Origin of the sequence: Arthrobacter ulcerisalmonis, from assembly GCF_900609065.1 — a bacterium.
GTDB lineage: Bacteria > Actinomycetota > Actinomycetes > Actinomycetales > Micrococcaceae > Arthrobacter > Arthrobacter ulcerisalmonis.
In genome coordinates this window covers 1-45,980 of sequence record NZ_UXAU01000015.1, presented here as the reverse complement: position 1 = coordinate 45,980, position 45,980 = coordinate 1, and the positions used below count along the sequence as shown (strand labels likewise).

General features: G+C 65.1%; 45 protein-coding genes and 1 riboswitch. Of the genes, 27 read left to right on the top strand and 18 right to left on the bottom strand.

Going from position 1 to position 45,980, the window contains the following annotated elements; all coding sequences use genetic code 11:
- Positions 1–115 precede the first annotated feature (115 nt).
- On the bottom strand, positions 116–1,366 hold the full coding sequence (locus PSET11_RS04765; RefSeq protein WP_124090973.1) for a GAF domain-containing sensor histidine kinase: 1,251 nt from the start codon (positions 1,364–1,366) through the stop codon (positions 116–118).
- A 252-nt stretch (positions 1,367–1,618) separates the two neighbouring features.
- Between PSET11_RS04765 and uraD the strand changes: the two genes are divergently transcribed.
- The 5 genes from uraD (at position 1,619) to purM (ending at position 5,698) form a co-directional block, all read left to right on the top strand.
- Entirely contained in the window at positions 1,619–2,116 is a 498-nt protein-coding gene (gene uraD, locus PSET11_RS04760; protein ID WP_124090972.1) for a 2-oxo-4-hydroxy-4-carboxy-5-ureidoimidazoline decarboxylase, read from the top strand.
- Positions 2,113–2,451, top strand: a complete 339-nt coding sequence (gene uraH / locus PSET11_RS04755; protein ID WP_124090971.1) for a hydroxyisourate hydrolase — start codon at positions 2,113–2,115, stop codon at positions 2,449–2,451. Before uraD ends, uraH begins: the two co-directional genes overlap by 4 nt.
- A gap of 75 nt (positions 2,452–2,526) precedes the next feature.
- Positions 2,527–2,838, top strand: coding sequence for a hypothetical protein (locus PSET11_RS04750; protein WP_124090970.1), 312 nt, complete (start codon positions 2,527–2,529; stop codon positions 2,836–2,838).
- A gap of 47 nt (positions 2,839–2,885) precedes the next feature.
- A complete protein-coding gene (gene purF, locus PSET11_RS04745; protein WP_124090969.1) occupies positions 2,886–4,556 on the top strand; it encodes an amidophosphoribosyltransferase in 1,671 nt (556 codons plus the stop codon).
- The gene (gene purM / locus PSET11_RS04740) at positions 4,553–5,698 is read left to right on the top strand and encodes a phosphoribosylformylglycinamidine cyclo-ligase (protein ID WP_124090968.1); all 1,146 of its coding nucleotides are present in this window, start codon (positions 4,553–4,555) and stop codon (positions 5,696–5,698) included. Before purF ends, purM begins: the two co-directional genes overlap by 4 nt.
- A 59-nt stretch (positions 5,699–5,757) precedes the next feature.
- Here purM and PSET11_RS04735 read toward each other — a convergent pair whose 3' ends face one another.
- Complete coding sequence (locus PSET11_RS04735) at positions 5,758–6,528, bottom strand: VOC family protein (RefSeq protein ID WP_124090979.1); 771 nt, start codon at positions 6,526–6,528, stop codon at positions 5,758–5,760.
- Between the two features lie 265 nt (positions 6,529–6,793).
- A complete protein-coding gene (locus PSET11_RS04730; RefSeq protein ID WP_124090967.1) occupies positions 6,794–7,027 on the bottom strand; it encodes a DUF3073 domain-containing protein in 234 nt (77 codons plus the stop codon).
- Positions 7,028–7,296: 269 nt separating this feature from the next.
- Here PSET11_RS04730 and PSET11_RS04725 point away from each other — a divergent pair, with 269 nt between their 5' ends.
- Positions 7,297–7,962 carry a septum formation family protein gene (locus PSET11_RS04725; RefSeq protein WP_124090966.1) on the top strand — a complete coding sequence of 222 codons (666 nt, stop codon included), beginning with the start codon at positions 7,297–7,299 and terminating at the stop codon, positions 7,960–7,962.
- A 42-nt stretch (positions 7,963–8,004) separates the two neighbouring features.
- Here the strand turns inward: PSET11_RS04725 and catC are convergent, their stop codons facing one another.
- From catC to PSET11_RS04710, 3 genes are all read right to left on the bottom strand, one after another.
- Positions 8,005–8,283, bottom strand: a complete 279-nt coding sequence (gene catC, locus PSET11_RS04720; protein WP_124090965.1) for a muconolactone Delta-isomerase — start codon at positions 8,281–8,283, stop codon at positions 8,005–8,007.
- Between the two features lie 63 nt (positions 8,284–8,346).
- Positions 8,347–11,013 carry an ATP-dependent chaperone ClpB gene (clpB, locus tag PSET11_RS04715; RefSeq protein WP_124090964.1) on the bottom strand — a complete coding sequence of 889 codons (2,667 nt, stop codon included), beginning with the start codon at positions 11,011–11,013 and terminating at the stop codon, positions 8,347–8,349.
- A gap of 111 nt (positions 11,014–11,124) precedes the next feature.
- Positions 11,125–11,898, bottom strand: a complete 774-nt coding sequence (locus tag PSET11_RS04710; protein ID WP_238989031.1) for a S1 family peptidase — start codon at positions 11,896–11,898, stop codon at positions 11,125–11,127.
- A 165-nt stretch (positions 11,899–12,063) separates the two neighbouring features.
- Here PSET11_RS04710 and PSET11_RS04705 point away from each other — a divergent pair, with 165 nt between their 5' ends.
- Genes PSET11_RS04705 through PSET11_RS04695 form a run of 3 tightly spaced genes read left to right on the top strand, consistent with a single transcriptional unit; the run spans position 12,064 to position 14,166 of the window.
- Positions 12,064–12,933 (top strand): DUF4031 domain-containing protein, encoded by an 870-nt coding sequence (locus tag PSET11_RS04705; RefSeq protein ID WP_124090963.1) that lies wholly within the window; start codon positions 12,064–12,066, stop codon positions 12,931–12,933.
- The gene (locus PSET11_RS04700; protein WP_124090962.1) at positions 12,930–13,742 is read left to right on the top strand and encodes a 2-phosphosulfolactate phosphatase; all 813 of its coding nucleotides are present in this window, start codon (positions 12,930–12,932) and stop codon (positions 13,740–13,742) included. The genes PSET11_RS04705 and PSET11_RS04700 overlap by 4 nt, the downstream gene beginning before the upstream one ends.
- A 43-nt stretch (positions 13,743–13,785) precedes the next feature.
- Complete coding sequence (locus tag PSET11_RS04695; RefSeq protein ID WP_124090961.1) at positions 13,786–14,166, top strand: VOC family protein; 381 nt, start codon at positions 13,786–13,788, stop codon at positions 14,164–14,166.
- A gap of 11 nt (positions 14,167–14,177) precedes the next feature.
- On the opposite strand, the gene PSET11_RS04690 is transcribed toward PSET11_RS04695, so the two are convergent.
- Together PSET11_RS04690 and PSET11_RS04685 are read right to left on the bottom strand one after the other, a co-directional pair.
- Positions 14,178–14,579 carry a YccF domain-containing protein gene (locus PSET11_RS04690; RefSeq protein ID WP_124090960.1) on the bottom strand — a complete coding sequence of 134 codons (402 nt, stop codon included), beginning with the start codon at positions 14,577–14,579 and terminating at the stop codon, positions 14,178–14,180.
- A 65-nt stretch (positions 14,580–14,644) separates the two neighbouring features.
- Entirely contained in the window at positions 14,645–15,256 is a 612-nt protein-coding gene (locus PSET11_RS04685) for a phosphoribosylanthranilate isomerase (protein ID WP_124090959.1), read from the bottom strand.
- 124 nt (positions 15,257–15,380) lie between these two features.
- Between PSET11_RS04685 and PSET11_RS04680 the strand changes: the two genes are divergently transcribed.
- From PSET11_RS04680 to PSET11_RS04645, 8 genes are all read left to right on the top strand, one after another.
- Entirely contained in the window at positions 15,381–15,950 is a 570-nt protein-coding gene (locus tag PSET11_RS04680; RefSeq protein WP_124090958.1) for a HutD/Ves family protein, read from the top strand.
- Positions 15,951–16,043: 93 nt separating this feature from the next.
- Positions 16,044–16,574, top strand: coding sequence for a ferritin (locus tag PSET11_RS04675; RefSeq protein WP_124090977.1), 531 nt, complete (start codon positions 16,044–16,046; stop codon positions 16,572–16,574).
- Between the two features lie 140 nt (positions 16,575–16,714).
- Positions 16,715–16,780, top strand: a riboswitch (guanidine-III (ykkC-III) riboswitch).
- A gap of 9 nt (positions 16,781–16,789) precedes the next feature.
- A complete protein-coding gene (locus tag PSET11_RS04670) occupies positions 16,790–17,113 on the top strand; it encodes a DMT family transporter (RefSeq protein WP_124090957.1) in 324 nt (107 codons plus the stop codon).
- Positions 17,113–17,475 carry a DMT family transporter gene (locus PSET11_RS04665; protein ID WP_124090956.1) on the top strand — a complete coding sequence of 121 codons (363 nt, stop codon included), beginning with the start codon at positions 17,113–17,115 and terminating at the stop codon, positions 17,473–17,475. Before PSET11_RS04670 ends, PSET11_RS04665 begins: the two co-directional genes overlap by 1 nt.
- Positions 17,476–17,542: 67 nt before the next feature.
- Positions 17,543–18,169 (top strand): nucleoside/nucleotide kinase family protein, encoded by a 627-nt coding sequence (locus PSET11_RS04660; protein ID WP_124090955.1) that lies wholly within the window; start codon positions 17,543–17,545, stop codon positions 18,167–18,169.
- A gap of 82 nt (positions 18,170–18,251) precedes the next feature.
- Positions 18,252–18,953, top strand: coding sequence for an NUDIX hydrolase (locus PSET11_RS04655; protein ID WP_124090954.1), 702 nt, complete (start codon positions 18,252–18,254; stop codon positions 18,951–18,953).
- 29 nt (positions 18,954–18,982) lie between these two features.
- On the top strand, positions 18,983–19,633 hold the full coding sequence (locus tag PSET11_RS04650; protein WP_124090953.1) for an MBL fold metallo-hydrolase: 651 nt from the start codon (positions 18,983–18,985) through the stop codon (positions 19,631–19,633).
- A gap of 49 nt (positions 19,634–19,682) precedes the next feature.
- Positions 19,683–19,988: a putative quinol monooxygenase gene (locus PSET11_RS04645; RefSeq protein WP_124090952.1), complete on the top strand. Its 306-nt coding sequence runs from the start codon at positions 19,683–19,685 to the stop codon at positions 19,986–19,988.
- 53 nt (positions 19,989–20,041) lie between these two features.
- Here PSET11_RS04645 and PSET11_RS04640 read toward each other — a convergent pair whose 3' ends face one another.
- Positions 20,042–20,758, bottom strand: coding sequence for a CHRD domain-containing protein (locus tag PSET11_RS04640; protein WP_124090951.1), 717 nt, complete (start codon positions 20,756–20,758; stop codon positions 20,042–20,044).
- A 239-nt stretch (positions 20,759–20,997) separates the two neighbouring features.
- On the opposite strand from PSET11_RS04640, the gene PSET11_RS04635 reads away from it, so the two are divergent.
- From PSET11_RS04635 to PSET11_RS04625, 3 genes are all read left to right on the top strand, one after another.
- The gene (locus PSET11_RS04635) at positions 20,998–21,501 is read left to right on the top strand and encodes a sigma-70 family RNA polymerase sigma factor (protein ID WP_203415904.1); all 504 of its coding nucleotides are present in this window, start codon (positions 20,998–21,000) and stop codon (positions 21,499–21,501) included.
- Complete coding sequence (locus PSET11_RS04630) at positions 21,501–22,331, top strand: anti-sigma factor (RefSeq protein WP_124090949.1); 831 nt, start codon at positions 21,501–21,503, stop codon at positions 22,329–22,331. Before PSET11_RS04635 ends, PSET11_RS04630 begins: the two co-directional genes overlap by 1 nt.
- A 232-nt stretch (positions 22,332–22,563) precedes the next feature.
- On the top strand, positions 22,564–23,448 hold the full coding sequence (locus PSET11_RS04625) for a DUF2268 domain-containing putative Zn-dependent protease (protein ID WP_124090948.1): 885 nt from the start codon (positions 22,564–22,566) through the stop codon (positions 23,446–23,448).
- Between the two features lie 3 nt (positions 23,449–23,451).
- On the opposite strand, the gene PSET11_RS04620 is transcribed toward PSET11_RS04625, so the two are convergent.
- Both PSET11_RS04620 and PSET11_RS04615 read right to left on the bottom strand, forming a co-directional pair.
- Complete coding sequence (locus tag PSET11_RS04620; protein ID WP_124090976.1) at positions 23,452–24,315, bottom strand: MerR family transcriptional regulator; 864 nt, start codon at positions 24,313–24,315, stop codon at positions 23,452–23,454.
- Positions 24,316–24,468: 153 nt separating this feature from the next.
- On the bottom strand, positions 24,469–26,421 hold the full coding sequence (locus PSET11_RS04615) for a DEAD/DEAH box helicase (RefSeq protein WP_124090947.1): 1,953 nt from the start codon (positions 26,419–26,421) through the stop codon (positions 24,469–24,471).
- A 399-nt stretch (positions 26,422–26,820) separates the two neighbouring features.
- On the opposite strand from PSET11_RS04615, the gene PSET11_RS04610 reads away from it, so the two are divergent.
- Positions 26,821–27,621, top strand: a complete 801-nt coding sequence (locus PSET11_RS04610) for a class I SAM-dependent methyltransferase (RefSeq protein WP_238989029.1) — start codon at positions 26,821–26,823, stop codon at positions 27,619–27,621.
- Positions 27,622–27,681: 60 nt separating this feature from the next.
- On the opposite strand, the gene PSET11_RS04605 is transcribed toward PSET11_RS04610, so the two are convergent.
- On the bottom strand, positions 27,682–29,091 hold the full coding sequence (locus tag PSET11_RS04605; RefSeq protein ID WP_124090946.1) for an MFS transporter: 1,410 nt from the start codon (positions 29,089–29,091) through the stop codon (positions 27,682–27,684).
- 105 nt (positions 29,092–29,196) lie between these two features.
- Here PSET11_RS04605 and soxR point away from each other — a divergent pair, with 105 nt between their 5' ends.
- Positions 29,197–29,667, top strand: coding sequence for a redox-sensitive transcriptional activator SoxR (gene soxR / locus PSET11_RS04600; protein WP_124090945.1), 471 nt, complete (start codon positions 29,197–29,199; stop codon positions 29,665–29,667).
- Positions 29,668–29,684: 17 nt separating this feature from the next.
- On the opposite strand, the gene PSET11_RS04595 is transcribed toward soxR, so the two are convergent.
- Positions 29,685–30,950: an MFS transporter gene (locus PSET11_RS04595; RefSeq protein ID WP_124090974.1), complete on the bottom strand. Its 1,266-nt coding sequence runs from the start codon at positions 30,948–30,950 to the stop codon at positions 29,685–29,687.
- Positions 30,951–31,034: 84 nt separating this feature from the next.
- Between PSET11_RS04595 and trmB the strand changes: the two genes are divergently transcribed.
- Positions 31,035–31,958, top strand: coding sequence for a tRNA (guanosine(46)-N7)-methyltransferase TrmB (gene trmB / locus PSET11_RS04590; RefSeq protein WP_124090944.1), 924 nt, complete (start codon positions 31,035–31,037; stop codon positions 31,956–31,958).
- A 16-nt stretch (positions 31,959–31,974) separates the two neighbouring features.
- Here trmB and PSET11_RS04585 read toward each other — a convergent pair whose 3' ends face one another.
- Complete coding sequence (locus tag PSET11_RS04585) at positions 31,975–32,421, bottom strand: hypothetical protein (protein ID WP_124090943.1); 447 nt, start codon at positions 32,419–32,421, stop codon at positions 31,975–31,977.
- A gap of 2 nt (positions 32,422–32,423) precedes the next feature.
- The gene (locus PSET11_RS04580; protein ID WP_124090942.1) at positions 32,424–34,016 is read right to left on the bottom strand and encodes a fimbrial protein; all 1,593 of its coding nucleotides are present in this window, start codon (positions 34,014–34,016) and stop codon (positions 32,424–32,426) included.
- A 172-nt stretch (positions 34,017–34,188) separates the two neighbouring features.
- Here PSET11_RS04580 and PSET11_RS04575 point away from each other — a divergent pair, with 172 nt between their 5' ends.
- Entirely contained in the window at positions 34,189–34,689 is a 501-nt protein-coding gene (locus tag PSET11_RS04575; protein ID WP_124090941.1) for an SRPBCC family protein, read from the top strand.
- 124 nt (positions 34,690–34,813) lie between these two features.
- Here PSET11_RS04575 and PSET11_RS04570 read toward each other — a convergent pair whose 3' ends face one another.
- Entirely contained in the window at positions 34,814–35,659 is an 846-nt protein-coding gene (locus PSET11_RS04570) for a DMP19 family protein (RefSeq protein WP_124090940.1), read from the bottom strand.
- A 229-nt stretch (positions 35,660–35,888) separates the two neighbouring features.
- Between PSET11_RS04570 and PSET11_RS04565 the strand changes: the two genes are divergently transcribed.
- Entirely contained in the window at positions 35,889–39,419 is a 3,531-nt protein-coding gene (locus PSET11_RS04565) for a DEAD/DEAH box helicase (protein ID WP_124090939.1), read from the top strand.
- 22 nt (positions 39,420–39,441) lie between these two features.
- On the opposite strand, the gene PSET11_RS04560 is transcribed toward PSET11_RS04565, so the two are convergent.
- The gene (locus tag PSET11_RS04560) at positions 39,442–40,731 is read right to left on the bottom strand and encodes an ammonium transporter (protein WP_124090938.1); all 1,290 of its coding nucleotides are present in this window, start codon (positions 40,729–40,731) and stop codon (positions 39,442–39,444) included.
- Between the two features lie 250 nt (positions 40,732–40,981).
- On the opposite strand from PSET11_RS04560, the gene PSET11_RS04555 reads away from it, so the two are divergent.
- A complete protein-coding gene (locus tag PSET11_RS04555; protein WP_124090937.1) occupies positions 40,982–42,079 on the top strand; it encodes an alanine racemase in 1,098 nt (365 codons plus the stop codon).
- A gap of 87 nt (positions 42,080–42,166) precedes the next feature.
- Here the strand turns inward: PSET11_RS04555 and gdhA are convergent, their stop codons facing one another.
- Positions 42,167–43,504 (bottom strand): NADP-specific glutamate dehydrogenase, encoded by a 1,338-nt coding sequence (gene gdhA / locus PSET11_RS04550; RefSeq protein ID WP_124090936.1) that lies wholly within the window; start codon positions 43,502–43,504, stop codon positions 42,167–42,169.
- Between the two features lie 410 nt (positions 43,505–43,914).
- On the opposite strand from gdhA, the gene PSET11_RS04545 reads away from it, so the two are divergent.
- On the top strand, positions 43,915–45,819 hold the full coding sequence (locus tag PSET11_RS04545) for an amylosucrase (RefSeq protein ID WP_124090935.1): 1,905 nt from the start codon (positions 43,915–43,917) through the stop codon (positions 45,817–45,819).
- Positions 45,820–45,980: the final 161 nt, after the last annotated feature.

Below are 45,980 nucleotides of genomic sequence, written 5' to 3'. Positions count from 1 at the left end.
CCGCTGCACCACAGACAACGAACTACGCGAACACATAAAACTGCTCCCCTCACATCGGAACTGAAAATTTCTCAGTCCAACATTTGGGGAGCAGTTCAAATCTTCGGGAGGGTTGCTACTCCGCCGCGGGACCCGGGAACAGCACCGACACCGTCGCGCCGCCGCCGAACGTGTCCCCGATGCTCAAGTCTCCACCATGGGACATCGCGATCCGACGGCAGGTGGCCAGCCCCAGCCCGCTCCCGGATCCATCGCCGGGCCGGTTGAGCCGGACCAGCGGCTCCACAGCACGTGCACGATCTGCGGGGCTGATGCCCTTGCCGTTGTCTGCCACCCGGATGGTCACACCCAACGGTCCCTGTTCGGCGCTGACAGCGATCTGCAGTTCCCGGGTCTCGCTGCGGTAATTCAGCGAATTGGCCAGCAGATTCTGGATCATGGCGCGCAATTGCGCCCGGTCCGCGTAGACCTCGATGTCGTCGCAGGCGACGCCGTGCCCAATGATGGTGTCGGCGCCGAGTGCCAGGCCGAGTCCCAGGTCATGGGCGGCTTCGGCGGTGACGGCCAGCAGGGAAACTGGCTGCCGGTTGAGCATCCCGTCGGTCCGGGCATAGGCCAGCACATCTTCCAGTGTTCCCAACATCCGCCTACCACCGTTGCCGATGTGGCTCAGGTAGTCGGTGAAGGGGTGCTCGGGTGGCAGGTCTGAATCGTCTTCGGCAAGTTCCACGTACCCCAGAATGGTGGTCAGCGGAGCCCGGAGGTCGTGGCTTACCCGGCCGGCGAACTCGGCCAGCATGGTGTTACTGCGCTGCAGTTCGGCCAGCGCACCGTCCAACTGCATGGTCCGGTGTTGGAGTTCCAAGAGCTCCACAACTTGCCGGGCCAGCACCTCCAGCAGGGCAATCTGCTCCTCGGAGGGCACGTCGGGCACCAACGAGAAGACGCAGAGGGAGCCCAGGACCAGCCCGGTGGTTGTCTCCAGCGGCACCGAGGCGTAGAAGCGGACCGCGCCAAGTTCACCCGTCACAAACGGGTTGTTGGCAAACAACGGGTCAATGGAGGCATCACGCACCACTGTGGTCCGGCCGGTGAAAAACACCTTCGCGCACATGGAATCTTCGCGCGAACAGACTCCGGGGTCCACGCCGTCAGCAGCGATCTGTACTTGCTGATCAGGCGTGATGATGTTGACCACGCCGTAGGGAACTCCGCACAGCTGAGTGGCCAACCGCACCAAGTTATCGAGCGCTCCCGGCGCCCCGGCAAGGCTCACGAGCGGCGCCTGGTTCGAGACCGTTGGCAGCAAGCCATACTCCTTGAGACCGGCCGCACGTGTGGCCTCAGGCCCGGTCAGCGGTTGCATAGCCGTCCCGTGAATCATAAAAACACCCCAACATCTTCTTCAAGGACCCCCCGGCCCTCCCCGCGATATTACCCAATAGGCCACCCAACTGCTGTAGCCTCTTGACACCGCCGCTATGCTGGCCTTGAATATTACGTATGCTGAAATAACAGTTCCATGATGCGGAAGCTCGAGGTAAACATCGAGTGCTGAGTTGATCAGCGTCCGCATAGCCGTCGCCATGGATGCCAGCAGTCCAAGGAAGCAGTCATCATGAAGCTTGCCGAATTCAACACTGCGGATCCCGCCGTCGCAGCTGCCCTTCTCCGCCCCTGCATCGACGTCTCCCGCTGGGTTGATGCACTCACGACAGCCCGCCCGTTCGCGTCCCGCGCAGCACTCCTGGACTTCGCCGCCAGCGCAGCCAACCCGCTGACACCGGCAGAGGTTGATGCCGCACTGGCACACCACCCAAGAATCGGGGATCGGCCGACGGCGGCAGGCACCGAAGCGGCCATGTCCCGTTCCGAACAGGCTGGGGTCGATCCGGCAGACTTTGCTGCGGCGGATGCCCTTGCCGAGGGCAACCGCCGGTACGAGGCCAAGTTCGGCAGGGTGTTCCTGATTCGGGCAGCCGGCCGTACCGCCCCCGAAATTCTTGGCGCCCTGTACGAACGGATCGAAAACTCCCCTGCCACCGAGGACGCCATCGTGGCGCAGCAGTTACTCGAAATTGCCGTCCTCCGCCTCGAAGGTGTGATCAGCGAATGAGCGTCTCCCACGTCACCACTCATATTCTCGATACCGGTTCCGGCACACCTGCGGCGGGGGTCGCCGTCGTCCTGTCCGGCAAGGAATCCGGCACCTGGCAGGAACTTGCCCGGTCAGCCACGGACGCCGACGGTCGCGCTAAAGACCTGGGCCCGGAACAACTGGCTCCAGGCCACTACAAACTCACTTTCGCTACTGGCAGCTACTACGCCAGCCAGCAAAGTGCCACCTTTTTCCCGGAGGTGGACCTGATCTTCGAGGTGACCGGCCCCGAGCACTACCACGTGCCGCTGCTGCTCAGCCCGTTCGCGTTCTCCACCTACCGCGGCAGCTAGAACACCCGCAGCCAGGTACCCGCGCCGGTGTAGCCGATGACCGCCGCCACCCCGCCCGAATGTAGGCTGGATGGCATGTCTTCCGAACAAATTCCAGAGCGGCGCGACGTCACTGTCCGTCGAGCGCCGAAGTACGTGCCATTCCTCATCGCGGGGGCACTGGTGGGCGTTGGCGTGGCGGCGGTGGTGGCCTATGGCTTGCCCGGCGACCGCGAGTTCGATGCGGGCTCCGTCTTTGGTTTCTTCATGGTGGGGTTCGCCGGCGCGGGCGCAGTCCTGGGCGCGGCCTTGGCCCTGATCCTGGACCGACGCAGCGTCAAGAAGCAGCAGCGCGCCGTCGTCGAGGCCGTCCCGGAATCCGAACCGGACACCGATCCGCAGTCATAAACAACAGTCCGGAATTCTCCTACCCCAGATCGTGAGATAATCGACCAGTGGCACGCGGCGATGGAAAACTTTCTCATGATCTTCTCCCTGGCGAAAAAGGCCCTCAGGACGCTTGTGGCGTCTTCGGCGTCTGGGCACCAGGTGAAGAAGTAGCAAAACTCACCTACTACGGGCTGTATGCGTTGCAGCACCGCGGACAGGAGTCCGCGGGCATCGCTACAAGCGACGGCAAACGCATCAACGTCTACAAGGACATGGGACTGGTGTCCCAGGTCTTCGACGAGACAACGTTGAACACCCTGACCGGGCACCTGGCGGTGGGACACTGCCGGTACTCAACCACTGGTGCGAGCCACTGGGCCAATGCCCAGCCCACCCTGGGCGCAACGTCCACGGGCACGGTGGCCCTGGCCCACAATGGCAACCTCACCAACACCGACGAGCTCAACGCCATGATCCTGGAACGGAACGGCGGCCAGCTCAGCGGCGAAATGAAGCAGGGCAACACCTCGGATACCGCGCTGGTCACGGCCCTGCTGGAGGGCGAAGAGGGTAAGACCCTCGAGCAGACAGCCATTGAGCTGCTGCCCAAGATCCGCGGCGGTTTCTGCTTCGTCTTCATGAATGAAAGCACCCTCTACGCGGCCCGCGACACGTACGGCATCCGCCCGTTGGTCCTTGGCCGGTTGGAGCGTGGCTGGGTGGTTGCTTCCGAGCAGTCAGCCCTGGCCACCGTGGGTGCCAGCTTCATCCGCGAAATCGAGCCGGGCGAGTTCATCGCCATCGATGAGGACGGTGTCCGCTCACAACGTTTTGCGGAGCCGACGCCGGCGGGTTGCGTTTTCGAATACGTCTACCTGGCGCGTCCCGACGCAGCCATTGGCGGCCGTTCCGTCTACGAATCCCGGGTGGAGATGGGCCGCCAGTTGGCCCGCGAAAACACCCAGGATGCAGACATCGTCATCCCGGTCCCCGAATCCGGCACTCCGGCGGCGGTTGGTTACGCCGAAGAGTCTGGGATCCCCTTCGCGCACGGCTTCGTGAAGAACTCCTATGTGGGCCGTACCTTCATCCAGCCCTCGCAGACGCTCCGCCAGCTGGGCATCCGGTTGAAGCTCAACGCGCTCGAATCCGTCATCCGCGGCAAGCGCGTGGTGGTGGTGGATGATTCGATCGTCCGCGGCAACACCCAGCGCGCCATTGTCCGGATGCTCCGCGAAGCCGGCGCCGCGTCGGTGCACGTGAAGATCTCCTCGCCGCCGGTCCAGTGGCCCTGCTTCTATGGCATCGACTTCGCGTCCCGCGCTGAACTGATCGCCAACGGCGCCACCATCGAGGAGATCTCGCAGGCCATCGGCGCCGATTCGCTGGCCTACATTTCCGAGGACGGCATGATCGGCGCTACCCGCCAGCCGCGCGAACGCCTCTGCACCGCCTGCTTCACGGGCAACTACCCCATCGAACTCCCGGCCGACAAAGTGGGCAAGAACCTCCTGGAGCGCACGGACCTCGGCGGCCTCACGCCGTCGCCCTCTGCCCTGCCCGGCCAGACCGCCGCCTTGGCTGTTGACCCGCAAGCCGATCCGGCGGAGAAGGCTGGCGCCACCGGCTGCGATCCGGGACCGGACGCCGAATACGAAAACCTTTTGACCGAGGCCGACCTCGTGCCCGATGTACACACCAGCGCTGCCGGCGCCGACAAGAAGGAACCCGTATGACGTCCGTCAGTCCTGCCGCAGAAAACGCCGGCATCACCTACGCCTCAGCAGGGGTCGACGTCGAAGCGGGAGACCGCGCCGTCGAGCTCATGAAGGGTGCCATCAAGGCCACCCACAATTCGTCGGTCATCGGCGGGGTGGGCGGCTTCGCTGGCCTCTACGACGTCTCGAAGCTGCTGACCTACAAAAAGCCGCTGCTGGCCACGTCCACCGACGGCGTAGGCACCAAGGTTGCCATCGCCCAGGCCATGGACATCCACGACACCATCGGGTTCGACCTGGTGGGCATGGTGGTTGACGACATCGTGGTGGTAGGCGCCGAGCCACTGTTCATGACCGACTACATCGCCTGCGGCAAGGTGGTGCCGGAGCGCATCGCCGACATCGTTCGTGGCATCGCCGCAGCCTGCTCGGTGGCCGGTACGGCCCTGGTGGGCGGCGAAACCGCTGAGCACCCCGGCCTGCTGGGTGAGCACGAATATGACGTTGCGGGCGCCGCAACCGGCGTCATCGAAGCCGACCAGCTGCTGGGTCCGGACCGGGTCCGCGCAGGTGACGTGGTCATTGGCATGGCATCCTCCGGCTTGCACTCCAACGGCTACTCCTTGGTCCGCCGCGTCATCAACCACGCCGGCTGGGCCCTTGACCGTCAGGTTTCCGAACTGGGCCGCACGCTGGGCGAGGAGCTCCTGGAGCCCACCCGCGTGTACGCTGCGGACTGCTTGGACCTGGCCCGCACCTTCCCCGTAAACTCCGGCCAGGGCGTCAACGGTTTCAGCCATGTCACCGGTGGTGGCCTTGCCGCTAACCTGGCCCGGGTCCTCCCGCAGGGCCTGGTGGCCACCGTTGACCGCGCCACGTGGGAACTGCCCGCCATCTTCAAGCTGGTGTCCGAACTCGGCAACGTCCCGCTGGCAGACCTGGAGCGCACCCTGAACCTGGGCGTAGGCATGGTGGCCATCGTCTCGCCGCAGGCAGCCGACGCCGCCGTGGCCCGCCTGAACGAACGCGGCCTGCCGTCCTGGGTTATGGGCACCGTCAGCGCCGACTCGGACGCTATCGACAAGACCGGCCCGGACTACGTTCAGGGCGCCAAGGGCGTGGACGGCGGAGCTGTCCGCCTGGTCAACGCGTACGCCTAGTTCCGCGAACACCTCGTCGGCGGCACTTCCCCTCACGGGCGGGGACGCCGACTAGGCAGTTAAACCTCCAGCAGGCTGAAGACACCGCCTTGCGGGTCCTTGAGGGTTGCCGTGGCGCCGAGGGACTCACCATCCTCAGGTTCGGGTGCGATCAGGACCTCAGCTCCAGCCCCAACTGCCTTCGCCACGGCCTCGGCCACGCTGGCCACGCCGAAGTAGACATGCCAGGTGGCGGGCCCCTCCGCCGCGACCACCCCCGCCACCTCCGCGCCTGCGACGATCAGCGTTGAATACGTTCCGCCGTCGTCCTGCGGGTATTCGGTGACCTCATGGCCAAAGAGTTGCTGGAAGAAGCCGACGGCGGCCTGCGGCTCGGGCGTCCACAGTTCCGTCCAGGATAGGGCACCGGCGGTGTTGTAGCGTTCCGTGCCGGTATGCGTCCCCGGCTGCCATACACCGGTGGTGCCGCCGCCGGGCGGAGCCACGAACACCATGATGCCGGTTTCGGCAACCGCCTCGGGGCCGAACTCCAGCACGCCGCCTGCGTGCGGCACGTCCGCAGCAAGCACTGCAGCGTCCTCGGCGGCGAAGTAGATGTTCCACTGCGCCGGTGTCCCCGCCAGTTCCTGCCCACGGTTTTGTGGGGCGATCACCGCCACCAAGTCCTTGCCCAGGAACGCCTGCGCGTAGCTGCGCCCGTCGGGGGTGGGGAGATCCTTGAAGGTCCAGCCAAACACCGCTGCGTAGAAGGCCTTGGCGGCAGCCACGTCTCCGGTCTGGACGTCGGCCCAGCACGGTTCGCCGTGGCGGAAACGCAAAGGGTGGGTCAGGTGTGTCACGGAGGGCCTTTCCTGGACTGCCGGCGCACGGCCGGGTACTCCAGTCAACACCAAAATGCCCGCTGACCGCACCGGGTTACGGTGCCATCAACGGGCTCAGTCTTACTGGTCAACGTTCGGACAACCGCAAGTGGTTGGAAACGCTGCAATTCTGGCAGCACACAAGAGACGTTGCACGCCCGGTCACCAGGAGCTTCCGAGCGTGCAGCGATGTCGCGCAGCGGGCCGGCCTTATAGCGTGGCCAGCCAGCGACACCTAGCTGATGCGACGGGTGCCTACCTCGTCATCGTCTTCGTCCAAATCATCCGCGTACTTATCCACGTAAGCCGAATAGTCGGGTTCAACCGGCTCATTAGCGAAATGGCTCGTGGTACGGCTTCCTGGGCCCGTCAGCTCACGCTGAAGTGCCGAGTAGTCAGTGTTCGGGGAGTAGTACTTAATATCCCGAGCCTGCTTGGTAGCTTTTGCCTTTTGACGGCCGCGCCCCATGGCGTGACCCCCTTTTGTACTTGGACCGGAGGTGGTCACCTTTAGCTATTGGTGAGGCCCCGGAATGTTTGGTCAATTTGTCGTACACCTAGATTACATGTTTTCCGCTCCCCCTGCTTGCCAGCCGCGGCCGCAGGAGGGCACCTGCGATAGTATCCCGCCGCAGCGCTCCAGCACTGGCTGGAATTTGTTCGATAGAGTCGTCACAATACGGCCGGGCCGGCCAGCGCCGACGGTCTGACGCCGCGTGAACGCAGGAGGAAACAGCAGTGAACCACCAGGACGTTCCCGATCGCCCCGTTGAGCCGCCGCAGCTGCCGTCCACCCCACAAGACTCCGTCGTCACGGGTCCGGTCCCGCAACAGGCCGCCACTCCGCAGGGCTCCGCAGAGGCTTCCCCAGCCCACTCCACAAACCGCGGCAAAGCATGGAAGGTGAGCTTCGTCGTCGTGCTCGTAGCAGTGGTGGCTGGCCTGCTGTGGCTTGCCCTGTGGTTGCAGGCCAACGCCGACACCGCCGCCCCGTCCAACGCCAACGGCGCCCTGGAGACTGCCGTCACTCCCGCAGCCACCCCGTTGGCAGCACCGCGCGAGGCCGTACCGCCCGCCGAGTATGCCCTGGGGGACTGCTTTAAGGACTTCGAACCGGAGGCCTTGGCCACCACGGTGGTGCCCTGCGCCACCGGACACTCCGCGCAACTCGTCTCGCTGTTCCGCTACCCCAAGGACGCCACCTATCCCGGAGCGGACGCGATGAAGGCGAAAGCCCTCGAAGCCTGCCAAGCCGCTGTCTTGGGCTCCGCAGCCAACGACTACACCCTAGAATTCCAGCGCAGCTACCCCAGCAGCACCAGCTGGGACTCCGGCGACCGCCGCGTGGACTGCTACGTCACGGCGGCTGCTGGCAACGTCATTAACGCCAGCGTGCTCCCCTAAGGTTTCTAGGAGACCACGACGGCGTTGCGGAAGGTCCCAGCGTCAGTTGATGTCGGAGGGGTGCTTCGCGCGCGGCGTCACGGAGATGTCCATGTAGGGGAACAGGGGCAAACCGGAGAGCATTTGGTGCATTTCGTCATTGCACTCGGCCTCAAAGACCGAGTAGTTGGAGTACTCCCCCCCAACGCGACAGATGTGCGGCCATTTCCCCTTCTGCTGCAGGTCCTGCGAGTAGGCCTTTTCGACAGCCTTGATGGCGGCCGCTTCCTCAACTGCCATGTCGACGGTCAGGTTGACGTCCATCCGGACCAAAAACAGCATGTGGATCTCTTTCCTGTTGGGTTGCATTTAGTCTTGCGGGCGCGGTGGTGACGCGCCAGTAGGCTACGCCTTCCGCCGGACCACCAGGCCTGCGGAGTCGCTGCTGGCGGGAGCACCGCCGTCGTACCCGGCCAGGGATTCGAGCGATTCGATGCTGAGCTCGTCCACGTCCGCGCGGGTGTCCACCAGGACGGTGTCGCCATCCGCAATGTCGCCGGCGAGGATGGCCCGGGCCAGCCGGTCGCCAATCTCGCGCTGCACCAGTCGGCGGAGCGGTCGGGCACCGTAGGCGGGATCGAAGCCGGTGAGTGCCAGCCACGCACGGGCACTGTCGGTGACCTCCAGTGTGAGGCGACGGTCCTGCAAGCGCCGGGCCATCTCCTCCACGTACAGCTCCACAATCTTGGCAAGCTCCTCCACCGTGAGCGGGTCGAAGAGCACCACCTCGTCCAGCCGGTTGAGGAATTCGGGCTTGAAAGACGCATTGACGGTGGCCATGACAGCCTTGCGCTTGGTGTCGGCGTCGAGCCCCTGATCCACCAGGAACTGGCTGCCCAAGTTGGATGTCAGCACCAGGATCACGTTGCGGAAATCCACGGTGCGGCCCTGGCCGTCGGTGAGCCGGCCGTCGTCGAGCACCTGCAGGAGGATGTCGAAAACTTCCGGGTGCGCCTTTTCCACCTCGTCGAGCAGCACCACTGAATACGGCCGACGGCGGACGGCCTCAGTCAGCTGGCCGCCTTCCTCGTACCCCACGTATCCCGGCGGGGCGCCGACCAGCCGGGCCACGGCGTGCTTTTCGGAGTACTCAGACATGTCGATCCGCACCATGGCGCGTTCGTCGTCGAAGAGGAAGTCCGCCAGGGCCTTGGCCAGTTCGGTCTTGCCTACGCCCGTGGGGCCCAGGAACAGGAACGAACCGGTGGGCCGGTTGGGGTCGCTGACCCCGGCGCGGGCCCGCCGCACGGCATCGGCGACGGCAGTGACGGCCTTTTGCTGGCCGATCAAGCGCTTGCCCAGTTCCGCTTCCATGTCCAGCAGTTTTTGGCTCTCCCCCTGCAGCATCCGACCCGCTGGAATGCCTGTCCAGGCGGAGATGACCTCGGCAATGTCATCGGCGGTGACCTGCTCGGCCACCATCTGGCCAGACTTGTCAGTGTTGGCCGCCTCAGCCGCGGCGGCGGCGTCCAGCTCGCGTTCCAGCGCGGGGATCTCTCCGTACAGCACCCGTGACGCCGTCTCCAGGTCACCTTCGCGGGCAGCTTTGTCGTAGGTTCCGCGCAACGTATCGAGTTGGGCCTTGAGATCGCCCACGCGGTTCAGGCCCGCTTTCTCCGCTTCCCAGCGGGCGTTCAGGCCGGCAAGTTCCTCCTCGCGGTCCGCCTTGTCTGCCCGGAGCGACGCCAACCGCTCCACGGACGCTGGGTCCTTTTCACTGGCGAGCGCCAATTCCTCCATGGTGAGCCTGTCGACGGCTCGGCGCAGCTGATCGATCTCCTCCGGCGCGGAATCGATCTCCATCCGCAGCCGGGACGCTGCCTCATCTACCAGGTCAATGGCCTTGTCGGGAAGCTGCCGGCCGGCGATGTACCTGTTGGACAACGAGGCGGCAGCCACGAGGGCAGAGTCTGCGATGGCTACTTTGTGGTGGGCCTCGTAGCGTTCCTTCAGCCCACGCAGGATGCCGATGGTGTCTTCCACGCTGGGTTCGCCCACATAGACCTGCTGGAAACGGCGCTCCAGGGCAGGGTCCTTCTCGATGTTCTCCCGGTACTCGTCCAGGGTGGTGGCACCAATGAGGCGCAGTTCGCCGCGGGCCAACATGGGCTTGAGCATATTCCCGGCGTCCATGGAGGATTCTCCGGTGGCGCCGGCGCCCACCACGGTGTGGATCTCGTCGATGAACGTGATGACTTGGCCATCCGACGAGCGGATTTCCTCCAGGACGGCCTTGAGCCGTTCCTCAAACTCGCCTCGGTACTTGGCGCCGGCCACCATGGAGGCGAGGTCAAGGGAGATCAGGGTCTTGCCGCGGAGGCTCTCCGGCACGTCACCGGCAACGATGCGTTGCGCCAGGCCTTCCACCACGGCCGTTTTTCCCACGCCCGGCTCACCGATGATCACGGGGTTGTTCTTGGTGCGGCGGCTGAGCACCTGCACGATTCGACGGATCTCCGCGTCCCTGCCGATCACGGGATCAAGCTTCCCGGACCGGGCAATGGCAGTCAGATCGGTGCCAAACTTCTCCAGTGCCTGGAACGTGTTCTCGGGATCGGCCGAGGTCACCTTCCGTTCCCCGCGCACGCCGGGGATGGCGGCGGTCAACGCTTGATGCGATACCCCAGCATCCCGCAACAGTCGGGCCACGGCGTCACTACCGGCAGACAGGCCCAACAGCAACACTTCCGTGGACACGAAGGTGTCACCGAGCCGTTCGGCGTCTTCCTTGGCGTTCTGGATGGCCTGCAGTGCCGGGCGGGACAGCTGTGCCTGTTGGGTGGAACTGCCCGAGCTGGCAGGCAGGGCCTTGATGGCGCTGCTGGCCTGGACACTGATGGCATCCGGGTCGGCGCCGGTGGCCCGCAGAAGTGCCACCGCAACGCCGTCGCGCTGGTCCATCAGGGCTTTGAGGAGATGCGCCGGCTCCACCTGCGGATTACCGGCGGTGGAGGCGTTCATGGCCGCAGCCGAGAGCGCCTCCTGGCTCTTGGTGGTGAATTTGACGTCCAAAGAGGGCTCCCTTCATTGATGGCTACTAAGTTGAGTGTACAACGCTCAACTTTGCATATGGCCATTCAGGGAGCCCTCGTTGGCATCAAAGTCGTCTGCCCTCAGCGAACGTCAGGAACCTGCCACGCCAGAAACGCTGGTGATCCAGCTCAGGTTACGGGCCACGGACGCATGGTCATTGAAGTAGCTGGTGAAGGTAGACGGGTTGGGCGTGGGCAGGACGCTCGACGTCGAGAGGACACCCACCAGCTTGCCGTTGACCACCAGCGGTCCGCCGGAGTCGCCGCCCAGGGTGTGGCCGGACTGCGAGCGGGTTTTCACCGAGGCGCCACCGTAGGTGTCAGTGCCCTGGCCAGCCACGGTGACGTTGGCCGTCTTGAAGTTGTATGACATGGTGCCGGCACCCTCGGTCTGGTCGCCCCAGCCGTATACCTTGGCGGCAACCCCCGTCGCCGGGAAGCTACTGGACAGCCCGATATAGGAGCCGTAGTACGGGGACGACAGCTTCAGCAGGAGCACATCCCCGGTGCTGGAGGCGTAGCGTGCAGCCACCGTCTTCACGGTCCCGCCAGTTTGCAGGTACGTGGCGCCCAGCCGGACAGACTGCAGGGACGTCGAGTTGCAGTGCTTGGCGGTGATGACCCAGCTCTCGGAGATCTGGCTGCCCGTGCAACCGACATTCGTTCCCGTCGCATCGAAGGAAATCTGCGCCGCGTAAGGTGCGGCGGAAATAGTGGTGGTGGCACCACCGGCGATGTCCGGGCTGGCGGTGTCCCCGCCCGAGGCCGGAGCGGCGTGGGCCGGCAATGGCACCAGCAGGGCTACCGCCATTGCTGCTGCAGCGGTTGTGGTGGCAGTGCGTCCCAGAATGCGAGCAATTTTCACGGGGTGGCTCCTTCGCGGGCCGAGGCGCCGGGTGGGCGCGCTCAGCGGGTCCTTTGGAATGGGCGGGGAGGTACCCAGCGCCCACCCGGGACACTATCGGCTTTTGTTAATCTTGTCACGCATTTTGACAAAATTTGTAATTATCGAGGCAACTAGAATTTCTCCATGGCCATCTACCTTGACCCGCCGCTGTGGCCTGCCCACGGAACGCACTTCTCGCACCTGGTCTCGGACGCGTCCTTGGCGGAACTGCATGACTTTGCGGCGGCCGCGGGGATCCCGGAACGGGCCTTCGACGGCGACCACTATGACGTGCCCGAACGTCGCTTTGATGACCTGGTGGCCGCGGGCGCCATTCCGGTGGAAGCCCGGGTACTGGTGCGTAGACTCATCGCCAGCGGGCTCCGCATCCCCGCCCGGCAACGCAACAAGTCCCTCAAGGTTCCGCTGCTGAACCGTTGGGAGGCAATCATGCCCGGCCACGATGCGCTGTTCCTTGACCTGCTGGATCGCTGGAGTGAACCGCACCGGCACTACCATGGCTGCACCCACCTGCTCTCGACCCTGGAGGCGCTCGACCTGCTGACGGAACCGGCGGACGTACCCAAAACCGTTCTCCTGGCCGCATGGTTCCACGATGCCGTCTATCAGGGCATCCCTCGTCAGGACGAAGAGGAGTCAGCCCAACTCGCCTTCGATCGACTGCGGGCAGCGGGACTCTCCGAGGCCGACGTGGACGAGGTCTGCCGCTTGGTTCTCCTGACCCGGGATCACCGCCCCGAGCCCGGGGATGCTGATGGGGCGCTGCTCTGCGACGCGGATCTGTCGATTCTGGGCACCGAACCGGACGGCTACGCGCGCTACCTTGCTGCCGTCCGCAGCGACTACGCGCACATTGGTGACGCCGATTTCGCCACCGGCCGGGCCGGCGTCGTCCGTCAGCTATTGGCCCTTGACCCGCTCTTTCACAGCGCCCAAGCCCGGGCGCTCTGGCTGGACGCCGCGCACCGCAACCTGCAGGGAGAACTGGCATGAACGCCCCTCGCTCCAACGAACGGCACCTGTATTCTGCCAGCGCGGCGCACCGCCAACTCCCGTATACCGTCCGGTTTGAGTGGGGGCACGACGGCGCCACAACGGTCGCGCCCGGAGCCGACCTGGCGGTGGTGGTGGACGTCTTGTCGTTCAGCACGTGCGTCAGCGTCGCCCTGGATCGCGGCGCGGAAGTCATCCCCTACCCGTGGAAAGATACCTCCGCGGAGGATTTCGCAGCCCACCATGATGCCCACTTGGCGGGGCCCCGGGACGGCGGCGGGCTCAGCCTCTCCCCCGCTTCCCTGCGCGAAGCAGAATCGTTGGGCCGCGTGGTGCTACCGTCGCCCAACGGCTCAACCCTCTGCCACGGCCTGGCCGGCGAAGTTGCCCTGGTGGCCGCTACCTGCCTCCGAAACGCCGCCGCAACGGCTGAATGGATCGCGGAAAACCTTCCTGCCGATGCCGTCATCGCCGTCATCGCGGCAGGGGAACAATGGCCGGACGGGACGTTGCGCCCTGCCATTGAGGACCAGGTGGGGGCTGGCGCGTTCATCGCCGCGTTGGCCGCTGCCCGAGGCGCTGGCCTCGATGGTGACGCCGGGTACTGGCAAGGGTTTGCGCCTGAAGCGGTAGCCGCGGCGGCCCTCTTCGACGCCGTCGAACCAAACCTGCGCGAGTTCCTGCAGGGCTGCAGCAGCGGCCGCGAACTGATCGGCGCGGGGTTCGCCGACGACGTCGATATCGCTGCCGAGCTCGACGACAGCGACGCCGTGGCCATCTTGGCCGGCGGCGTCTTCAGCCCGCGCTGATGGCGGTCTTTACGTGCCCTCCGCGAACTGCGAGACTCCAGGGATGAACCTGCGCATTCAAGCCGTCAGTGTCGATTCCACCGATCCCCGTGTGCCCGCTGCGTTCTGGGAAGCGGCGTTGGGCTGGCGCCGGACCTACGAGGTGGACGACGAGATCGTCCTCGAACCGGCCGAAGGCAGCCCCGAGGACGGGGTGAGCCCGGACCTGTTGTTTCTGAAAGTTCCTGAAGGCAAGAGCGTCAAGAACCGGTTGCACCTGGACTTGCGCCCAACTGACCGCGACGCCGAGGTGGCCAGGCTGGAGGGACTCGGCGCCACCCAGGTCTCAGTGGGCCAAGGACCCGACGTCACGGGGGTGGTCATGGCCGATCCGGACGGCAACGAATTCTGCGTGCTCCGCGCCCTGCGGCCCGGCGAGCTTTAGCCGTACGAGCTTTAGCGGTACGCCTGGACGAACGGCCGGTTGGTCGGCACAATCTGCTTGCCCAGTGGCATCAGTGATACCGGAATCAGCTTGAGGTTGGCGATGGCCAACGGAATACCGATGATGGTGATGGCCATGGCGATGGCCGTGGCCACGTGGCCGATCGCAATCCAGATACCGGCCACCAGCAGCCAGATCACATTTCCCAGCAAGGCGAAGGGCCCATTGCCGCCCGGCTTGTCTACCACCATCTGGCCGAACGGCCACAAGGCATAGGCGGCGATCCGGAATGAGGCGATGCCCCAGGGAATGGTGACGATCAGGATGCAGCACACGATTCCGGCGAGGAAATAGCCGAGCGCCAGCCACAAACCACCGAATACAAGCCAGATCACGTTGAGCAAAGTCTTCATTTCTCTATTCTGCCCTGCTCATGGCCGCCAACGGCTCCGGGAAGACCCTGATTCTGCCCTGAACTCTAGACTGTGGCGGCTGACTTGGCTGCCTGGACGAAAGCCGTGATCTTCGCCAAGTCTTTGACGCCACGCGAAGCCTCGACGCCGGAGGACACGTCAACACCCCAAGCTCTGGCCGCAGCGACAGCGTCAACGACGTTCTCTGCCGTCAGCCCGCCGGCCAGCAGCCACGAGCGGCCCTGCAGCGCGGGGTGCTCAGCCACCGACGAGTAGTCCCAGGACTCCCCCGATCCGGGCACGGCGGCGTCAATCAGGAGGAGATCCTCACCCCAGTCCTCGAACTCCTCGGTGCTGGCACCCAAGGTGATGGCCCGGACAACCTTCAAGCCGGCGTCGTGCACCTTCTGGACGTCGTCGCGGGTGCGGGCGCCGTGCAGTTGGATCCATTCGAGTGTGGCGGCCCGGGCGATAGCGACGGCGTCGACGGCCGGTTCGTCGCGGAAGATGCCCACCGGCGTAACTCCGTCCGGCACGTCTGGCAGGAGCGTCCGGACCTGCTGCGGGGTGACCGCGCGGGGGCTCGCCGTCAGGACGAAGCCCACCGCATCCGCCCCGGCGTTGACTGCTTCACGGACAGATTCAGACGTGCTGAGACCACACACTTTGACGAACATTCCCGGCTCCTTCAGGCTGTTTTCGTGTTACTCCCCCGCTGGAGAGTAACAGGGGGAGGGCACGGTCCGCGACGCTTTCCTGATGGCTGGAAGCTGGCGGTTGGCACCGAACTAGGCTGGGGGCATGCAGATCATCCGCTTCGCTGACCTCAAAGCCGTTCCGTCGCAACCGGGAGGCGGCTCCCTGCGGGAGTTGGCGCGCCACCCTGCCGCGGCCGCTGGGCTGGACTGGGACTGGCGGGTGGACCTCACCGACAGCACCAAGGCCGGCGAAATGCCGCCGATGCCGGGCCGGGAGCGGGTGCTGACGGTGGCCGACGGTGAGCTGTTGCTGCTGACCGTGGACGGCCAAGACCACCCGCTGGAACGGTACCGCCCCTTCCGGTTCCCGGCCGACGTCGTGGTTTCCACCTCGCTGCCCACCGGCGATGTGCGGCACCTCAGCGTCCTCACCCGGCGGGACGCGTTCAAGGGGTACACGTCCATCATTGAGATCTCGAAGAAGCGGGCGCAGCCGGTGTTTGCGGGCCAGTTCGCTGTCCTGCTGCAGGGCCGGGCCACCGTGAGTGCGGCGGAGGGTACGCCGGAAACGTTGGGCAGGTATGACGCGGTGGCCGGAGCGGATCAAGATGCACCCGAAATTTTGGGGCGCGGATTCCTCGCCATCGTGTCCATCGATCCTGTGGATAACTAGCATCGAGGGCAGCCTCACCTTGCTAAATACAGCCTTTCCACAGTAGCGGGGCAGTCTCTGCCTCCCTAGAATTTAGCCATGACTTCCACCGAGATTGAACCCACAACCTTCAACGAACTGCTCTCCACCCAGGTGGGCAACGAGTTCACCGCGTCGCAGCAGTACATTGCCGTTGCCACGTGGTTCGACAACCAGGATCTGCCGCAGCTGGCGCGCTACTTCTACAAGCAGTCGGTTGAAGAACGCAACCACGCCATGATGATGGTCCAGTACATGTTGGACCGCGACCTGCCCGTGGTCATCCCCGGCATCCCGGCTGTCCGCAACGAGTTCGGCGGGGTCACCGAACCGCTGGCACTGGCCTTGGAGCAGGAACAGGAAGTCACCCGCAACATCGAGGCGCTCTTCCGCGCCGCCCGCCGTGAAGATGACGCGCTGGGCGAGCAGTTCATGCTCTGGTTCCTCAAGGAGCAGGTCGAAGAGGTCGCCTCCATGACCACCCTGCTGAACATCGCCTCACGCGCGGACAACCTGTTCGACATCGAGAACTTCATCGCCCGCGAAACCGGCGGCGCGTCCGGCACCGATACGTCGGCCCCGGAAACTGCGGGCGGCGCACTCTAAGCCGCTCCCCATGTAGGTAGCGCTAAGTGCGGTTTTGGCCCCTCAAAACTGCACTTAGCGCTACTCAGTTGGGTGGGGACCGGGATGGTGAGGTTCTTCACCATCCCTCGCCCCCGCAGCGCCGCGTTGCTACTCTGAAATCAAGGCACCCACCAAGGGCCTCCGGACGACGGTTCAGTACCCGGCACGCGACAAGACTGGCCAAAGGATCTCTCATGTCGTGGTTAATCCTCATTCTTTCGGGAGCACTCGAGGCCGTCTGGGCCGCAGCACTCCACAAAACCTTCACTGCCACCGGGCGCAGCAAACTGGCCCCCGCCACCGTCTTCCTGGTAGCGGTCGTCGCCAGCATGGCAGGGCTCGCCATCGCCATGCAGGCCATCCCCACCGGTACCGCCTACGCCGTCTGGGTGGGCGTGGGCGTGGTCCTGACCTCGGCGTATGCCATGGTCACCAAGGTTGAACGGCCGACAGCGGCCCGCCTGCTCCTGCTCACCGGCATCGCCGCGTGCGTGGTTGGCCTGAAGGTGGTGGCGTAATGCGCAGCCGTACCCTCGCCTGGCCACTGCTCCTCATCTCCGCTCTCCTCGAAGCCGTCTGGGCCACCGCCCTGGGCCTCTCGAACGGGTTCACCGTCCCACTACCGACCGCCATTTTCCTGGTGGGAGTCATCCTCAGCATGCTGGGCCTGGGACTGGCCATCCGGCACATCCCCCTCGGCACCGCTTACGCCGTCTGGGTGGGGATCGGCGCGGCGCTCACGGTGGGCTGGGCCATGGCCACCGGCGTCGAAGCGTTCAGCATCTTCAAGGTAATCTTCATCGCCGGGATCGTAGCCTGCGCAGCGGGACTGAAGGCCCTGCCCTCCGGCAAGCAGTCTTCCGACGCTGCCAACGGCTGAGTCTCCGCCGCACCGGCTGGCCGACGGCGGGACCCTGGTTCCGCCGTCGGCCGCTTAGTCTTTGGGGATGGAATTCCCCCAGCTCGCCGATCCCCTTGCGGAACTTCGCCGTCGCCTCATCCCGGGCGAACGCATCATTTTGGGGATTGCCGGCGCGCCCGGATCAGGGAAATCAACCTGTGCGGCCTGGGTAGAGCAACAATTTGACCCCGGGGTTGCGGTGGTGGTGCCCATGGACGGCTTCCATTTGGGCAACGCGATCATTGCCGGCACGCCCCTGCGTAACCGCAAAGGTGCCATCGACACGTTCGACGGCGGCGGCTACCTCTCGCTGCTCCGGCGCCTCCGTGCCCGGGACGAGGAGGTGGTGTACGCGCCCGAATTCCGGCGCACCATCGACGAGCCCGTGGCCGCCACCATCGCCGTGCCGGCAAGCACGCAGCTGGTGATTACCGAGGGGAACTACCTCCTGATCCCGGACCACCCGTGGTCTGAGGTGCGCGAACTCCTGACCGAATCGTGGTTCCTGGGGACGCCGGAAGCTACCCGATTGGAATGGTTGGTGGCCCGGCACGTCGCCTTTGGTATGGCGGCTCAGGACGCTGCGGATTGGGCCAACGGGCCGGACCAGGCCAACGCCGACCTGATCCAGGCCACCCGGCACCGGGCGGACCGGATCATTTCCTGGGCCTGACGGCTGGTGTTTTCCGGGCCAGCCCCCACTTCACCTGCCACACTGGCAGACGACCGTCTTCAACATCACCAAAGGGGCAGCAATGAGCAGCGGACGTGAAACTCAGGGCGTACTTGCGCGGGAGGCTGCCTCCGTCATTCTGCTCCGGGACGAAGCCAACGGCCGGCAGGTTTTCGTCCAGCACCGGGTCGCCAGCATGGACTTCGCGGCCAACATGGTGGTGTTTCCAGGCGGTCGGGTGGACGCCGTGGACTCGGTCACTCTGCCGACTGGCCAGGCCTTCCCGGAAGCCCTGCTCGCACAACATGCTCAGGCGTGGCAGCACACCAGCCTCGGCGGCGAACTGGCCCAGGATTCAGCTGCCCGGGTGCTGTCCGCAGCCCTTCGCGAAGTTCTGGAGGAGTCCGGCGTCGTCCTTCCATCTGACCTCCTGGCGCCGTGGGCCAACTGGATTACCCCCGTTGACCAGCCAAAACGCTTCGATACGTTCTTTTACGCTGCGGTCTTGCCTGCGGAGCTGGAGCCGCGGCACCAAACCACTGAAGCGTCAAAGTCGGGCTGGATGGGCATCCAGGAGATCCTCGAAGCGCACGACGCCGGGACCTTACGGCTCATGCCGCCCACCCTGGTGCTGCTGGACGAACTCGTCGACCCCGATGCGGCGCTGCCGCCAGCTTCGCGCGTGGTCACCCCGGTGCTCGCCGAGCCTGGCGCCGTCGAGAAGTTCTACAGTGACCGGCGAGCCGCTCGTCAATCCCACCTCGGTCAGGAAACACCCGACTGAATCCCAGCCGCCGTCCCTAGACTGGGTCCATGAGCTCACTTCTGTACGACCTGCCGGACCTGACCATTCGCAGCATTTCCGTCAGCGAGATGAACAACAACGTGTACGTACTCACCGCGAAGGCAAGTGGCGAGCAGGTCCTCATCGATGCGGCCGACGACTTCCCGGCGATTCGCGACCTCCTGGCCGACGGCGCTGCAGACACAATTGCCACCGCCAAAGTGGTCCAGATCGCCACCACGCATCAGCACTGGGACCATGTTCGGGCCCTGAAGGAGGCTGTTGAAGCCACCGGCGCGCCCACGTCGGCAGGCGCGGACGACGCCGATGCGCTGCCCGTCCCTGTGGACCGGCGGCTGGAACAGGGGGCTACTGTGGCGGTTGACGGCTTCGAATTGGCGGCTGTCCATCTGCGTGGCCACACGCCCGGGTCGATCGCGTTCGTTTACCAAGCTCCGGACGGCGTGGCCCACATCTTCTCCGGCGACTCGCTCTTCCCCGGTGGCGTGGGCAACACCCAGCAGGACCCTGCGCGGTTCGCCCAACTCCTTGATGACGTCACGGAGCGGCTCTTTGGCACCTACCCGGACTCCGCCGTCGTGCATCCGGGCCATGGCGACCCCACCACCCTGGGCGCCGAACGTCCGCATCTTGACGAGTGGCGCGCCCGCGGCTGGTAACCGCCCGCCGCTCCCCATCACCCCGACGTACCAAAAAAAGAGGAATCAGATGTCCGCGATCGTCCATTTTGAAGTCCGAATTCTTCCCGACCGGCTGGCGGATGCGCCCCGGTTCCTGAGCGAAACGCTGGCGGCCACACGTACCTGGCCGGGTAATGAAGGCATTGAAGCCCTGGTTGACGACGCCGATCCGGGCCACATCCTGGTGGTGGAGAAGTGGGCCACCACCAAGGACCACGACGACTATGCGGCCTGGCGCACCACGCCAGAGGGAGCCAGCACCTTGGGGGAAATCCTTGCGGGGCCGCCTGCCAAGCAGGTCTACTCAAGCACCCTGGAGCTCGGACTTTCTTGAGGCGACACTGCCCGTTCCCGCCGGCAGGTGGGAACGGGCAGTGTCCGGGCTAATCAGCTGGCGCGTTTCCGCGACCTGACCAGCAGGAGGGTTCCGACGGCGGCAGCACCCAAGGTGCCAACCGCGAGTGTCACCATGGCTCCGGGGTCAGCCGAGGCAGTGGCGGCTGTGGCAATGCCTGTGTCCACGCCACCGGCAGGCATCACGGCCAGTTGCCCGCGCACGGCGCCGGGAACAAACGCTGCCGTGTGGGTGTCAGCGGAGAAACCGGAGGGGTTGGCCTCAATCTGCTTGAGCGTGAAGCCTTCGCCGGTGTCAGTTCCGTTGTCGGCCTTCAAGCCGGTGGTGAACGGGCCCTTCAGGCAGCCCGCACTCGTGGAATTGCCCTCTCCCACGGGGTTGGGGAAGGCCAGTCGAGGCGGACCGTTCTTGCCCTGGACTGCCTGGTGGATGTGCGTGGCCGTCTTGGCGGCGCTCTGGTACGGCCCTGTTACGCCTGTCAGGCTGATGTCGTAGCAGATCACGTCCAAGTCGGAATTGATCATGAAGTTGAACGTTCCCCACGCACCAGGCTCCCCCGGCGCGGGAGCCCCATCCGGACCCACCACGTTCTCCGGTAGGGCCTGGACTGAGTACATGCTGGTGAAGGAGTCGGGGCGGTCAACTGTAGTTTCAGCGGAGGCGGGCGCCGCCGCTACCAGGGCTGCCAGCGCCATTGCCCCTGCAGTTCCTGTAAAAGCGGCGATCCGTTTCTTGGCCAACGTCTTCATCGTGTCCCTTTTCTCGGCAGGCAAGCCCGGAAATCGGGCTGCGTGGAAAGGTATACTCGCCCATGACTGCGGGCGTTCACCGGAGTCCAAAAGTTTTTTCTTGCAGCAAACCGGTTCCGGCATTGAACGTTGCACCGCCCGGCACCGTATTCCCTTCACGAGCCACAACGGCCTGCGGACGGATGAGGATGCAACGAACCCTGAGCGACGAAAGGCGGACAGGCCCGACCGGGCACGGCATGGACGCATTCAACGTACGGGACGCCTTTGCCGAGCACGGCAGCGCGCTGTACGGCTTTGCGCTCAACTGCACCAGGGACCCGGCCGTTGCAGAGGAGTGCGTCCAGGAGACGTTCATCCGGGCGTGGAAAGCCCGGTCCCGGTACGAGTCAGCCAAAGGAACGGAACGGACTTGGCTGTTCGCCATTGCCCGGAACGTCATTATCGACGAAATCCGCGCCCGCGAACGCCGCCCGGTCCCCGTCCCGGACTCGCGGATGGATGTGGCGGCAACGTCGCGAACAGGCGCATCTGCCGCAGAGGACCGCGTGGTCCTGCAGAGCGGCCTGGCCCTGATCAGCGAGGAACACCGGGACGTCATCGTTGCGGTCCAGCTCAACGGGCTGTCCTACGCAGAACTGGAACAGCGCACCGGGGTGCCTGCGGCCACGCTCCGCACCCGGATGTATTACGGACTCAAGGCCCTGCGCAGGGCCATCGGCGAAGATGAGGAGGGAGTGTAATGGATCAGCCTTCACGCCAGGATGAATTGATGGCCGCGGCCCTTGCTGGCGAGCTCACCGCCGCGGAACGCGAAGAACTTGACGCAGCCTGCGCCGCGAATCCTGCCCTGCTCCGCGAGATCCAATCCCTCCAGGGCCTCAGTCAGCGCCTCACCAACTCTGGTGGCGACTGGACCGAGCACGCGGTGCCGGTGACCCTGGCTCAGAAGATGGAGGCTCTGTCGGTGGAGCTGTCCGGGCCTGGCAGCTCGGAGGAAACTGCGTCAAGCGTGCGGGCTCCCCAGGTTGGAAACGGGCTGGCAACGAACGGGCCCGCATCGAGCCGGCCGGATACCAACGTTCCTGCGCCCACCCGGCCTGTTCGGAGCCTGCCAGCCACCTCCCCGTCTGCCCGGCACCGACGTCGGTACCGCCGACCCCTGCTTGCCGCAGCGGCGGCAGGCCTGCTGGTGATCGGCGGAGTGGGTGGCGCCGCGCTCAGCAACTTCCAGCAGGCACCGCCCACCGGGCCGCCGGGAACCCTTGGCGCCGTTGAGGATGTGCAGCTCAAGGGCAGCCCCACCGGGACAACGATCGACGCCGCCCTGATCGCGCACACCTGGGGCACCGAGACTGTGTTGGCCATCGACGGACTCCCTGTGGGCGAGTCCTACGAGGTGGTGCTGGTTCGGACGGACGGCACGGAGCTCGACTCCGGGACGTTCCTCGGCGCTGCCCAGACGGTCACCTGCCGGATGAACGCAGCAGTACTGCGCGGCGAAGTGGCAGCACTGCAGATCCGGAACACGGCCGGAACCGTCCTGGCCTCTTCGGATCTGCCCCGGGTGTAGGAGCGGACAGAGGGGCGTGACCTTTCGCGATGAAACGGTCGCTCTTCGGTGCTTTTTGTCACCCGGGCGAGTGGCGTGGCTCTTTGGTTGCCCAGGTAGAACGTAAAGCGAGCCTGCTGTTGGATCCTATCTAAACGCTACCGAGGACGCGCCAGCGACCAGTAGAGGACCGGCTTTCGGGCGTTGGCAGAGGCTTGACCCTTACGCAACGTCAGGCTCTACTGTCCATTCCATGACTATTTCGATACTGGAAACGAAGGATGGGATAGAAGCCTTGCTGAAGGCTTCGGAAGCCGAACGCCCTGAAGCTCTCCGCAGCGTGTTGACTCCCACGAAAGGCATGTTCAAGTACTTCCCGGGCGAGGTCGACCTACTGATGATGCACTCGATGGGTTTCGGGTTCCCCATCGACCTGCCAAGTGAAGAGACACAGCAGGCCCTGGACCTTCTCAGTGACGCCGATGCCTGGGGCCGGGTCGAAACCGCAATGTCCGAAGCGGTGGAACAACAACTCGCGGCTACGCCCGGCATCGACGTCCCGGACATCAAAGTTCTGATCATGCTCGGGAACCCGAACGACGAATACTTCATGGGACCGCTCCGAGGTTTCAGCGGCAACGGCAGTGCCACCGGGTATATCTCGCTGACTTTGTGGCCGACCGAGGAGAACCTCAATCGGATTGAAGGGGCAGCAGTCCACGAACTGAACCACAACCTTCGCTACGCCCCGGGAGGGGTTATCTGGGATCCCGCCCAGGTTGCCGTGGGGGAACAGATCATCTCCGAAGGTTTAGCTGATGCCTTTGCCCGACAACTGTACGGTCCTGCCGGGTACACGCCCATCGGGCTACCGCACCTCCAGAATGACGGGGTATTTGAGAAGGTCGTGACCGGGCTACAGGTTCGAGGCATGCAGAATTTCACCGCATGGGTTCATGGCGACGAATCCGCCCGGCGGTTCGGCTGCGATCCTGTCGGGCTTCCAACCGGGGCAGGTTACGCTGCCGGTAACCGTTTGGTAGACGCGTACCTTGAGACCGTCGGAACAACTGCAGCTCATGCGCTGCATACACCGAGTCAGGAGATCATAAACGTAGCTCTGGGCGTAGCCGGTTGACTTCTATCCCCAAGTGGCGGTGTCGGGATCCACGTCCGCGGTGCGTGCGTTGGCCTCGATGGCCTGTTTCATCCAGTCAGCCAACCCGGGTTCCAGCGATTCGAAGTACTGCAGGTAACCGGACTCGTTGACGTACCGTTGTGCGATCAGGACGTGCATAGAGTGAGTGCAGTGGAAGTACTCGCTCATCACTTTCCGGTGACTTTCTGCAAGGGCGTTCGCTCGTTCGCTTCCGGGCAAGACGGCGTCTCGTTTTGCCTCGGCCAAGTGCTCGGTGACGGAGTGCATGGCCGAGGTAATTACGCGCCAATCCTCTGCAGTGCGTGCGGCAGAACGCTCCGTGTACTCCGCCCACTGGGGCGAGTCCGCCCACCGTTGACGCGCAGCCATTGTCCAGGACCTGTCCCAGTCCCTTCCGAAAGCGTGTTCCTCATCAGGCTTGGACAACAACGTGCCCTGTTCATCTGCTGCCAAGAGGAGATCAACTTCCCGGTCCAGCTCCTGGAGGCGGCGAATCTTCGCCGCGAGCCCTGCCCGCTGACCCTCCAATTCCTGCCGTCGTTCAGCTGCTCCGGCCGCAAGCAGGTCCGGGATACTCTGCAAGGGCACGCCCAGATCACGAAACAGGAGCACTCGACGAAGGCGGGCGATATCGGCCTCCGAATAAAGACGGTATCCGGCGGCGCTCCGATCAGAGGGAACAGCGATCCCAATCTGGTGCCAATGATGTAACGTACGCACACTCACACCCAACAGGACCGCAACCGCCCCCACACCACCAAAATCATTCACGTACCCAGCATTACAGGCCGGAAGCACCAACAGCACCACGAACGTCCCGTAAGCCGATCCTCTTGCGGGCAGCATCACGCGACAAATAGCCTGGAGAAAAGCCGCCAGAATACCGCCGATAATCACACCCCGCCGGCCGCCGTCGGTTAACGCATGAGTGCCCCGTACCCACCCTGTCTGGACGTTCAGAAGGGCGGGTACGGGGCACTCAGTGGAATGCTTCAGTCTTTAGCGGCTGCGGCGTTCGTTGGAGGCAGGCGCCGTTGCGCGGCGGGGGCCGCCGCTGCGAGGGGACCGGCCGGAGCCACCCTTGCCTGCACCGCCGCCGTTGCCTGCACCGTACGATCCACCGGAGTTGCCACCCGTGTTGGATGACCACACGGCGTTGTTGCCGCCGGAACCTGCGTTGGCGGAACCAGCTGAGCGCTGGCCGCCGGAGCGGGTGCCTGAGGCTGCGCCAGCTGCTGCACGCTGCCCGGTTGCCGGACGGCCGCTCCGCGGACCGCCGCCGGCTGATGCGGGACGGCCACCTGATGCGGGACGACCTGACGACGCCGGGCGGCCGGTGCCGCCGCGAGGTGCCTCGCTGCGGGTGACGCGGGAATCCGTACGCCCGTCCGAACCGCGGCCAGCCGATGCACGGCCACCTGCCGCGGGGACGTCGTTCGAGTGCGCGCTGCCCGTTGCCGAGCCGCGACCACGGGCGTTGCGGCGAGCGGCTGCTGCTGCAATGGCGCGGTCTTCGTTCTGCTCGGCAACCCGATCGAACGCTGCGCGGGCCTGGGTGCGGCCCTCGAAAGCTACTGCGCGGCGGTCGGCGCGGGAAACGTCGGTGCGGGTGGGCTCGGCTGAAACCTTGCCACGGCCGCCACGTCCACCGCGACCACCCGTGGTGGGTGCTGCTTGCCGGCGGGCGCGCTTGCGCTCGGCGTTGGCACCGGTAGATGAACCGCCGCCCTGCTTCTGCGCCTTTGCAGCCTGCAGCGCAGCGCGGGTGCGGGGATCGACCTTGTCGGCGATGTCGCCCACCAGCTCTGCAACGAGCGGTGAGTTGGCAGTGACGCGTTCGAAGTTGACCTCGACGCCGGCGGCCTTCATCAGCTTCTTGACGTCGGACTGCTGCTCCGGAAGGGTCAGCGTGACGACGGTGCCGTCCGAACCCGCACGGGCGGTGCGGCCGGAGCGGTGCAGATAGGCCTTGTGCTCTGTGGGCGGGTCAACGTGGATGACGAGTTCGACGTCGTCCACGTGCACGCCGCGGGCAGCGACGTCGGTGGCCACGAGAACGCGGACGTCGCCGGTGGAGAACTCGGCGAGGTTGCGGTCACGGGCGTTCTGCGAAAGGTTGCCGTGCAGATCGACGGCGGGGATACCGGCGTCGGTCAGGGTCTTGGCCAGCTTGCGGGCGTGGTGCTTGGTCCGCATGAAGAGGACGCGGCGGCCTGCACCGGACGCGAGCTCGACGATCAGCTGCTTCTTGACGGTCTGGTCATTGACCACCAGGACGTGGTGCTCCATGGTGGTGACCGCAGCCTGCGGATCGTCCACGGAGTGGGTGAGCGGGTTGGACAGGTAGCGCTGGACGATCTTGTCCACGCCGTTGTCCAAGGTTGCCGAGAAGAGCAGGCGCTGGCCCTGGGTTGGGGTCATGTCCATCAGCTTCTTGACGACCGGGAGGAAGCCCAGGTCAGCCATGTGGTCGGCTTCGTCAAGGACGGTGATTTCCACGGCTTCGAGGGTCAGGATGCGCTGGCGGATGAGATCCTCCAGGCGGCCCGGGCAGGCAATGACAATATCGACGCCGGCACGCAGCGCCTTTTCCTGCCGTGCCTGGGAGATGCCGCCGTAGATCACGGTGGTGTTCAGGCCGGCAGCCTTTGCCAGCGGTTCGATGGTGGCGTTGATCTGGGTGGCCAGTTCACGGGTGGGTGCCAGGACCAGGCCCATGGGGCGGCCGGGCTTGCGGAAGTGCTTGGCTTCCCGCTCAGCGAGTCTTGCTACAAGCGGGATAGCGAAAGCGATGGTCTTACCGGAGCCGGTCCGGCCGCGGCCCAGGACATCACGCCCGGACAGCGTGTCCGGAAGGGTTTTGACCTGGATGGGGAATGGTTCAACAATGCCCTGCGCGGTGAGGGTATCTGCAAGGGCCTTGGGAGTTCCGAGGGCAGCAAAAGTAGTCATATAATTTTACGGTCTTTCAGGCGGTATCCAAGCGGATATCGGCCCCCGGAGCCGGTTGGACCAGGGGTTCGCCGAAGAAAAGTCAGGTGATCAACCGAACTGCTGCAAATAAGGGCAACCAGCTGGGACCAAATGGAACGCGTTCATCGACGCAGGATGTGCCTCTCACATGAAAAAACCCACTCCCCGGCGTTCGGGCTCCGCGCCATCCGTAGAGGAAATTCGGGAGAAAAGTGGGCATCACTGCACATCAAGTTTCATCAGTCTATCACCTCCTGCGCCAGCCCCTTCCAACTGGGTAGCGCCAACTGCAGTTATGAGGGCTCAAAAATGCAGTTGGCGCTACCCAGTTCGCGGCCGGGGATTGCGCTGCCGCCGCCCACCGGGAAGGGTGGTGGAATGACAAACCACGACGGCGGCACACCGGTTCCGCCCCACGTCACCCCACCCGATTCTTCCGAGAGCGCCCATCAGGACACGCCGCACCAGCACACCCCGCACCAGCATGGCGCGGGCGCTGGGCACGTCCACGGCGCCGACACCGCCGACGTCCTGGACTCCATGAACCCGTCCAACGCTGCCGAGAAATGGGACGAGCTCTATTCCTCCACAGCAGGCCGGCGGTGGAGCGGAAACGCCAACCCGCAACTGGTGCACGAAGCCACGGGCATGACACCCGGCCGTGCCCTGGATCTTGGCTGCGGCGAAGGCGGTGACGCCCTGTGGCTGGCCCGCAACGGCTGGCAGGTCACCGCCGTCGACGTTTCCAGTGTTGCGTTGGCCCGGGCGGCAGAACACGAATCAACAGTCCTGGATGAACTCACGGGCTCCATTTCCTGGGAGCAGCGCGACCTGTTCACCTGGCAGCCCAGCCCCGAATTTGACCTGGTCTCGGCACAGTTCCTGCACTCGACCGCGCTCCCGTGGCAGCAGGCGTTGACCACGGCGGCCGCAGCGGTGGGGCCAGGCGGGACACTGCTCATTGTTGGCCACCACCCGGATCAGCTGCCGCCGTGGGGTGCGCACCGGGTGGGTCACGCACTCTTCACGGCAGCCGAGGTGGTCAGCGAGCTGGGGCTTGAATCGGCGGCCTGGCGGCTCGACTTCAGCGGTGACCGGCAGCGGACCGTCACCGGCCCGGAGGGACAGGACGCGGTGATTGCCGACGTCGTGATCCGGGCGGTCCGGCGCGCCGAGTAGCAACCCAACTGACTCGCAGTTGTTGTCGTTTTGGGGGCTGAAAACGACAACAATTGCGAGTTACTTGGGACCCGGCGCTGGGATTCGCGGGGCAACCACCACCGCGACGGCGCCGAGGAGGGCTGCAAGAGCGAAGACCCCCGCGAAGCTGGCCCCCACCGATGCCAGTCCGGTGAAGATGATCCCCGTCGCGGCCAGGGCCAGTGCGCCGCCCAGGGAATCTGCGATGGTCATGGCCGCACTGTTGAAGCCCTGGGTTTCGTCGGTGGACAGCGCCAACGTCAGCACGCTGAGCCGCGGATACACCAGCCCCATGCCGGCGCCGGCAAATACCCAGCCCACAATCGCGACGGCGGCAGGCCAGTCCAGCGCGGTGGTGGCCAGCGTGATCAGCACCGCAGCAAACACCAACGCAGTGCCGATCCGCACCGCCAGCCGGTGGGACAACCGTGCACCCAACCGGCCCTGAACGGCGGAGGCGCTGGCCCATGCGATGGCCCCGACGGTGAGTGTCAGTCCCGCGAACTGTGGCGAGAATGCGTACCGCTCAATCAGCAAGTACGGCAGGTAAACCTCTGTGCCGAAGAACGCGGCGGCCACCAAGCCGCGGATCAGGATTACGCTGGGCAGTCCTCGGCCAGCACGCAGTGTGCCCCGCGGCACGAGAGGCCGTACTGCCAACAGGGCAACGGCAACTGCCAGGGCTGCCACCACGATGGCGGCCGCTGCGAATCCTTCGATCCGGATCCCCGTCGATAGATTCAGCCCCAGGACGGCCAGGGCAGCCAACGCAGCCCACGCCAACCGGCCGAACTCCCACGGCGGAAGGCTGTCTGTAGATGCTTCGGGCCGGCCAATGCCGCGCAACGCGGGAACCAACATGATCAACGCCGGGACAACCAGGAAGACCACCCCAAGGAAGACCCAATGCCAGCTCAGCGCACTGGCCACAACACCGGCGGCGAAGGGACCCACCAGGGAGGGAATCACCCAGGCGGCGGAGAACGCCGCGAAAATCTTGGGATGCAGCACTGGCGGGTAAACGCGTGCCACCACCACATACAGGGCAACGGTAATGGCGCCGCCCCCGAGCCCCTGCACCAATCGACCAGCCACCAGGGCGGGCATGGAGTTGGCCGTTCCCGCCATGATCAAGCCCAGGACGAAGACCGCTACCGACAGGTATAGCGGTGCAGCGGGACCTTTCCGATCGGACCAGTTGCCTGCCGCCACCATGCCGATTACGCCGGTCGCCAAAGGGCCGGCAAACGCCAGTGCATACAGGTTCGCCCCATCCAGCTCCCGGCTGACGAGCGGCATGATGGTGGTCACCGCCAGGGATTCGAAGGCGCTCAGGAAGACCAGCGCGCACGCACCGACCGTCACCCAGAGATACTGGCGCTGCAAAATTCCGGTGCCGGGCGGGTCAGATTGGGGAGGGTGCACTGATTGAACCTGTTCGGTGGTCATGGTGGTAACGCTAAGACCTCAACTATGGTTGAGGTCAACTGTGAGGGCAACCGCGTCTGCGCTCGCCGTCACAAGCCAACGACGGCGGGACCCACCGGAGGAAGCATGGCACACGAAGAACACGTCTCGGCGAAGCAGCCGCAGCACCTCAGCGTAGGTGAAGTGTCGCGGCGAAGTGGCGTGTCGGCGTCGGCCCTGCACTTTTACGAACGGAACGGGCTGATCACGGCCGAGCGGACGGCGGGGAATCAGCGGCGGTACCGGCGCGACACCCTGCGGCGGGTCGCGTTCATCCGGGTGTCGCAGCGGGTGGGGATCCCGTTGAAGGACATCGCAGCAGCACTTCACTCACTACCGGAAAGCCGGACCCCCACCAAGCGCGACTGGGAACGGCTGTCGAGGCTGTGGCGGAGCGAGTTGGATGCCAGGATCGCCGCACTGGAGCACCTCCGCAGCGATCTGGATGGCTGCATTGGTTGCGGCTGCTTGAGCCTGAAGGTATGCCGGTTACAGAATCCCGAGGATGCCCTGGCAGCCGACGGCGATGGGCCAGTCAGGTGGGAAGGCGCCACGTAGGTGCCCCTCAGCGGGAGTTATCCGCCCACGTACCGGCGAATTCCCGCCCGGTAGCCAAAGACCGCTGCCAGTACGCCCACCACCAGGAACATGATCCCGGCCGCGGCAAACGAGCCCGTCAGTTGATGCAACTGGCCCACCAGCAGCGTGCCGACGGAACCCACACCATAGCCAACGCCTTGCATCATGCCGGAGAGGTGCTGGGCAGTCTGCCCATCGCGGGTGCGCAGCATAATCATGGTCAGCGCCACGGCCGTCAGGCTGCCTTGGCCCAGCCCCAGCAACCCGGCCCACACCCAGACAAGGTCGAGCGGCCCAAAGATGCACAGCGCGAAACCGCCACCGGTCATCAGTGCCACCACGGTGTTGATGGCCCGCTGATCGTGGAAACGGGCTGCGAGCGCCGGCGCGAACAACGAACCCAGCATCTGCAGCCCGATACTCGCCGCCACGATCAGCCCGGCAGTTCCGCCGTCCACGCCGCGATCCCGCAGGATCGGTGCCAGCCAAGCAAACACGCTGAACGACATCATGGCCTGCAGCACCATGAACAGCGTGACCTGCCATGCCACCGGGGACCGCCACACATTGACGCCCTCGCCGGGTGCCGTCTGGGGTCCGCGCGACCCTCGGATGGCCAGCGGTAGGAAAAGTAGAAGGACGACGCCGGCCGACAGCGCCCAAAACCATAGCGCCATGGTCCACTGACCGGTAGCCGCGTAGACGGGGTAGGTGAAGCCGGCTCCCAGCGCGGCGGAGGCGCAGATGGCGGTGGTGTAGAGCCCACCCATCAGCCCGAGTCGGTGCGGGAAGTCACGCTTCACCAGGCCGGGCAACAGCACGTTGCATAACGCGATCGCCGCCCCGCAGGCCGCTGTGCCCACCAGGAGTGCGGGCAGAGCGGAGCCGCCGAGCAAGGTACCCGCGGGGCGCACCAACAGACCCACCGTCAACACGGCCATGGCGCCGAGGAGGACGCGCTCGGGCCCGAACCGTCGCGCAAGGATCGGGGCGAGTGGGGCAAACACTCCCAGCAGGGTCACCGGGACCGTGGTCAGCACCACCACAGCCCAGCCGGGAAGGGCAGCCTGCGCGGTGATCTCCGGGAGCGTTGCCGAAAAACTCGAAAAGACCGTTCGGAGGTTGAGCCCGATCAGGACCAGGCACACCCCCAAGTACACGGCACTGCGCCAACTCCTCGGAGCGGCCCCGGTACCCGGCTGTCCGGCGGCGGGACGCTTGCTGTCAGCGGCAACCGGCTCGGTGCCCGCGCGAGGTTTCATCACCCGCACATTCTTGCAGCCTGTATGGCGTCCACGAAGTTCCCCCAACGTGACCGCTTAGGCGTGGGCGTTATTCTGGAAGGGATGAGCGAATCCCCAGAATCTCCCCAGCAGCCGCATGTCCCCCGGCCTGTCACGCCCGGCACGCAGGCATCTTTTGGCACCTACGGCGGCCGGCCCGTCAGTTTCGTGCGGCGCGGCACCCGGCTGCAAGGCCGCCGGCAGACGGCATGGGAAGAGCACTCTGACCGCTGGGCAGTGGACGTTCCGCGGCACGTCGCCAACACGTCGGTGCACCCGGATTACACGTTCGACGCCGAAGCGGAGTTTGGTCGCACGGCTCCCCTGATCGTGGAGATCGGCTCAGGCCTGGGCGACGCGATCTGCCATGCCGCCGAGCAGAACCCGGACACCGACTTCCTGGCAGTGGAGGTCTACACGCCGGGGCTCGCCAACACCATCATCAAGATCAACAGCCGTGGCCTGAAGAACGTCCGCGTGGTCGAGGCCAATGCACCCGAGGTCTTGGCCACCATGCTCCCGGCCGGGTCCGTAAGTGAACTGTGGGTGTTCTTCCCTGACCCTTGGCACAAGTCCAGGCACCACAAGCGCCGACTCATCCAGCCCGAGTTTGCGGACCTAGCAGCCCGGGCACTGAAGCCTGGCGGGCTGTGGCGGATCGCCACCGACTGGTCCAATTACGCCGTCCACGTCCGGGATGTCTTGGTGGACTCGGTGGACTTCGAGAACCTGCACACCGGCCAGCGCCGGGGACCGGAAAGTCCACTGACCCAGGTGTGGCAGTCCGGCGTCGAGTCACTGGTGGGCGGCGCACCCGTCAAGGAAGGCCGCGCGCCGGTCAGCACCGCCCACACCGGCCCAAATGAGGGCATCGATGAAACTGGCGGCTGGGCACCGCGCTTCGAGGGCAGGATCCGCACCAGCTTCGAGGCCAAGGCACACGAGGCTGGCAGGCTCATCTTCGACCTCTGCTACCGGCGCAGGTAGTAGAGGAACGCCCAGCCTAGGCCACGCTGATCCCGGCGACAATCTCGCGGAGCAGGTCGAGGCGCGGCTCCACCTCCGCGTTGAGGTAAGGCCAGATCACCACCACGCCAAGGAATCGTCCGCTCTCGATCACGCCCACGGTGGCAGCAACGCGCGCTACGCCTTCTTGGTCGTCGTACCCCACAGCGACGGCGTACGCGCTTTTACCGGGCAGGTTGAGCTCCCCTTCGGCCAGGGCAGTTCCGCCCAAGTCCTCCAGGTAGTACCCGGACATGAGGTGCGCCCAGCCAGTGGCTTGGGGGGCATCCGCAACCGAGGTGTCGTCTTTGATGACGGTGACCAGAACCCCGTTCAGCAACCCGTATTGCTCGGTGTTGGGCCCGCCGGTGGAGTCGGCCAGGGCCTGGGTGTGCGGCGGGAAGTCTGCTGTGAATCCCAGCGGCGATTCGATGTGGACAGTCATGCTTACAGCCTCTCGAGGGCGGTGTCGTTGGGGACTTTATAGTACGTGGAGACGTTGGTGGTGGCCTGGCTTTCGGTCTTGACCTCCACCTCACCCACCTTTACGTCAAAGCCGGCCTCGTTGCTGGCCGTGACCACACTGTTGACCTGGACCGTGGCCGAACCTGCCTCATAAAGCTTGGAGGCGTACTGGGCTGCTGCGGCGTCGTTACCGAGGGCCACATTGCGCAGGTAGCTGTCCACGAGCGCCTTGTTCTCGCCGGAGTAGTCAACGTCGATCTTGACCGTGCCTTGCGTGCCCACTGTTACCGAGGACTCCACCTTGGCGGCTTGCACATCGGTTCCGGCGGCGACGCCCTGGGCCACCGTGCCGTCGAGGGTGACGGAGACAGAGTTGATGTTGCTGTCCTTGTCCATGTTCACCTCCAAACCGGCTTTGCCGGAGGCCTCGAAGACGCGGCCGTCGAGGTCGAGCTTGCCTTGGGCTGACACTTCACCGCTGGCAACGGAGGTGCCATCGGAGAGGTTTTTCTCGTACGCCAGGTCCAACTGGACCGAGCCTGAGGCTGCGCCGGTCTCACCCTCGGCGGCCAATGACAGCGTGCCCTTGGCTTTGTCCGTCTGGCCGGTTGAGCCGTGATCGTCAGCGGATTTGTTGATGGTGTCCAGGATGTAGCCGGGTGGGTTGCTGGCCACGTCCTTGATGTCGCCGATGCTGTCCGGCGGCAGGTCCTTGTACATCTGCGCGCGGGCAGCCATGGCTTCCTCTACGCTCCCGAAGGTGTATTCGCGGGACACCTCGCCGTTGAGGGTCACACCGGCACTGCCGGAGGGATCGTTGACGCCAATGCCCATATTGCCGTAGACCTTCATGGTGGCTGAACCGTCAGCGTTTTCGACGACTTCCGTCCCCACCTCAGCGCCGCCGTGAACCCAGGCGACCCGGGCTTCAATGGAAGCCTTCCCCGTCTCGGAGTAGACCGGAATGCCAGCCTTGGCGAGTTCCTGCAGATGCTCTTTGGCCTGGTCCTGCGCGGCTGCCGGGATGCCGCCGTCCATCCGCATCAGGTCCTCGGCAAACGGGCCGTTCTCGCCTTCGCCTTCAATCAGGTACTGCCGGTCAGCTTCGGACAGGCTGGCCCACCAGGCGGCCTGTTCTTCCGGGCTGGCCTTGAGCATGTCGGCGAGCCCGGATTCGAGCTCACGGCGGTGCTCGGCGGCCGCAGCTGCAGCGGCAGCCTTTTCCTGGAACCACTCGTAGGCCTTGCCGGCGTAGTCCTTCACCTTGTCCCAAGTGCCGCCACCGGACCCAGATCCCGAGCCGGCACCAGCGGAGGTGGAGGCCGTCTCCTGCTCGTCGGCGTGCTTGCGGAGGATCTTGGAGTTGGCCCGCAGCTCGGCCGCGACCTTCTCCAGGCTGGGGCGGTGGCTGCCCACCCAGTCTTGCCTGAAGCGCGCCCCATCGGCGCCCTTCCACGGTGCGGCCTGAATCTGGCCGTGCAGCGAACCCGCCCGATCGCTGAGCAGCGTTGCGGCCTGCTCCACCGATTTTGCCAGTGCCCGCAACTGGCTGACGTCTGCGCCGTAAAAAGTCATGCTGCTCCCCCGGGGTGTCCTCGGCACGCGGGTGGCGCCAAGTGAAGTGGTCGTGGCTCCCATCGTGACACAGCTACCGCAACCCCGCGATGGGCATCGCTCCCCATGTGCATAACCCGGCTCGCACGAGGACACGAACAAGGAGGCGCGGCCCGCTGGCTATGGTTGACCCATGCCCCAGGTACGCGCCGAACGATTCATCCGCCTTGATCCGGAGACGGTCTTCGCTTTCTCCCAGACCACCGGCGAGTTCCGGCTCAAATGGGATCCGTTCATTTCCGCCCAAGGTTTCCTGGGCGGCGCTACGGCCGCCGGAAAGGGGGTCCAGACCCGAACCAGGTCGCGGCTGGGCCTGGTGATGGTCAGCGAATACGTTTCCTACGCGCCGCCCCGCAACGTGGGCATGACCATGGTCTCCGGCCCGCGATTTTTCCAGAATTTCGGCGGCGGTTGGCGCTTCACGGCCGACGACGGCGGCACCAGGGCAGTCTGGAAGTACACCTTTTCGTGCCGGCCGGCCCTGCTGCGGCCGGCGATGGAGCGGATTGGCAGTCTGCTGCTGGGCCACGAGATTGAGCGGCGAATCGAAGCTTTCGCCAGGGCCTGCGAGGACCCGCAACTCGTGGCGGAATTCCGCGCACTGCCCGCACCGCCGTCGTCCCCGCAACCATAGTCCGCGCTACTGTCATGCCCGCAGCCCAAGTCCCGTTCCGGCGTGCACAGTGAGCTCGCCCGTCGATGTGCACGGCCGCACGGAACCACGCGTCGAAGCCCAGTAGTAGACCGGGCATGGCAGGCTAAGCGTCGACCAGGCCTGCTTCGGCGAACTCGATAGCTGCCACGATCTCCAAGGTTTCCGGGTTCAACATGAAGGCTTCGTCCTCTTCCTCCACCATCAGGAAGTCGCCGTGGTCGGTGCTGAAGTGCCAGGCCAGGGTCTTGACGCCGTCGTACACATAGTTCGGATCGCCCATGGTGATCTTCTCCAGTTCGTAGCCGGCCACACTGCAGAGTTCGCGGATGATGACCTCGAAGTCCGGCGCCTCCGCGAGGGCCTCGGCGTCTGCTTCGGCCTGGCGCTCGGCGAGGTCCGGGATGAGGCCCACCACGCGGGCGATGTACGCGTCGACGTCCTCATCATCGAGGGCAACGAGGTCCGGCTGGCTGCGCAGCCAGGCGGCGTTGAGGGCGGTGACGTTTTCGCTCTCGAGGAGTTCCTCGAATTCGCCGTCGAGTTCTTCCATCCGGACCACGGCAACCGGTGCCGGGTCGCCGTCGTCGAGCCCACCGTCCAGGTACTGTTCACGGTCCTCTGCGGAGAGGACGTCATAGAATTCGGCGGTCCGGTTGAAGAGGTCCAGGTGGGCGGTGGCGCCCATGCCAACCAGTCCCTCCCGGATCAGGGTGTCGGTGTCGTCCCGGTCCAGGGTCATGAAGACGTACTGGGCGAAGCCGCCCTCAAGGACCTGCGCGAGGTAGAAATCGACGTAGTAGCTGCGGACGGCCACGGGCGAGATTTCCTCGGTGCGCAGGAGCGCCTGGTGCATGGCGTCGACGATGCTGACGTTGGCTTCGACGGTCTCTTCGTCGCCCGCTTCGATACTGCTGCTGGTCAGGACAACGGGCTGCTGGTTGGTGATCATGGCAATCCTCACGGCTGGCGGGGTGGTACTGCTGACGATTTTCACGCTACGGGGGCTAGGGCAGCTCGACGTTGAGGGGCACGTGAACGTCTGGCGAAGATTGGGCTGATGCTTGGTGCCGTCCGGTGTGAGGGCCGATTCACGGGCGTCCTACCGATCGAACTAAGATGGATCAGATCACCAACCGACGGACCCGGCACCGCCGTGGCCTGCTGAAAGTAGCGCAACCATGCCATCGACACCGGACGAGAGTGCGGCAGTGGCAATCCAGACCCCCGCCATCAACGACCGCTCGCTGGCGGCCGGGTTGGCGTATGCCATGGGCAGCCGGGTCTCGGGAATGTCGTTCGACGTCGGCACCGGACTCATGATGGGAAAGGTCAGGGGCGGCGGACCGGCACCGTACTCCACGTCGGCCAAGCTGGTGCGCCGCGGCAGCGGTTGGAGCTGCAGCGTTGGCATCTGCAGCTGCCCGGTCCGGAAGGACTGCAAGCACGTTGCGGCCTTGCTCTTCGCTGCGGAGGACAACCCGGCCATCCGGCACCAGCTCCTCACCGCCGGGCCCAGCACGCAGGTCTCGCGTGATCCTTCCACCGTTTCCCTGGCCGACTGGGAACAGGCGCTCAGCCCGCTCATCTCCGGCACCGCCAGTACGCCCAGCGGCAACGGCGTCCCGCTGGCCCTGCAGTTCGAGATCGAAGAGCCCACCCCACACTTCTCCTACTCAGGGCGCAGGGATCCAGTCCGGGGCATCCGGCGGCTCAACGTCCGGCCCGTCATCATGGGAGCCAAGGGGAAGTGGATTCGCGGCGACGTCTCGTGGAACACGCTGAGCTACCTGAATTTCCGGCGCGAATGCAACGAGGCCCACGTTCAGTGGATGCAGAAATTCCTGGCGGGATATTCGGGATCGAACCGGCTGCCGAATTCGTCCGCGCTCTGGTTGGGGCTGGACTCGTACGCAGGCAAGAACCTCTGGGCGCAGCTGGCCGACGCGCAGAAAATCGGCCTGGCCCTGGTGCACTCAAAAGGCAGCGAACTGGTGCGGCTCGCGGAGTCACCCGCCGCCGTCGGGCTCGACCTGGGCCGTTTCGGGCCAGCGGCAGCACCTGCTACGGACGCTGACACGCCAACAGGCACAGCCAGCCCTGAAACCGGGGCCGGCCCGGCACTGGACAGCGGCCTGGAACTCTCCCCCACCATCCGCGTGGACGGGACGGAAATTGACCCCGGCGCGGTGGGCACCGTGGGCCGACCCGCACACGGACTGTACTTCACCGCAGGACCTGAGGCATCGGCGTCGGACGCCCTTCCCGGAATGGTTCCGAAAGCCGATATCATCACGCTTGTCCCGTTGGAGGAGGGCCTGAGCGAGGAACTGCTGGCCTTCGTGACGGCGGCCAAGACGCTGCGGATTCCGGCCAAGGATGAGTCCAGGTTCCTCACCGGCTTCTACCCCAAACTCAAGCAGGCGGCCCGGGTCAGCGCCCGGGATGAGTCGGTGGAACTGCCCACGCTGGCCGTCCCCAAGCTCTCGCTGCTGGCCAACTACGGGGCAGACCACAGGGTGCGGCTGCACTGGGAGTGGCATTACACGAGTGGGAAGCTGGTTACGGCGCAGCCACTGTGGCGCCATCCCAGCGACCAGGGCTACCGCGATGATACTGCGGAGGCCCGCATCCTCGACGGTCTCGGCCGGCCCTGGGACATGGTGCCGGCGCTCGGCGAATCCGCCACCGGTGGCTGGGGCACACCCCGACTGGCGGCATCGGTGGAGCTCAAGGGCCTGGACACGCTGGCGTTCACGGAGGATGTCCTGCCCCGGCTGCGCGAAGCCACCGACGTTGAGGTCGAAACCGCTGGCGAGATCGCGGATTACCGCGAGGCCGAGGAAGCGCCCGTGGTGTCCATCTCCACCAAGGCCACGGAACAGCGGGACTGGTTCGACCTGGGCATCCAGATCTCCCTCGAAGGCCAGCCGGTGTCGTTTGCCGCCGTGTTTTCCGCGCTGGCGTCCGGGCAGACCAAGATGCTGCTGCCCAGCGGCGCCTACTTCTCTCTGGACCTGCCCGAACTCCATCAGCTCCGGGCGTTGATCGAGGAAGCCCGGTCGCTGCAGGACAACAAGGACGCGCCCCTGCAGATCAGCAGGTTCCAGGCAGGGCTCTGGGATGAGCTGGCGCAACTGGGGATCGTGGACGAGCAGGCGGCGTCCTGGCGCGCGGCGGTGGGCGGGCTGCTGGAGGGCGGGATCGATGGCCTGCCGCTGCCAGCCAGCCTGAATGCGGAGCTCCGGCCGTACCAGTTGGAGGGTTTCAACTGGCTGACGTTCCTGTACCGGCACAGCCTGGGCGGCGTGCTCGCTGACGATATGGGCCTCGGCAAAACCGTGCAGGCCCTCGCACTCATGTGCGCTGCCAAGGACTTGGCCGCAACCTCCGGAGGTCCGGTGGAGCAGGCGGCCGGTGCCGCCGTCGTCGGCCAATCCGCTGTAACGGATCCGGAAAATCACGACGGCGGCGCCCCCTTCCTGGTGGTGGCGCCTACCAGCGTTGTGGGCAACTGGGCGGCTGAGGCTGCGCGATTCGGCCCGGGCCTGCGCGTGCATACCGTCGGTGAGACGTTCGCGAAGAGCGGGTTGGAACCGAACGCTGCCTTGGCGGGCGCCGATGTGGTGATCACGTCATATGCGCTGTTCCGGATCGACTATGAGGCCTACGCCGCGCACCAGTGGGCCGGGTTGGTGCTGGATGAGGCGCAGTTCGTGAAGAACCACCAGTCCAAGGCCTACCAGTGCGCCCGCAAACTGCCCACACCGTTCAAACTGGCCATCACGGGAACGCCGCTCGAGAACAACCTGATGGAATTCTGGGCGCTGACCTCCATTGTGGCGCCCGGCCTGTTTGCCAGCCCCAAACGGTTTGCCGAGAACTACCAGAAGCCGGTGGAAAAGAACGGCGACAGGACGCAGCTGGACAAACTACGACGCCGGGTCAAGCCCTTGATGATGCGCCGCACCAAGGAGCAGGTCATGAAGGACCTGCCGCCCAAGCAGGAGCAGATCCTCGAGGTGGTGCTGAACCCGCGGCACCAGAAGGTCTACCAGACGCATCTGCAGCGCGAACGGCAGAAGATCCTGGGCCTGATCGAGGACGTCAACAAGAACCGGTTCACGATTTTCCAGTCCCTGACGCTGCTGCGCCAGCTCAGCCTGGACGTTTCTCTGGTGGACCCGTCGCTGTCAGCGGTGCGGTCCAGCAAGCTGGATGTGCTCTTCGAGCAGCTGGAGGACCTGGTGGCGGAGGGGCACCGCGCCCTCATCTTCAGCCAGTTCACGGGTTTCCTGGGCAAGGTCCGGGATCGGCTCGATGAGGAGAAGATTGAGTACTGCTACCTGGACGGCAGCACCCGCAATCGCGCCGACGTGGTCAGTGAGTTCAAGAATGGGAGCGCCCCGGTCTTCCTGATCTCGCTAAAAGCTGGCGGGTTTGGGCTGAACCTCACCGAGGCGGATTACGTGTTCTTGCTCGATCCTTGGTGGAACCCAGCCTCCGAAGCGCAGGCCGTGGACCGGACACACCGGATTGGCCAGGACCGGAACGTCATGGTTTACCGGCTGGTGGCCAAGGACACCATTGAGGAAAAGGTCATGGCGCTCAAGTCCCGGAAGTCCCAATTGTTTGCAGACGTCATGGAAGGCGATGCCCTCTCCGGCGGTGCGATCACCGCCGACGACCTCGCCGGGCTCTTTACGGAATAAAGGCCCGGCGAGGTGTCGGGTCTCAGGCCCGTTGCGGCGAACCCAGCTCTACGGGATCCTCGTCCACCAGGTAGGCCAACTCGGAGTGGGCGGCGAGGTCGATGCCGCGCATCTCGTCCTCGGGTTTGATCCGCAGGCCGATGGTCTTGTCGAGGATCTTGGCCAGCACCCACGTGACGCAGAAGGAGTAGGCCAGGACGCTGACCGTGGCGATCGCCTGGATGCCGAGCAGTTCGAAGCCGCCGCCGTAGAACAGGCCGCTCTTGGCGTTCGGGGCGGATTCGGTGGCGAACAGGCCGATCAGCAGGGTGCCCAAGATGCCGCCCACCAGGTGCACGCCCACCACGTCGAGCGAGTCGTCGTAGCCCAACCGGAACTTCAGTTCGATGGCCAGCGAGCAGACCGCACCGGCAATCAAACCGATCGCCACCGCCCCGAGCGGGCTCACAGCGCCACAGGCAGGAGTAATCGCCACGAGAGCCGAAATGAGGCCGGAGGCAGCTCCCATGCTGGTGGCGGCGCCGTGGCGCAACCGCTCCACCAGGGCCCAAGCCAGGAGCCCGGCCGACGCGGCAACAGCGGTATTAAGGAACACTACGGCTGCCGACTGGCCAGCTGACAACGCCGAGCCGGCGTTGAAACCGAACCAGCCCACCCACAGGAGTCCCGCGCCAAGCAGCACCAGGGGGCGGCTGTGCGGTTTGGTGTGCTCCATCTTGGGCCAACCGGAACTCTTGCCAAGGACCAGAGCGAGCGCCAGTGCTGCTGCCCCGGCGTTCATGTGGACAGCGGTGCCACCGGCGAAGTCAATGGCGCCGATGCCGCTGGCAATCCAGCCGCCCACCACACTGCCGTCCGCCGAGGAAAACGCGAACACCCAGTGGGCCACCGGGAAGTACACCACTGTTGCCCAGATCCCGGCAAACAGCATCCAGGCGCCGAACTTCATCCGGCCTGCGGCAGCACCTGCCACGAGCGCGGTGGTGACGCAGGCGAAGAAGAGTTGGAACGCGGCGAACAGTGCCACCGGAATGGAGGCGCCGTCGTCGGCCACCAGCACCTGGCTCAAGCCGGGGAATTCGGTGATGTCACCGATCAAGCCCAGCCCACCCACTGAGTTCCCAAACGCCAAGGAGTAGCCGAAAAGTGCCCACAGCACGGCCACCAGGCTGGCGCCGCCGAAGCACATCATCATCATGTTCAAAATGCGGCGAGACCCCACCATCCCGCCATAGAACAAGGCAAGAGCGGGGATCATCATGCAGACCAGCGCGGAGCTGGCCAAAACCCAAGCGACATTTCCCGAATCCATGGGAAACCCCTTTCGTACTGCTGAAGGGAGCGGGAATCTCCAGCCGAAGCCACTCCGGAGGGAAAGGCGCGGCATAGACACCGCACCCGTAGAGGGCTTCTATAGCCGTCTCTTTAACAGCCTAGGGAGCGTCCTTCGGCGTGGGTTTCCGCGGTGTTAAATGGTCATTTCGCGTTGGGTGTGCCGGGTCCGCCGTGGAGTCCTATTGTCTATGGGAGAGAACAACGCGCAGCAGCAAGGAGCACAAGCCATGAGCATTCCCGCCGAGATCGATACCCCGGAGATCGTGATCGACCGCGACATCCTGGATCGGAACATCGAACGGATGGCAGCTGCGGTGGCCGGTAATGGGCTCTTGCTCCGTCCGCACGCCAAAACGCACAAGATCCCGGAGATCGCTGCCCGCCAAATCGCCGCAGGCGCCGTGGGCCTGACCGTGGCCACCATTGGCGAGGCAGAGGTCTTTGCCGCAGCCGGCGTGGGCAACCTCTTTATCGCCTATCCCTTGTGGCTCTCACCGCAGAAGGCCGAACGCCTGCAGAAGCTCGCCCAGGGCGCGAGGGTCAGCGTCGGCGTCGATTCCGCCGACGGCGCCACTCGGCTGGGGACGGCACTCGGATCCGCCGCCGGGAACGTCAGTGTCCTGGTGGAAATCGACAGCGGGCACCACCGCAGCGGTGCCCTGCCCACGGCTGCAGCGGAAGTTGCGCAGGCAGCGTCCGACGCCGGCCTGAACGTCGCCGGGGTCTTCACCTTCCCGGGCCACAGCTACGCCCCAGGCATGCCGCTCGCCGCGGCCGCCCAGGAACAAGACGCGCTGGCGGCTGCGTCCGCGGCACTGGCAGCGGCAGGCTTCGAAGCGACCGTTCGCAGCGGCGGCTCAACGCCCACGGCCCTCCTCACCGAGAGCTCGGTGGCCACGGAGGTCCGGCCCGGCGTCTACGTCTTCGGCGACGCCCAACAATACGAACTGGAGCGCTGCGCCCTGGCAGATATTGCCCTGACCGTCGCAGCCACCGTGGTCAGCCACCACACCACCGCCCCTGATGGTTCGCAACGGTTCATTGTGGACGCCGGCAGCAAGATGCTGGGCAGCGACAAGCCAGCCTGGGCCACCGGCTTCGGCAGGCTGATGGACCATCTGGATGCCCGCGTGACAGCCCTGTCCGAACACCACGCCACCATCGAATGGCACGGACCCGGAGACATGCCCGCCATCGGTGAGCGCTTGCGCGTCATCCCCAACCACGTCTGCCTGGCCATCAACCTGGTGGACGAGGTTGCGGTTGTCAGCGACGGCCAACTCGTGGACCGGTGGCGGGTCGCCGCGCGAGGTCTCAACAAGTAAGCAGAGAACAGCGCACGACGACGGTCCGCGCCTGATGGTGCGAACCGTCGTCGTGCGTCTGGAAGGGCTTTTCGCGCCTGGGGCCGGCTAGATCAGGCCCTGGGCGAGCATGGCGTCGGCCACCTTGACGAAGCCACCAATGTTGGCGCCGAGGACGTAGTTGCCGGGGTCGCCGTATTCGTCGGCCGTGGCGGCGCAGCGGTCGTGGATGCCCACCATGATTTCGGTGAGCCGGGCTTCGGTGTGCTCGAACGTCCAGGAATCGCGGCTGGCGTTCTGCTGCATTTCCAAGGCTGAGGTGGCTACCCCGCCGGCGTTGGCGGCCTTGCCCGGGCCGAACAGGATTTTGGCGTCCTGGAAGACAGACACGGCATCGCGGGTTGAGGGCATGTTGGCGCCTTCACCCACAGCGATCAGGCCGTTGCGCACCAACGTGGCGGCAGCATCGCCGTCGAGCTCGTTCTGCGTGGCGCAGGGCAGCGCCACGGTGGCGTCGACTTCCCAGACCGAACCGCCCTCAACGTACGCCACGCCGGATCGCCGGGACGCGTACTCGGTCAGCCGGGCGCGCTCCACTTCCTTGACCTCGCGGAGCAGTGCCACATCAATGCCGCCCTCGTCCACAATGTAGCCACCCGAATCCGAGCAGGCCACCACGGTGGCGCCGAGCGTCTGGGCCTTGGCAATGGCGTTGATGGCCACGTTGCCGGAGCCGGACACCACCACGCGCTGACCGTCGAAGGACTGGCCGCGGGTCTTCAGCATTTCCTCGGTGAAGATGACGGTGCCGAAGCCGGTCGCCTCGGGACGCACCAGAGAGCCGCCCCACGAGATGCCCTTGCCCGTGAGGACGCCGGATTCGTAGCGGTTGGTGATGCGCTTGTACTGGCCGAAGAGGTAGCCGATTTCGCGGCCGCCCACGCCGATGTCGCCCGCGGGGACGTCAGTGTACTCGCCGATATGGCGGTAAAGCTCAGTCATGAAGGACTGGCAGAAACGCATCACTTCGGCGTCACTGCGGCCGCGGGGGTCGAAGTCCGAGCCGCCCTTGCCGCCACCGATCGGCATGCCCGTCAGCGCGTTTTTGAAGATCTGCTCGAAACCCAGGAACTTCACGATGCCCAGGTAAACGGACGGGTGGAATCGCAGGCCACCCTTGTACGGGCCGAGCGCTGAGCTGAACTCCACCCGGAAGCCGCGGTTGATCTGCACCCGGCCGGAATCGTCGGTCCACGGCACCCGGAAGATGATCTGCCGCTCAGGCTCGCAGAGCCGTTCCAGGATGGCAGCTTCGAGGAGCTCCGGGTGCCTGTCGTGCACCGGGCCCAAGCTCTCGAACACCTCGGTGACCGCCTGGTGGAACTCGGCTTCTCCAGGGTTCCTGCTTAGAACGGTGTCCCTGATGGCCTCCAGCCGTGAATCCATGGAAATTTCCTAACTTTGCGCCGATTTCCGGGCCGTCTCCCGTACGGATGATGGCCCGGTTTTCCATCATCCAAATTACCGGACCCGAGCTTTGGGGCTGAAGTTTTCGGGGTTCTTGTCGCTTCCCGTCCGTATTGTGACAGGTAAATTCCACATAGTGAGATGAATTGCCGCGGCACTTGATTCCGGCGGCGGCCCCTTCTCAAGCCGTCCCGCCGTGGCTCCCCGGGCCCCGCGCTCCCCTTGGTCAGGCACCCAAGTGGACCCGCCGCCGTCGTAATTCCCAGCAAAACTGCAGACTTGGGGCAAATGCCGCCGCCCTCCTTATGTGTGGCAGCCCCGCGTGGCATACTGCCGTAACCAGTCGCTGCCGAAGTGGCCAGCGGGGGTATCCGGAAGGGGATTCGTCCATGCAGGCAGGCCTCAGTGTGGGCGAAAGCGCACGTCAACACGTTTTGACGGTTCTGTCCCGTGAGGAGCGCCCCGCCACGGCCGCCGATCCCGACTTCTTGGCGCACATGGACGAACACTTCCCTCGGCTGTGCACCCTTTTCCATGAGTTGTACGGGCAGCGATCGGACTGGCTGGATCAACTCTCCTCGCTGGTCCGGCAATGTGCGCGCTCATGGCGTGAGCGGCCGCTTGAGCTCAAGGCCATGGACGCCGAACGGGCTGAGAATCCTGCCTGGTTCCAGTCCAATGCCATGCTGGGCGGCGTCTGCTACGTGGACCGGTACGCGGAGGATCTGGAGGGAGTCAGGGCGCGGATCCCGTATTTCAAGGAGCTCGGGCTGACGTACCTGCACCTGATGCCGCTGTTTTCAGCACCGGATCCCTACTCCGATGGCGGCTACGCGGTCTCCAGCTACCGGGACGTGAATCCCCAATTGGGCACCATGAAGCAGTTGCGGTCCCTGGCAACCGATCTGCGCGCCAACGGGATCAGCCTGGTGCTGGACTTCATCTTCAACCACACCTCTGACGAGCACCAATGGGCGCAAAAGGCCCTCGCCGGTCAGCAGGAGTTCAGCGATTACTACTGGCTGTACCCGGACCGCACCGTCCCGGACCAATTCGAGGAGCACGTCCGCGAGATTTTCCCCGAGAACCACTCCGGATCCTTCATCCAGACCGACGACGGCCGCTGGGTCTGGACCACCTTCCACACCTACCAATGGGACCTGAACTACTCCAACCCGGACGTCTTCCGCGCCATGGCCGGCGAAATGCTGTTCCTGGCCAACCAGGGCGTGGACATCCTCCGCATGGACGCTGTCGCCTTCATCTGGAAGGAGTTGGGCACCCCCTGCGAAAACCTGCCCCAGGCGCACACCCTCCTGCAGGCCTTCAACGCCGTCTGCCGACTGGCGGCACCCTCGCTCCTCTTCAAATCCGAGGCCATTGTGCACCCGGATGAAGTGGCTAGATACATTGATCCTGACGAATGCCAGATCTCCTACAACCCGCTGCAGATGGCACTCATCTGGGAGTCCTTGGCTACCCGAGACACATCGTTGTTGGCGCAGGCCCTCAAGCGGAGGCACGCGATCTCCGACGGCGCAGCCTGGGTGAACTATGTGCGCAGCCACGACGACATCGGCTGGACGTTCGCGGACGAAGACGCCGCGGAGCTGGGCATCAATGGCTTTGACCACCGGCGCTTCCTGAACTCGTTCTACGTCAACCGCTTCCCCGGCAGCTTTGCCCGCGGCGTGCCGTTCCAGGACAACCCCCGCACGGGCGATTGCCGGATCTCCGGAACCACCGCGTCACTCTGCGGGATGGAGGTCGATCCAGGGCAGGCCGTGGAACGGATCTTGCTGGCCCACTCGATTGTGTTCAGCACCGGCGGCATTCCCCTGCTGTATCTCGGCGATGAGGTGGGGCAGCTCAACGACTACCAGTATTACCTCGAAGAAGGCCACGACACTGATAGCCGATGGGTACACCGGCCGCACTACCCTGCCGAGAAATACGCCCACCGGACCGAGCCGAGCACCCCCGAAGGCGCGGTCTTTGCGGGCCTGCAACGGATGATCACGGTCCGGGCCAGCACTCCCGAACTGGCTGGCACCCAACTGGTGGACTTTGCCACCAACAACCCCAGCGTCCTGGCGTACCAGCGCCCAGGAGCTGGCACCGTGGTGCTGGCCCTCGCAAACTTCAGCGACTCCCCCGAGTCCCTGCCCGCGGCGACCTTCGCGGGTTTCGAAGCGGCCGCCGTCGACCTTTTGTCCGAAACGGAGCAGCGGCTCGACGAGGGTGTGACGCTCCTCCCGCGGCAGTTTGTCTGGCTGCGCGTGATCCCTTCCTGAGGCCGCGCACCTTCCCAACTGAGTAGCGCTAACTGCAGTTTTGAGGGTTCAAAACTGCAGTTACGCTCGATGTCAAGCTGTGTGGAGTCATGCGGCTTTGTTTTTTGGTTTCTCGTTTGGCAGGTTGATCCCTACCGTGCCAGCGGGCGTCGGTGTCCTCG

Coding starts and splice junctions, on each gene's coding strand:
- PSET11_RS04765 (WP_124090973.1), bottom strand. CDS start 1,366: ATGCAACCGCTGACCGGGCCTGAGGCCACACGTGCGGCCGGTCTCAAG.
- uraD (WP_124090972.1), top strand. CDS start 1,619: ATGAAGCTTGCCGAATTCAACACTGCGGATCCCGCCGTCGCAGCTGCC.
- uraH (WP_124090971.1), top strand. CDS start 2,113: ATGAGCGTCTCCCACGTCACCACTCATATTCTCGATACCGGTTCCGGC.
- PSET11_RS04750 (WP_124090970.1), top strand. CDS start 2,527: ATGTCTTCCGAACAAATTCCAGAGCGGCGCGACGTCACTGTCCGTCGA.
- purM (WP_124090968.1), top strand. CDS start 4,553: ATGACGTCCGTCAGTCCTGCCGCAGAAAACGCCGGCATCACCTACGCC.
- PSET11_RS04730 (WP_124090967.1), bottom strand. CDS start 7,027: ATGGGGCGCGGCCGTCAAAAGGCAAAAGCTACCAAGCAGGCTCGGGAT.
- catC (WP_124090965.1), bottom strand. CDS start 8,283: ATGCTGTTTTTGGTCCGGATGGACGTCAACCTGACCGTCGACATGGCA.
- PSET11_RS04705 (WP_124090963.1), top strand. CDS start 12,064: ATGGCCATCTACCTTGACCCGCCGCTGTGGCCTGCCCACGGAACGCAC.
- PSET11_RS04700 (WP_124090962.1), top strand. CDS start 12,930: ATGAACGCCCCTCGCTCCAACGAACGGCACCTGTATTCTGCCAGCGCG.
- PSET11_RS04695 (WP_124090961.1), top strand. CDS start 13,786: ATGAACCTGCGCATTCAAGCCGTCAGTGTCGATTCCACCGATCCCCGT.
- PSET11_RS04690 (WP_124090960.1), bottom strand. CDS start 14,579: ATGAAGACTTTGCTCAACGTGATCTGGCTTGTATTCGGTGGTTTGTGG.
- PSET11_RS04685 (WP_124090959.1), bottom strand. CDS start 15,256: ATGTTCGTCAAAGTGTGTGGTCTCAGCACGTCTGAATCTGTCCGTGAA.
- PSET11_RS04680 (WP_124090958.1), top strand. CDS start 15,381: ATGCAGATCATCCGCTTCGCTGACCTCAAAGCCGTTCCGTCGCAACCG.
- PSET11_RS04670 (WP_124090957.1), top strand. CDS start 16,790: ATGTCGTGGTTAATCCTCATTCTTTCGGGAGCACTCGAGGCCGTCTGG.
- PSET11_RS04665 (WP_124090956.1), top strand. CDS start 17,113: ATGCGCAGCCGTACCCTCGCCTGGCCACTGCTCCTCATCTCCGCTCTC.
- PSET11_RS04660 (WP_124090955.1), top strand. CDS start 17,543: ATGGAATTCCCCCAGCTCGCCGATCCCCTTGCGGAACTTCGCCGTCGC.
- PSET11_RS04655 (WP_124090954.1), top strand. CDS start 18,252: ATGAGCAGCGGACGTGAAACTCAGGGCGTACTTGCGCGGGAGGCTGCC.
- PSET11_RS04650 (WP_124090953.1), top strand. CDS start 18,983: ATGAGCTCACTTCTGTACGACCTGCCGGACCTGACCATTCGCAGCATT.
- PSET11_RS04645 (WP_124090952.1), top strand. CDS start 19,683: ATGTCCGCGATCGTCCATTTTGAAGTCCGAATTCTTCCCGACCGGCTG.
- PSET11_RS04640 (WP_124090951.1), bottom strand. CDS start 20,758: ATGAAGACGTTGGCCAAGAAACGGATCGCCGCTTTTACAGGAACTGCA.
- PSET11_RS04635 (WP_203415904.1), top strand. CDS start 20,998: ATGGACGCATTCAACGTACGGGACGCCTTTGCCGAGCACGGCAGCGCG.
- PSET11_RS04630 (WP_124090949.1), top strand. CDS start 21,501: ATGGATCAGCCTTCACGCCAGGATGAATTGATGGCCGCGGCCCTTGCT.
- PSET11_RS04625 (WP_124090948.1), top strand. CDS start 22,564: ATGACTATTTCGATACTGGAAACGAAGGATGGGATAGAAGCCTTGCTG.
- PSET11_RS04620 (WP_124090976.1), bottom strand. CDS start 24,315: ATGCTGCCCGCAAGAGGATCGGCTTACGGGACGTTCGTGGTGCTGTTG.
- PSET11_RS04615 (WP_124090947.1), bottom strand. CDS start 26,421: ATGACTACTTTTGCTGCCCTCGGAACTCCCAAGGCCCTTGCAGATACC.
- PSET11_RS04610 (WP_238989029.1), top strand. CDS start 26,821: ATGACAAACCACGACGGCGGCACACCGGTTCCGCCCCACGTCACCCCA.
- PSET11_RS04605 (WP_124090946.1), bottom strand. CDS start 29,091: ATGACCACCGAACAGGTTCAATCAGTGCACCCTCCCCAATCTGACCCG.
- soxR (WP_124090945.1), top strand. CDS start 29,197: ATGGCACACGAAGAACACGTCTCGGCGAAGCAGCCGCAGCACCTCAGC.
- PSET11_RS04595 (WP_124090974.1), bottom strand. CDS start 30,950: ATGAAACCTCGCGCGGGCACCGAGCCGGTTGCCGCTGACAGCAAGCGT.
- trmB (WP_124090944.1), top strand. CDS start 31,035: ATGAGCGAATCCCCAGAATCTCCCCAGCAGCCGCATGTCCCCCGGCCT.
- PSET11_RS04585 (WP_124090943.1), bottom strand. CDS start 32,421: ATGACTGTCCACATCGAATCGCCGCTGGGATTCACAGCAGACTTCCCG.
- PSET11_RS04580 (WP_124090942.1), bottom strand. CDS start 34,016: ATGACTTTTTACGGCGCAGACGTCAGCCAGTTGCGGGCACTGGCAAAA.
- PSET11_RS04575 (WP_124090941.1), top strand. CDS start 34,189: ATGCCCCAGGTACGCGCCGAACGATTCATCCGCCTTGATCCGGAGACG.
- PSET11_RS04570 (WP_124090940.1), bottom strand. CDS start 35,659: ATGATCACCAACCAGCAGCCCGTTGTCCTGACCAGCAGCAGTATCGAA.
- PSET11_RS04565 (WP_124090939.1), top strand. CDS start 35,889: ATGCCATCGACACCGGACGAGAGTGCGGCAGTGGCAATCCAGACCCCC.
- PSET11_RS04560 (WP_124090938.1), bottom strand. CDS start 40,731: ATGGATTCGGGAAATGTCGCTTGGGTTTTGGCCAGCTCCGCGCTGGTC.
- PSET11_RS04555 (WP_124090937.1), top strand. CDS start 40,982: ATGAGCATTCCCGCCGAGATCGATACCCCGGAGATCGTGATCGACCGC.
- gdhA (WP_124090936.1), bottom strand. CDS start 43,504: ATGGATTCACGGCTGGAGGCCATCAGGGACACCGTTCTAAGCAGGAAC.
- PSET11_RS04545 (WP_124090935.1), top strand. CDS start 43,915: ATGCAGGCAGGCCTCAGTGTGGGCGAAAGCGCACGTCAACACGTTTTG.